Source organism: Neorhodopirellula pilleata (assembly GCF_007859915.1).
Lineage (GTDB): Bacteria > Planctomycetota > Planctomycetia > Pirellulales > Pirellulaceae > Rhodopirellula > Rhodopirellula pilleata.
This window is the reverse complement of record NZ_SJPM01000002.1, coordinates 420030-477700: the sequence shown is the minus strand read 5'-3', so window position 1 is coordinate 477700 and position 57671 is coordinate 420030. Positions and strand designations below refer to the sequence as shown.

Sequence of the window (57671 nt, the reverse complement as noted above, 5' to 3'; positions counted from 1 at the left end):
GTGCGAAGCAAATGGAGAAGACGCCGCACAATCGTATCAAGCCAGCGAGTTTTTTTGCACCGTGGCAAACGGGCTGTTGATTTAATCGTAACCCGATGCGTCAGCGAGGGATGAGTCAATATCAACTATCCCTCGCTTACGCAGCGTGTTACGAAAAAAGTGCATGTTCAAAACTCACGCATCGGGTTTCGATGAGGACTAAATCAACAGCCCGCAAACCCGATGCGTGGCGGCGACGGCAGTCGACAAGCGCCTTCGCCGGAAGACGGCGATAGCCTCGATTGCGAATTCTGCCGATGGTTGGCAAACTGTAGGGGCTCCCACCCGCATTCCCCTGTTCGAGTTGGTCACGACGTGTCTTTGAATCCTACCGTAATGCTCGCCGATGTCTTTCCGGAAGAACTCCAGCATCTGATCGGCGAGAACCAGCCGCTCAACGAGTCGTTGTGGCTGGGCATCGGTGGTCCGGCCCGTTTTTTGGCCGAACCGGTCGAAATCAAGCAGATTTCAGGGCTCGTTCGAGCGGCCCGCAAACACGACTTGGCCGTTCGCGTGCTCGGTCACGGCAGTAACGTGCTCGTCCGCGAAGCCGGTTTCGACGGATTGGTGATTTCATTGGGCGGTCCGGCGACCTGCCAATTGGCAATCGAAGGCAACCGATTGAAAGCGGGGGCCGGGGCAAAACTGACTCACGCGGCGATCAAAACCGTCGGAGAGGGCCTCGGGGGTCTCGAACACCTCGTCGGCATTCCCGGCAGCGTCGGGGGGGCCGTCGTGGGCAATGCGTCCGCCGAGGGCCGGGACATTGGGTCGGTGGTGCGGTCGATCGATGTGCTCGATGAGTCGGGCGAGTCGAAAACGATCTCGGCCGAAGAAGCCGGTTTTTCTCACCGAAAATCAACCTTGGACGGCTCGATCGTGTTGAGTGTCGAGTTTGAACTCGAGCCCAAAGACGTCAGCGCGTTGACCAAGCGGATGCAGAAACTATGGATTCATCGCGGCCAACGTCGTCCGGCGGACACCTCACGGATCGTGATGCCGTTCATCGATCCCGATTCCATGTCGACCCGTGAGTTGATCGCCAGCACGGGGCTTTCCGGTCTCCGCGAAGGGGACGTTTCGTTGGATTTGTCGGCACCTCAGTACCTGATCGCACATGAAAATGCGACAAGCGAGCAGTGCCTGCGATTGATCGAGCGGGTCCGAGAACAGGTCTTGTTGCAAACCGGGATCGACTTGCGGCTGAACTTGCAGATTTGGTAAACGTCCAGGTGGAATCGCATCGCCGGGTTGTTTCGACGCGGCCGAATGCACTCCAAACCGGGCATAGCCATTACCGGCTGCCGTCATGTCGCCCCCGTTTTGATGCCCCACGTGACCGATCCGACTCCTTCAACGAAACGCGCGACGGTCCGCAAAAGGCGGTTTGAATCGCTCGACGTCGCTCCGCCTTCCAAGATTCGCTGGATCGCATCACTGGTCGCCGCGCCGGCTGTTTTGTCGATTTTGTGGCCGGCGATTTTATTGGTCGTCGGCTATGCCGCTTGGCAACAATGGGGCAGTCACTACGTCGCTCACAAGTATTACGGCGTCGAGGCGACTGCCATTTCGGTGACACCGCCACCCCAGTACGTCCGAACGAATATCATCGAAACGGTCTACCGTGATGCGGCGATGGATCAACTTTCGCTGATCGATACCCAGGCTTGTGCCAAGGTCGCGTCCGCCTTCGCGAGTCATCCGTGGGTCAAACGAGTCGTCAGTGTCCGCAAATTGCCCGGCGGCGTATTGGACGTCCGACTGGATTATCGCCAACCTGTCGCGATGGTCCACGTGATCAGCCGCCACCCCGAACACAATGGTGCGGGTTTCTTTGCCATCGACGGGGAAGGCATCCTGCTTCCGCCCAACGATTTTTCGCGGGCGGAGACCGAGCAATATTTGCATATCATTGTGCCCGGGGCGTATCCGACCGGCGGCGTCGGTTCCGAGTTCGGGGACTCGCGGGTACACGCCGCTGCGGTGTTGGCCTATCTGTTGCAACCCTATCGCACGGAGTTGGGCATCTCGAGCATCGGAGTCCACGGCGACTTGCGTCAGAACCCGGTGGTGCAGTTGGAAATCGCCAATGCCAAAGGCGATCGATGGTTCTGGGGCAGCCCTCCGGGAAACGAAGCGAACTCCGAACCTCCGGCCACGATGAAGTTGCAAAACCTTCTCGGCGGTGCTCCCGTCGGCAGCGATTTGCGGCAAATTCAATTCGCCCCGATCGCGACGGCAGCGGCAGACGATTCATCGGCCCAACGGTAAGCGGGATCCCAGCGTCACGCTTCCATTCCGTTGTAAAGAGATTGGTCTTACCAAGAGACCGGCCTGACAATCTGCCGACGACCGGCCCATCATTCTCGGCTGTAGAGTGATTCCTCTTTCGGACGCGTCACCAATGGTCAACTAGCGGCCTGTTGATTGAGTGCATTAGGCAATTCTTGAGAGCCGATGGCGCTAGCGGGCTGTTGATTTAATCGTAACCCGAAGCGTCAGCGAGGGATTGAACGCCATTAAATCCTTTGTAGGTATCCCTCGCTCACGCTTCGGGTTTCGATGAGGACTAAATCAACAGCCCGTCAGCGAGGGATGAGTCAATATCAATTATCCCTCGCTTACGCAGCGGGGTGCAGGCACGCTAATCGGCGTTGGGATGACGTTTGAGAATTGGGAGGGCGATTTTCCAGCCAGGACGCTAAGATCGGCTGAAGTTGGATAGGCCCCGTAGTCTAGGAAGGACTCATCATGTCAGGAGCGTATATTCTTAGCCATCCTTGGCCCTTTGAGTATTGGTTTGGTGTGAGAACCTCCAATTTCTCTGAGGGCCTTTTTCGTGGCAAGATCAATTTTGAAGTGATAGGCAATCGCCTAAAGTGCAGGTTGGATGGACGATTGGTTGATCCCAATCACCCCGATGCGGATCCGCAGTCGCTTCGTCCGCATCGAAAGATCGGCACATGGGCGGTGGCAATCTTGCCTTGGCTGGATGCTCAACCGACCTACGAACATTGGACCGAGGACCGTTACCCGATCGTGGGTGGTGGCACCTCGGAAAACCCGCTTTCGACGGGCGTCAGCGGAGAGGGATATAGCTGGCTCGCCGCTCCCAACTTGGCGATCATGCAGTGCCCCAGCAACCCGAGTTCCGAAGCCACTCATGGACGTAATAGCTACATCGTCAATACGGGCGTGTACCTTCCTCCGAACGCCAAAACCAACGAAGCCGTCGAGATTATTCAGCCGTCCGGCCAACGGGTTGCGATCACGTTGACGGAATCAATGTCACCGATCTTTGGAATCTTTCACAACCAGTTGCCCGACACCGCTGGCCCCGACGGAGAAATTTCCCCCACCGGCCCGCCGATCCGCATGTCGGATATCACTGACGGCCAAGGCCAAACCGTCTTGGTCTCTGAGAACGTGCAGGCAATGCCTTGGCATCGAGCCGGGTTTTCAGATCAAGACAGTCTCACGATCGTGAAGGACCAACGGGTTCTGTATCCCTCACTGAGCCGATTTACCAACGGCATGGTGTGGCACGATGTTGACTGGGATGCCGGTGAAGAACCGCAGAGCGTTCATCAAATCAACGGAGTCTCTGACCCGGGAAACGCATCGGCGGATATCTTTGTGGTCACCATGGACCCATCGAACGCCACCGACTTGGCACGCCCCTCATCGGCACACGCTGACGGAGTCAACTGCGGGATGGCGGACGGTAGCACGCGGTTTGTTTCGGACAGTATCGACGCTCGGGTTTGGCAAGCGATGATGACGCCCGCCGGCCAAGATTCTCCATCTGAGTAAAGTCCAAGTGAAGCAAAGTAAAAGCATGTTTGCAACATGGTCACGTTAAGCACGTTTGGTGTAATCGTTCGGCAGAACTCTTGTGAGCCGTCGTCGCTAGCGGGCTGTTGATTTCATCGTAACCCGAAGCGTGAGCGAGGGATGAGTCAATGTCAATTATCCCTCGCTCACGCTTCGGGTTACGATGCAAACTAAATCAACCGTCCACTGTTAGCTTGGTGTCGCAATGCGATCGAGAAGTCGCAATCTTGTCCATCGACCCATGCGATCGCTTACTTGCCTTCAAAGCTCTGAATCGTTTGGTCGACGCGTTTTCTTAGATGCGGTTGAGATCGCCAATGGTTGACGAGGTCGGTGACCTGTTGTCGCAGCGACGCGTCGGCTTGGCCTTGTTGATCGAGGATCGCGAAGTAGGGGACCTGATAGATCAATCGCTCGGCCGACGATTCGATGTTCAAACGGTCCAGTTCCGCGAGGCATTGGGACAATGATTGTTTCGCTCGATCCAAATCGCCGGTTTGTTGATAGGCGACACCGAGATCGCCGTGCCGGATCGCTTGGTGGATCGATTCGCCTGGAAGGTGATCGGTGACCTCGGTTCGATTGAGCAACTCGATCGCGAGTTGAGGTTGATTCATCGAAAGTTGAGCGGAGGCTTGGGCACATCGACAGATCGCGATCCCGACTCGGTCGCCAAGATTGCGATAAATTTCGTAGGCCTGTTGCAACAGTTCGTGGGCGCGGGCGGGATCGCCGGAGTCGTCGGCGGCGAGGGCGCGGTTGTTCAACGATTGGGCAAGCGTGGGTAAGTCGCCCAGTCGACGGCTGATCCGTTCGCAACGATCGTAGTCCAATTCGGCGGCGTCAAAGTCTCCGGTTTCGGCGGCGGCGGCGGCACGACCGAGCAACGCTTGTTGCAGATATTCCGGTTCACGATTCAGCGTCGTGCAACTCTGCACGGCTTGGTCAAAGTAGTTGCGTGATTCATTGATCCGTCCACGCTGCAGTGCCAACTTGCCCTCTTGGATGATCAAGCCGGTTCGCATGGCGACCGCACCCGGCAAGGTTTCGGCGATCGCGTTACCTCGGGTCAACCAAGATTCAGCGCGTTCGAAATGGCCCAACCGACGCTCGTACTCGATCAACTCCAAGATCACATCGAGTTGCCAACTGGGTTCCAAGTTAAGCCTGGCGTCAACGTCTTGATCCAAGGAAACGACCTGCTCTAGCAAGCGAACGGATTCCGTCGTACGACCGGTGCGGAAAAGAATTCGGGCGAGCAACTTGCGGGTGTCGATGGCGATCTCACCTAAGGCGGTGATCGCACGCAAATCTTTCGCCGTATCCGATTCGGGTTGTCGTTCGGCTCGGGATAGTTGGCGTCGGCACAACGACTCGGCTTCGTCGGTTTGTCCGGCCAAACGCCGGGCGTCGGCTAAGCGAAACGTCCACTCGGCTTGATGGAACGATTCGTCGTGGGGTTGAACACTTTCAATCCGATCGATTCGCAGTCGGCTGTCGAGTTGATCGGCGGCGAGGCGATCGGCCAACAAGATCGCTTCGACAGCCATGTCACTATTGCATTCGGATTCGTCGAGCCAAGCGACGGCGATGGACAGGTTCGTGGCAAGATGTTGTCGATCGATGGCGGCGTGCGAACTCATCCCGTCGTTCGACTTCACATAGTCAGAAAGCTGTGTAAGCATCGCGAAAGCAACCTCGCGTCGATGAACGGGGTCGATACGTTCGCTCAGGTATCGCCGAATCGTGTTATCCGCGTGAACGTGCATGACTTCGTCGTCGCTGCGAAAACGCAGCAAACTACGTCGTCGCAACTCGTCAAGGACGTCGAGCGAGTCTTCATCGTCGCCGATCGCCGGGTTAGACTCTTCGTTGAAATCCGATTCAAGCAATCCTTCGGCGATTGACATCGGGATAGGGGCCGGCCAAAGGGCCAATCGCCGCAACGCTTCGGTTTGTGTCGACGTGAGCAGATCGATGCTCCAGCCGACAACGTGGGTGAGCGATTGATGACGATCGGGACGGTCGGCACGTCGGTTTTTGAGGACGCCGAACGATCGGGTCAGACGTCGCAGCAGATCATCAAGAGTCAGGACGCCGACGCGACTGGCGGCCAATTCGATCGCGAGCGGATTGCCGTCGAGTAATTCGCCGATCTGACGGATCGTTTGCCGACCTGATGCGTCGACTTGAAAACTAGGCGAAGCTGCCTTCGCCCGTCTCACGAACAGTTCCGAAGATTGATCGTCGAAGCCGTCCAAGCCGTCGACGTCGTCGCTTGGCGGGGCAGTGCTCAGAGGCGGCAAGACGATGACGCGCTCGTTGGCGATCTGGAGCGGCAGTTGACTGGTCACGATCAGCCGCAGATCAGGATTGGCCACGAGCCACCGTTGGACTAATGCGGCCGCCTCGTCGATGACTTGCTCGACATTATCAAGCACGCACATCAACGGCCCTCGCACGGCGATCGATTGTTCGACACGTTGGGAAGACGGTTCATCGGGTTGTTGCGCGACACCCAGTCCCGCCAAGACCGCCGCAGCAAACTGTTCGCCGGTGGTCGCGTTGGCGGTATCGACCCACAGAATGTCGCCGAGGTTGGCGGTCTTGGCCAGAGGTTCGTCAACGACTTGGCTTGATGAGTCTTGATCGGTCGGCTTGCTCGGCGATTGATCGAGGCGGTGGACGATGGCAACGGCGGTTTGGGTCTTGCCGATTCCGCCGCTTCCCGTCAGCGTCAACAAACGTTCTTTGGACCGGGTCAACATCGCAACGGCGGATTCGATCAACTCGTCTCGCCCGACCAGATCGGTCTCGGTGAAGGGGCAATTTTTCAGGTAGCTGGATTGCGATCGGCCGCCGGGATGAAGCGTACGGCTGATGTTTTCATCAGCGTAGGATTGCAAGTCGGACGCAAGCTGAGCCGCCGTTTCATAACGGTCTTCGATCCGCTTGCTTAAACAACGCAAACATATTCTTGAAAGCTTGTCGGGAACTTGATCACTCCATTGTCCCGGCGGCGTGACGACGCGGGTTTGAATGGATTCCAAAATCGCCGGTGTGCTGGCCGCTTCGAAGGGTAGTCGGCCGGTTAGCAATCGATACAGGATCGCACCGAGGCTCCAGATATCCGAGCGACCATCGAGATGGTGGTTTTCGCCCCAGGTTTGTTCGGGAGACATGTACGCGGGGGTGCCGAAGATGCGTCCGGCCAAGGAACCCTGTTCGCTGCGGCGGATCGATAAACCGAAGTCCAAAACGGTTGGGTTACCGCGACGGTCGACGAGAATGTTTTGAGGTTTTAAATCGCAGTGGATGCAGCCGGCCAAGTGGGCGTGGTGAACGGCGCGACTGACCTGTGCCATCAGGCTTGCCAGAACGCGATAGTCGGCTTCGGTGGAATCGAGCGGTGAGGGTGCCGATTGCGTTTGAGCCCACCACGAATCCATGGGCAAACCGTCGACCAACTGCATCACCAAATGCACGCCTCCGCGAAGGCCTTGTTGATCCGCGTTCCTCGCTTGATCGTCGCTGGGATGATCGCCATCGACGACGTCGTAGACGGTGACCAAGTTCGGATGATCGAACTGGGCGACGCGGCGAGCCTCTTCGACCAAGGCGCCGCGCCGTTCAGGATCGGCCGCGAGGATCGGGTGCAACGTTTTGATCGCCACGTGACGTTGGAGCTGCGTATCGAACGCCCGATGAACGACGCCGAAACTGCCTTCGCCCAAGACCGCTTCGCGTCGGAACCGTGGATGCAGCCCCGCCCAAAGATCGTCGAACTGAAGGTCGGCGAGAGATCCGGGAAGACTTTGGCTTGTTCCAATCTCTTCGGTGGGTAGCTTTTGTCCGGAAAGCAGATTGAAGGCACTGTTGGTTGATGTGGGACGGGTGGCGGTGACGATCGTGTGCATCGGATCGGTCGCTTCGGCCGCCGAGTGCCGACGGCTCAAACGCCGGGCGTCTTCGGCCAAATCAACCGCGATGGAAGATTCCTGCAATTGCGGAAACCGTCGCAGGTATTCTTCGACGACGGGCGGCGATTGGGGATCGGCGTTGTAGCGATACTCAAATTCCAACCGCACCAATTCGGCCAGCAGCTCGTCCCGGTCGACGACCGACAACCGCTGAGCGTTGCCATCGATTAGCTGGCGCATGAATTGATCGATCGATACGGGTTTGCCCGCGATCCAAGCCGATTCAAATTCGTCGAGTAGCGATTCCACTTCATTCATGCCATCAGTGTGATTCCGGGGACCAATTTACGCCACCCCGAACGACGGGGCAAAAGTCCTATCGCCACGGAGAATGGCTGACGACTTTTCTTGGTCGATGAGTACAATGCTCGGGCTGTCCAAGCGTCTCGTCCACGGCAGCAACGCGCGTTCTTTGAAGGGTCAAGTGCAGGGTTGGCGCTTAGCGGGCTGTTGATTTAAATAGTCGTACCGCGTTAGCGGCGGTTTACACGGCCGTTAACCGGGGCTAACGCCCATCGGCTAATTGTTGGTATTCGGTATACAACTAAATCAACAGCCCGCTTAGCAACCGAACGTGGACGAGTCTTTCTTTCGTTTTAAGTTCTAGCGATGCGATTTCGAATTCTGTTGGACCGGGTTGGGTACTGCCTTGGGGCCTTCGTGCTGTTGGGTTTGAGTCCGCTTTTGTCCGTTTGGGATGGGCAGCACCTTAACGCCCAGGAACCGATCAGCTTCACCATCGACAACAACGGCGGGGTTCACGCGACTCGGTCTCGAAAAAGCCCGTGGCCCCGATTAGCGGCGGAGTTCGAGTCTTCGACTTCGTTGGTGCTCAGCGTCGGCGATTGGCAGCCGCACCACCGTTTGATCTTACAGCAAATCGCATCGAAGACCCGCGGCCATTTGTCGTTGGTGATCTTGTGCGGCGACTCGATCCAGATGAAGGAAACGACCAGGTGGCTGGCCGAAACCGGCGAAGCGTTCTCGCATGTTTATCTTGGTTCGATGCCGACAGACACGATTTGGTTACGTGATTTTGGCCCGATCTTCATGCAAACGGCTGAACAACCGAACGATTTCGGGCAAACCGAAGTGTTGGATTTCTACTACGTGGGTGTTCGTCCGAAAGATGATCGCTTGCCGGCGATTTGGACACGACAAACCCGAGCGCGGCACGTGCCGGTTCCTTGGACGTTGCAGGGCGGTAATTTGATGTCCAATGGTGACGGATTGGCGCTGACAACGACACGTATTTTTGAAGACAACCATATTGAATTTGAACGTTCCTGGCCCGGCCAGGATGCCCAACGGGAAGCCAAAGCGATCGTGATCGAGGCGTTCGCCCAAGCGTGTAACTTGGCTCAACTGATTGTCTTGGAACCGCTGCAATTCGAAGAAACGCGGCACGTGGATATGTTCGCCTCGTTTCTATCACCAACGGATGTATTGGTCGCTCAGCTCGATCCCCTGCATGATCCGGTCAACGCCGCGATCTTGGAACGCAACGTCGAACGATTGCGACGGGTAAAGGTTCCCTCGACCAACCGATCTGATAAGGAAGTGCCGTTGACCGTCCATCGGATCGCCATTCCGCCACGGGAGGACACCTCTTGGAGTGCGTACACCAACGCGATCATCACTAATGATTTGGTCTTGATGCCAGTTTTTGCTGATGAATCACCCACCATGATTGATCGGGCGGTTTCAACTTATCAAAAGTTGTTGCCCGGTCACACGATCAAGACCGTCGACATGACGACAATGAAACAATTGCAGGGTGAGCTGCACTGTCTGTCGATGCACGTTCCGGATTTCGCGCCGATGCCTCGTTTGCTTTACCATTATGACGATGCATACGCTTATTACTTCGGCGATCAGCCGATCCGCGACGCGGAACGTCAACTGAAAGTCATCGAAAGTTTGTCTGATCCAGAGTGGATGCCGTGAGAGCGGGTGGGCCGTAACTGCCCCAAGGCCGATCAATCGAGCGATGAACCCCCTTCTTCGCTCTTGACTTAGTCGGTCGCGGGCAGATACATATCAATCGTGACCGTCCAGATCCAGGATGTATCTGGGCCAAAACCGGGAATGAAATTCCGGTCGCTTTCGCTCAAATTCATGGATGAAATTCATCATGTCCGCCAAACAAAACGGCGTCCCCCTGTTGGACGTCAATCGCGATAACGCCCCTCATCGCGAAGAATTCATCGACGCCTTGACCGAAGTCCTCGACAGCGGGAGGTTCTTATTCGGCCCCGATGTGGCCGAGCTCGAATGCGAACTGGCCGGATATTGCCAGGTTCCTAACGTGGTGGGTTGCGCCTCGGGAAGTGATGCGTTGTTGCTTGCCCTGATGGCATTGGGAATTGGCGCGGGTGACGAGGTGATCGTCCCCAGCTTCACCTTCTTCGCTTCGGTCAGTTGCATCACGCGATTGGGCGCGACTCCGGTCTTTGCGGACATTTTGCCGGGCACCTTTAACGTCGACCCCGAGTCGGTGGCGTCGTTGATCACCGAGAAAACCAAGGCGATCATTCCGGTTCACCTGTTCGGGCAATGTGCTCAGATCGACCGGATTTGCCAAATCGCGGGTGAACACGACATTCCCGTCGTCGAAGACGCCGCCCAAGCGATCGGTGCGGCCTACCATTCCCGCCCCGCCGGCAGTTGGGGAACGATCGGTTGCTTCAGCTTTTATCCGACCAAGAATCTTGGCGGAATGGGTGACGGCGGCATGATGACGACCAACGACGCCGGGATCGCCGACCGGTTGCGATTGATCGCAGGCCATGGGATGCGTCCACGCTATTATCATCAAGTGATCGGAATCAACAGCCGCTTGGATACGTTCCAAGCTGCGGTCTTGAGAGTCAAGCTGCGACATCTGGGCGACGCGATCGAAAGCCGCGCGGCGATCGCCGATCGATACGATCGCTTATTAAAAGACCATGGGTTGGTCGGCGGTGCGGAACTGACGTTGCCGCAGCGAGACAAACATGCGTTTCATGTTTGGAACCAATATGCGTTGCGGATCGGCGGCGGCCGTCGCGACGAAATGCGCAGCTTCCTCGCCGAACGCAATATCGGCTCGGAAATTTACTATCCGGTCCCGATGCACGAGCAGGAATGTTTCGCAAACACGCCGTTCCGTCACAACGGATTAGCCGAAACGGAGCGGGCGAGCAAAGAAGTCTTGAATCTACCGATCTTCCCGTCGCTGACCGAGATGGAACAAGTCCGCGTCGTCGAAGCGATTGGATCGTTTTACAGTAAAGCCGCTCGCGCGGCAGCCTGAATCAAGTGGTCCGGAACAGACAGCAACTAGGGTAGCCGGAGTCGAAAGACTTCGGTAACGGTCGGCAAGCCTGCTGAACTCTTGCGAGTCCAGCTACAACGATTACCCAAAGTAAGATTGTCGCGCATCACTCATTTGTTCCATTTTTGATCCCTCAGCCTTTTTCGGAGAATCCGTTCATGCTCCACCGAATGACGGCTGGCGCGATCGTAGTTTTGGGTGTGATCTCAGCGGCTTCGCCGGTGCTGATCGCTCAAGACAATCTTCAGTCAATCGATGCGGCGACGACGCGGCCCCAAGTTGAAATCGACTTGGACGCCGAAGTCGCCGCTGCGAGGAAGGTCGATGTGGCGTCGACCGAGGTGAATGTTCGTTCGCTCGCTTCGCTGGTTCAGACGGCGCGGAAGTGCGAACGATTTGATCGCCAAGAAGACGCCACCGACCTTTATCATCTTTCGGCGACTCTTTGTGAATCGTTGTTGGCTCGCAAAGACGATGGATTGCCTCCGGCGCAGTCGGTGGCAATCTTCGCGACGGCTGCGTCCGCATTGACCAACCAAGGTCGCCACGCCGACGCCGAGCGGTGGTTGACGTTGGCGATCACCCAAGATCCCGCCGGACCGATGATCTCGCGACTGGGCCAAACTTACTTAGAAGTGGCCTCGGGTTACCTTGATGCCGGACAATTGTCGGAATCCAAAGACGCCTACCGGTCCGCCGCCGAGACACTCAGTCGATCCGATGGTGTTGATCCGGCGTCATTGGGCACCGCACGATTGGGTTTGGCGTGGACGATGGTGATGTTATCCGGTTCCTCTGGCGATGACGTCGGGGAAATCGAGTCCACTCGAGAGGCCCTCGCGGCGACCGAAGCGTTCTTGGAACATCATCCCGAACATGCCGACGCCAGTTCCGCGTGGTTGCTCAAACTTAGTTGTCAGACACGACTCGGTGATACCGAGGGCGTGTCTCAAACGCAATCGATTATCTTGAGTAACTACCCTCGCAGCCAAGCCACTTGCGAAGTCCTCAAGTCGAGTTGCCACTGGCAAAACGGGATCGATGCGCTCGATCAGTCGCTGCGTCAGTACTTGATTCTCAACCATCGTTTTGTCATCGAGTCGCCCGTCGTGGGCAACAACATCCACGTCTTGGCAACAGGTTTGCTCGCCGCCGCCGTGGAAGGCCATTCCGAAGCGGAGACGGGTTACGCGCTCGTGTTGTCGATCAGCGACGAAATCGGCGACGCGTCGACCTACGTCCTCGAACATTTGCACGCCGCCGGTCATGACGCCGCCGCCTCACGGATCGCGATCGGCTGGATCTCCGCCCGAGACGCCAAGGGCCATCAATCCGAACTTGCCCAAATGCAGGAACAAGCCGGTCGTTTGATCACCGTCGGCGTTCGCGAAGCAGCGTGCCGTTGGGCCGGACGGACCGGCCGATGGTCGGTGTTGGCGATGGCGGCCGAGGAAGAGAACGTGTTGTTTCAAGAGTCCGATCCGCTGCCCGCAGATCCGACGACTGACGAGGGGACAACGCCCCATGAAGCCGACCGACGTGGTCTGTCCCTTCACGTCAAACGCCTATTCGCCGAAGGTCTATTGCAATCGGGCAAAACAAAAGAATCACTTCAGTTGTGGGAGCACATCGTTGACCACGGCGGCGCCGATGATTTCCCGACGCTATTGCGTACTGCCGAAACCGCGGTCGCGGCGGGATCGGTTGCTCAAGCCACCATGCGGATCGCCGCCGCACGAGGTGCCGCCGGACAGTCATCCGACACGCCGGCACAAAATCAAGCCGGAGGAGGTGCCTCGGGCCGATACGCGCTAACCAATTTACTAGCGGCAAATCTTGAAATTCGCCAGCTCCGATTCGATCGCGGCCGGGCATTATTGGAACAAGTCGTCCGGTCAGCCGAGGCGACCAACGATCTACGTGGTCGCGCGCAATGGATGATCGGCGAGACGTTTTTCATGCAACAAAAATTCACCGAGGCGATTGCGGCATACCGACAAGTCGAACCGATCGGTCGATCCGACGAATGGACCGCTGCCGCACTCGTCCAAGCCGGAAAATCATTTGAACAATTGGGGAGGACACGCGAAGCGACGGTGTGTTATTCCACTCTGGTTAGCCGCTTCGGTGAATCTCCCCACGCAAGCGGTGCCCGTCGTCGTCTCGCCGCGATGACAACCACCGATCCTGAATCCAACACGATGCGACGATGAATCCAAAGTCGATCCTGAAGACACGTCAAGACAGACGCTCGCCGCGCGATCGGTTCGCTCCCATCGCGATCGCGCTGCTGCTGCTCGGCGGGTTCGCTGAAACCGTTTCCGCCCAAAACTACAACTTCAATCCCAACGGCGGATTCAACGGGAACTTCAACCAAGGCAATGGCAACTACCCGGCCAACAACTACGGCGCATCCCAGCCGGCCGCTCGGGTCGCCGCCGCGCCCGCCACCGCCACACAGCAACTCGGCACCGCCAACCAATTTTCGATTCCCGCTGCGCCTGAAGAAACGCCCGCCGCCGAACCGGAATCCTCCTCATGGCAGATGCCCGCGTTCATCTCCAAGATCACCGAAGGCGGTTGGTTGATGGTGCCGTTGGCCATCTGCTCTTTAATCGTGTTGGGGCTTTCGATCGAACGAATGATCGCGCTGCGACGGTCGCGCGTCATCCCCAAACCGTTCGTGCGACGATTTACCGAATGCGTCGAGGACGGCCAGTTGAGCTATGAAGAAGCCACCTCAATCTGCGACGAGTTTGATTGTCCGGTCGCCGAAGTATTCCACTCGGCCGTACGACGTTGGGGACGCCCGATGCTCGAAATCGAACAAGCGGTCATCGACGCAGGTGACCGAGTAGGCGATTCGTTAAGACGGTTCCTACGAGTCTTTCACGCGATCAGCAACGTGACCCCATTGATCGGATTGTTGGGTACGGTACTTGGTATGATCCAGGCGTTCGAGAATCTGAGCGAAAGTGCGGGGGGCGGCCAAAACGATCTACTCGCCGCCGGAATCAGCCAAGCGCTGATCACAACGGCGGGCGGTTTGAGCGTCGCGATTCCGGCCTATCTCGCGTACATGTATTTCAGCGCCAAGTCGGATCGCTATCTTGGTGAGATCGACAAGCTATGCCAACGCGTCATTGATTGCATCTCCGCCGAAGGTTTGGAAAACAACGGGGCCGCCAAGGCTCCACGCAAACGGCGGGCGGCCTAACGATGCGGAGACGATCCAATCCCGAAGCGGCAACGATCAACTTGACGCCGATGATCGACGTGGTTTTCTTGTTGGTGATCTTTTTCATGGTGGGCAGCAAGTTCGACAACTCGGAAAGCCGATTGCAAGTCAACGTGCCCGGCGTCGGTGACATGCGATCGATGGCACGGTTGCCCGACGAGCGAATCGTCGAAATCAACGCGGCCGGAACCCTGTCCCTTGACGGCGAGATCGTCACACCAGATCAATTGACTCAAACCTTGCGTTCGCAACACGACGCATATCCGGCGCTTAAAGTCGCCGTCCGAGGCGACGGCGCAAGTTCGTTTGCACAAGTCGCCGAAGTCTTGCAGATGGTCCGCAACGCCGGTGTCGAGCAAATGGGCATCGCCACCAAGCGCAGATAACCCCACGCAAGCGAAAAGGTGTCTGACACCTTTTTTTGTTTTCATTCTTGTTTTGACACGTCTCCATGTCCGACCCGGCTCATTTTTGGCACAATCCGACGGCGGTTCGCATCGTCGCGTTGTTGGCCGTCGGGTTGTTCGTCACGACGATCTGGTTGTTCCGCCGTCAAAAACGCTCCGGCCGCGGCGCGGCAATCGTTTGCTTAATCCTGTCGGTGGGTTTGCACGTCGCCTTGATCGCATTTGTTCCTAAGTTGTCGATGTTCTTTGGCGGCGCCGGCGATGCGCAACCAACCGTTGCACCTGAAAATGAACCCATGCCTGTGGCTGTGTTTGCACCCGATTCGGACGATGACTTGTCGAGTGATTCGATGTTGGGCGAACAACCGCTTAGCGATTCGTATGAGGCGGATGATTCGCCGATTTCGCCGCTGACGTTGGCCGAGCCGATCGTGGAATTACAAACTCCGGTCGTCGCCATGGCCGAACCCGAACCCGCTAGCGATGCGGTTGAGATCATCGAAGCTGCGAAATCCCAAATCGTGACTTCATTGGCGTCGATCAAACGAGACGCCTCTCCGGATCACTCAACCGATCTGGATGACGTTCTGGGGGATTGGATCAGCGAGACCCTGGCACCGCCCGACGCACCACAACCGACCACGTCGTCGGAACCCGATCGTCCCATCGAATCAAGCGTCGCGATGCCGGCCGGAAAGCGTCAGACCGAAGATCGATCCGACGAGGACGAAGTGATCCGCGCCGCCGGGTCTCCCATCATCGACGAAGACTTTGCATCGCGTTTGGGGAACGCCAAGAAGATCGCCCTGAGTTCGACCGGCGGGGATGCCTCGACCGAAGCCTCCGTCGCGGCGGCGCTCAAGTTTCTCTCGCAAACGCAACGTCCCGACGGAGCCTGGGATCCGATCGCCACGGGAGCCGGTCGCGAGCGGGCACCGTTAGGATTGACGCGTGGTTCGGCCGGGCGTCGGGCGGCGACGGGGATCACCGGTTTGGCGTTGTTATCCATGCTCGGGGCGGGGAACACGCATCAATCCGGTGACTACCGCGAGAACGTTTATCGTGGCTTGGCTTATCTGCTCGGTCGACAACGAAGCGACGGATCGCTCGCCGGTGATGCGTCCGTTTATGCGGCTCACTATTGTCATGCGATGGCGGCGTTAGCGATCGCCGAGGCGGCCGTGATGACGGGCGATCCGGCTGCATTAGAAGCAACACGGCGGGCGATCGCATACTCGCGTTCGACTCAACATCCCAGCACCGGTGGCTGGCGATACACGCGGGGCGACCGAGGCGATCTGAGCCAGTTGGGTTGGCAAGCCATGCTCATCGACGCCGCCGTGCGATCCGGCGCGATCGATCCACCGACGTCGATGCAAGCCGGCGTGGCACGTTTCTTGGACTCGGTTCGGTCTGGTTCCGCCGGTGGTTTGGCATCGTACCGTCCCGGCGAAGGCCCCACGGCCACAATGACCGCCGAAGCACTCGCCACACGATTATTGATCGGGCAAGAAGTTCCGGACGCGACGATCCGCGAAACCGAATCCGTTTTGTTGGCGGAACTTCCCGGCAATGATCGCGAGAACGCCTCGGGTTTGGATAACTACTATTATTGGTATTACGCGACCCTCGCGCTGCATCAACTCCAAGACGATGCATGGAATCAATGGAACGCGGCATTGAAAAAGCGATTGCTATCGACGCAGCGGCCCGATGGCAGTTGGTCGGATTCGACTTTGTGGGGTGGTTATGGCGGCACCATCTATTCCACCTCGATGGCAACGTTGTGTTTAGAATCTTATTATCGACACACCGTTTCTCAGCGTTCAGACGCATCTCAACGTTCGAATTCAAATGTCTCCCATCGGACTCCATAAGAACGTTCTCTCGTCGTAACCGGCTATCAGGCTGCTGATTTAGTGAGCCGACCGCGTTAGCGGCTGGCTTTACATTAGTTATCGCCGCATTCGGTGTTTTTCTGCGGCAATTGATATAAGCCCGACGCGCGAGCGAGGGAATCCTCTCCAAACTTCGCAATACCAGCGACTCCACTCGCTTGCGCGTCGCGTTTAGCTCCACTCGCTTGCGCGTCGGGCTTGTATGTTTGCGGCGTAGCCGCCTTAAGGAAAGTGAACCGCCATTCGGCGCTGGTGGCTACCGCCATCGGCTCACAAAAACTGCCTAATCCACTAAATCAACAGTCCGCTGGCGAGCTGTTGATTCAATCGCAACCTGCTCTTCACGGCGAACTTGACTGTTGGACCAGTGGGTTATCGAGGAATTCTTGTGGGATCGATTCTGGCCAATCACCGGTCATGACGGCGTTGCGGACTCGAACCTCGCTGCTGCGCGAGGTTCGGTAAAGTCCAAACGTCGTATCGGTTTGCGATTCGACGGGTCGTTGATAAACCAGCACGTCGTTGACGGACACCAACAGATTGTCGCCCGCGTGTTCGACGCGGATCTGATTCCAATCGCCTTGCTTGATCGGTAACGGACGCGGGCCTTTGCGATAGAGAGGTTCGAGCGCCGCGTTGTCGATCTCCAAACCAGTCCACTCCGCCGAACCGGTCGTGATCCAGCGTAAACGAACGCCGCCGGACTCCAACAGAAACGCCAAACGTCCGACAGCAAGATGAACGATCGAGCTTTCATCGTCGTGCAAGAATTCATAGGTAATCGATTCCCCCTTCAACAACGGACGTTGGTATTGCAACAACCCAGGCCGTTCCGCTTCGGCCGGAGTCGATCGGACAGCACCTACGATCTGGCCCGCCTCCAGTCGCCAATCGTAAGTTTCGCCGTCGGAGTTGGATTCGGTTCCGACCGGTTCCATGCGTGAATCGGCAAACGATGGTTGTGATTCGTCGTAGAAGCTCGACATCCATCCACGTAGTTGCGATCCCGCGATCAATTGAACTTGTTGCGGAATCTGCGGTTCACCGGTCAAGCGAACGTTGCGAAACACGGGGCGTTTCGTTCCGCTGCTGCGCAGACCCAACCAGGGGCTCGCGGCAACGGACGATTCATCAAACCAAACAGGGTGAAAGTTGGATTCGAACTGGCTCGCTTCTTTGGTCGAACGAATGGACACGTGGTTGAATACCGGTTCGGTTCCGGTCCGTGCAAACGGAGATGGACGCGTGAAGGATTGCTGAGCATCGGCGTTCCAAACGGTCAATTGATTCGTACGGCCCAGGGCTTGGAATTGCAGTCCACCATAGACCAACCCGCCGTCGGTTCCGATCGATCCACCTTCTTGCGTCTCGCAAATAAAATCGAACGAACCGGTGATCGGGTAGCGAAACAACAACATGTCCGCTGATCCGCCCGCGAGGTGCAACACGTGCTCTTCATGGGTCAGCCAGACTCCAGACCGCTGACCGCGCTGGATCGCCGTTGGGGAACCGACCGTCACCGGCACCCAATACTTCAAACGGCTTTCAAACAACACGCTCGGTGAAGACTCGCCGCGGTAGGCCTGAACGGCGACCGCATGAGCGAGACGTAAGAGTGGCCGTAAGCCGATCGCCTGATCCGTCCCCGATCGATCCACCATCCGTGCCAAGAAAGTTTCCGCAGCGGCTTGTGTTTCGGCATGTTCGGTCGCCGCCGCAGCGACGGCAACGACATCGAGGTCGTTGGGAGTCAGGCTCGACTCGGTGTTTCCTAGTCCGTCGATTTGTTGTTGCAAAAATGCGTTTGCGACTTCGAAATCACCGCGTGCGCCCAACAACTGCGACATCACGTACAGCGGCTCGGCCCCAGTGACTCGTTGATCGACCAACTCCTGCAACTTGGCACGAACGTTGGGTAACTGTCCCAGCTCATTGGCGGACTGCAAATACATCCAACCGCTGCTAAAGAATCCAGGTACCGGGCCGACCGAGGCGACCACAAACGTCGTATCACGTGGTCGCTCACCGATCGATCTCGCAAACACTTTGGGCGGCGCGGCTGTCGGCACGGGCGTGGAAAGCATTCGTACTCGCTGGCGATCGTCGGTGGGAAGCGTCCAATCAGCGAGCAGCTCATAAACTTCGCCGCTACTTTCCTGAGCAAGCGACCGATGCACCGCTGCGGCGGCCGACGGAAGATCACTGTACATCAAGTCCTTCAGCGGCAGTGTTTGATTGATTCGTTGATCAAATGCTTGAAGCGCCGCTTCGAGATTGCGATCGCGAAGCGGTGACAAGACTTGCTGGGCGTAAGACACCGTCGACGACGATACCGCTGCCGGTTGCGAATCAAGTTCCTGACCTTTCAGCAATCCAGGAAAAGAACATGCCGTGAAGCAAGCAAGCTTGCAAGCGAGGCGAACGATCGTATGGGAAACTACTTGCATGAGATTCAATTAAAGATGCTGCGAAGGGAGTCAAACAGTCGGCCGGGCAATGATTTGGGCTGCGGCGCCGTCGGCATCCGTCTGATACCGGAAGGTTGAAGAGCGGGAATGACCGCCGTGGCGGGCGAAGGTCCCAACGTTTCGTGGGCGTGGATGTGAATCGTTTCGAGCTCGATTCTGGCGGTGCGTCCCGAACCGCCCGCGTGCAACATCATTCGGATGCCGCGTTGGGCAATCGAGTGGTCGGATAATTCCATCATTCCCAATAAGACTTCGGCGTCATCGGACCTCGCACCGGCGATACCAAACAACTCGTTGCCACGGCGGATCAACCGCAATTGATCGGCGTTCTCGAGAACCTGGTTGCTGAAGGTCTTGTAACTGTACTCTCCGTCGATGCGATAACGAACCTGCATCTGACAGTGAACATTTTCATTTTCATTCTTGGTTAGGATTGAACAGATTTGCGTTTGATCAGGGTCGGTCAATTCCAATTGCAAGAATACTTGTGTTTGCTTGCCCTTTTTCGGTGTGGGAAGCTGGGACGGTTGAAATGCGAATGCGATGTCGAAGTCACCAGCAATCCCGCGTTTGATCGCCGCGCCGGCGCTGACCCAGTTGTCCTCTCCCACCGACGTGAGTTCAAGTCCACCGTCGACCTGCGTCCACGCTGCACCTCCGCCCCAGAAGAAGAAATCGTCATTGGATGCAGACTGTTTTGTAAAGTCGAATTGAAATCCGATCGGCAACTTATCGCGTTGCTCGTTCAACTGGGCCAACAATTCTGCTCGATCGGTGATCGCAACGCCGCCCAAACGCTCTGCACGGACGGACAGTTCGGTGAACCGAGCCGAAGCAACACCGGCCGGTCCTTGAGCCTGAACGCCCAATCGAATGCCTTGTTGTTGCAGATCGGTTGATGGAAACGTTTCCTGTGCGATCAAGCGAAACCGATTCGAATCATTATCAGCGGCCAGATAGTAAATCGTCTCGCCGCGTCGAGAAAACTTGAGGCGACCGCCGCTGCCTTCAGCCGGCTCGCGTCCAAAGTAGGACCGGCGTTCTTTCCCATTGATTGTGAGCATTCGCAAACATTGGACGTTATGGTCGTTGCTGCGGTCACTAACGCATTGAATCTGGGCGACGTCTTGAGTATCGCTTTGGGCGTTGATTTCGAGTCGCACTGAGGCGATCTTCTCGAGCTCTGACTGCATGGTGGCTTGATCAAACGAAACCACCACATCGAAATCACCACCGACATCGATCACCGGCGCGATCGCTGCTCCGCGATACCCTGCTTCGCTGATTTGGCGGACGATCAAACCGTCTGCCGTCGCTTCGACCGTTTCGGCTGGATTGCCTTCCACCGACAAGACCGTCCCACCGGAAATAGACGTAGCGTCGAAAACATGATGAAACGACTGGCCCGGTTGTTCCGCCGTCCAGGCCAGCTTTTCTTCTAGGTCACCGGCCAACTGTTGCTCGGCAACGTCAGGCAGTCGAATGGGCCACTGTCCCGACCACGACACATTGCGAACTAATAAGGAGGTTTGATCGGCGAAGTGAAAGAGTCCAAACTGCGGGGCAGGAGTATCGCCGGACAGCGGCTGTTCGCAAACGGTCTGACCATTCAAATCAATCGTCAAACTACCTTCCTGAAGTGAGATTTCGACTTCGTTCCATTGGCCGGGCTGCAGCGGCAATTCAGCATTCTCGTCGCGAATGACGGGAGCCGCGTTATCGGGACGCAACTCAGTCTGGTCATAACGACCATCGGTCAGCCGATGTCGCAGGACGCCCTGCGGCGTTAGCTGGTAAACGTCGCGGCCAATCACCGGATGAGCGTCCGTTCGCCCAGGCACGTAGAAAAACTCAAACGCGATCGTGCCGTCTTCCAAGATCGGTCGCAGGTATCGTAGAACGTGTTCGACATGGCTACCGGCGGGTACATGTTTCAGTTGCGGGTCATGAATCTGGCTGACCGCAATGCCCGCTTCGCCCGGTTCCATCGACACCATCCAGTTGCCCAAGCGATCCGACGTGCTCCCCGGCGGTTGATAGTAGTCGTACCATCCCAACAGCTGATCCGAACCGATCAAGTCGAGCTGTGCGGGAATCGTCGGTTCCCCGGTGATTCGCAGATCATCGACTCCACCTTGTACCCGGTAGTTCGACCGCACGGCGAGCCAAGGGGAATCAGCTTGCGTCAGCGTTCTCGTGTGAACCGATCGACCGTTCATCCAAGTTTCGGCGGTCTGATCTTCGACATCAATGCGGGTGCGGATATAGCCGTACTTGTCCGTATTGTTGAGCGGCGGTGCGATCGGTTGGCGGCTCAATTCGCCGCAAGGGTCGCCAAGCATAATCTGCTCGTGATCGAACACCAGCCCGGTCCAGTGTCCTGCAACGACCAAGTGTGCTTCGCGATATCCGAAACCCGTTGCGGTCGCTTCGACTGAGAAATCACCGAGCAGCGGCGATTGAAAAAACAACAACATGTCTCCGTAATTGGACAGATTGCGATACGTCCCATCCTGCAATTGCCAAACCGGTTTCGGATATGCTCGACCATGTTCGAAAGCTCGTTCTAGGTTGGCTAAGTGCCACTGATCGTTATTTGAACCACTGGGATTTGGTGGCATGATTCCTACGCGAATGTCTGTCGATTGATCCATCGCGTCCAATCGAGCGGAGTAGGCGAGCAAAAGACGAAGCCAAGCCGGGCGATCATACTCGGCTCGATAAGCATGCGTTGCAAATCGAACCATTTCGCGAATCAGTGTCGAACGATGAGCTTTGTCGATCGCCGCTTGAGCGAGCAACACCAAACCGGCGGCCGAATGATGGAGCAATTCCGGATCGGGTTGAATCCGTTTGAACCATTGCTCAAGGCTTTCTTCGAGACGGTCTTCTTCGCCCGCTTCGATGGCCAACAAAGCCAACAGCGTCAACCGATCCAGTTCTTCCGCCGACGTTCCGATGGGAGATTGCAGGATCATCGTTCGCAACGAATCGACGCGTTTCAATTCACCTGCCAAGCGAACCAATTCGTGAGCTGGAGAAACCAGACGAGCATGATCTTGGACGGGAGTCGGAGCCTGTTGAAGGGCTTCATTTGATCGATCATCTGCGGCGATGAAGTCCGCCGTGATTCGAAACTGGGTCTTAAGAGACGAAGGAAACACCCAAGCATACAACCTCTCAAAACGCTCGTCGGGCGAGACTTCCGATGCTTGTTGACAAACAAACGCCCCCGATTCAGGAACGTGCTGTTCGGCGAACAGTTCCGTCAACGCCGCTGCATCCGATGGCCCCTGAAATGAATCTTGCGTAAGAGCCACTACTTGCCCGTAGACATCGGTCGCCAACAATCCCCATGCGGTGATTAGCCAGGCACAATTGACGAGAGGGTTTCGTAATCTACGCATATTTGAAGAATCAGGGAAACAGGCTGCGGAGAGAATCATACAAGCGGCCGGGCAGCGACTTCGTTTGTGTCGAAGCTGGAATCGGAGCTGAAACAGGTGCCGGAACCGGTGAAGGGCCGGATTCAGCAACGTCGGGGAGCGGCTCCAATCGGTAAGCCTGCGGCATCGGTTCGGGCTCCACCTTGATCGCATCGGCACGAATCTCCAGACGTACCCAAACCATCTCACAAGTCATGTCTTTACCGGCGACCGTATGCAACCGCAAACCACCCGGCGCGATTGTCCCTCCTTCGATGGTAGCATGATCGAGATAGCGAAAAACGTCCGAGTCGCCATCCGCGTACAAACCGTGAACGCTGTTCCCCTGGCGTATCAGCCGCAATCGACCGGAGACCGACTCATCGATCCGCGTCGTATCTTTCACCCAATCCACGCCGCCAAATCGGTTGACGCGATTACGAGCCAACACGATGTGATGATGGCGATTGAGTCGATCACGGCGACGAACGATGTCGATCCGATCGTGCTCGGAATTATCGACCGTCACGGCGAGACCAACCCCACAATGCCACGTCGGCTCCTGATCGCCGATCTTCAGATCTTTGAATGCCAACACGATGTCAAAATCACCTTCGATCTGTCCGGCAAAGTTAAGATGTAAGGTGGATGCATTACCAAGTCTCTCGATCCGGACCCCTTCGGGTTGCTGCGTCAGTCGACTCGCATCTCCGTCATAGATGAAGAGATTTTGCGGAGCGCCATGCTGGAAATCATGCGTCCACGTTGCGTCCAAGTTTTCAGCTGCCGCATCCAATGCCGCGACCTGTTGGGACGCCAATGGTTGCGCCTCGAGTGATGGCAACTCTCGCGGCCACTCCCCGGCCAAACGCACATTGCGAACGCTGGCACGGGTTTGATCTTGATAGTGAAATAGCCCGAACGTTCGCGATTCGCCCGGCTCGGTGGTTTGTTCGGCGACCGGTTGATCGTTCAACCAAAGTTCCACTCGATCTGACGTGATGCGCAGTTCGGCTTGGTTCCATCCCTCTTTCAACACCGTTCGGACAACCTGCTCAGGGCTCGGCGGAGATAACGGTTCGGCGTTGTCACTTCGCAGATCAGATGACTCGAAACGACCGTCGGTCAATCGATGCAGTGCCACACCGTCGGACCGAATCAGAAACACGGATCGACCAATACAAGGATGCACCGCCGCCGTTCCTTCACGGTATTCAAACTCGTACGAGACCGTCGCATCCCATACCAGCGGCCGGACATAGTAAAGCAGGTTCTCAGCGAAACAGCCGCGTGGTTCAAAAGTCCTTTCGCTAGTCAGCATCCATTGCCCGCTGTCATCGGTTCTTGCTTTCCAAGAACCATGTCCTTCGTTGGATTCCGAATCGTAGTAGCTAGCCCATCCGCGCAGCGATGCGTCCTCAATCAAATTGATCTCGTTGGGAATGGTGGGCGAGCCGGCGATCATCAACTCCGAGATCTTCGATTGGGCTCGCCGCCAACTTCGCACCGCGACCCAAGGCGCCGATGACCTGGCATGTGAATCGAGATAGCACTCGCGACCGTTGAAGGAATGCGTCGTTCCGGCATCATTGGAGATCGCGCGTACTCGGCTGAGCGAGCCGGTTGGTTGGAAGGGCGGATCGATCGATTGTTGTCGACTGATGTTTGCGAGGCTGCGTGCGGATACTTGCCGCAGATTTTCCGTTGGTCTCACCGCGATGCCGGCAACCATCAAATCGCTGAATGCGCCGGTATGCGTCGCGAACTCGCTGACCGTCTCAAAACTTCCCTGCAGTGGAATTCGGAACGCGAGGTAGTCGCTCTCATGTCCCGACAACTTCACCGCGCCTTGTTCGTCGAAATAGTAACGCGGCAATGGATTACCGCGTGCATGAGTCCTGGCGTCGATAGAACTGAACGTGTCAAACGCAGCGGTGCCCGCAGCATGCCGCGAATGATTCAGTTGCGGGGAATGGGAACGAATCCGAAACAACAAACCAAGGTAATCGGAAATCACGTCGAGGCGAGGATCCGTCTTATGGGCGTTGATGTTGAAGGCCCCGAAGAAGTCTTCGATCACGAGATCGCCCGTTGCGGGATTCTCCATCGCCGACCACAACACGATCAGGTCCGACCACCACTGCGGTACGGCATGGGGATCATGTTCATCACGTACTGGTGTAAACCGCTCGGCAAGTTGTTCGGCAACACGATCTCGCTGAAGCTCAGCGATATCGATCAAGGTCAACAGCGTCGAACGGCCGAGCGATCCATTTTGGGAAATCGCGGACAAGCCCGACACCTGTACTCGCAACTCGCCGAGTCGTCCCATTTGGTCCGCCAACTGCACCAACTCCCGCGCCGGACAGAGCAACCAAGTTGATTCCGGATAATCGACCAAACTCGCGAACGGGTCAGCCATGTCGTCATGATCTGACAGCGATCGATCGATCGTGCCGTCGATGCGAAAATCGTGTCCACGGCCGGGCAGCACCCAGCGACTCAAAAAAGAATAACGCTCCTCGGGAGTTTGGTTGCGAGCTTGAACGATGATCTGCCTCGAATTTTGTGCCAGCACCGAGTCGCCGAAAATCGCGTTCATCGCCGCATGATCGCTCGCGGTCGGCAGCTCGACCAAACCGCTAGTCGGTTCGGTCCCGCAAACCGACGTCGCTCCGCTGAAAAGCACCGTTATCGCCAACAGTCCGATCGATAAAAATCGAATCGCCATCATTCGGCCGTCGTCTCTGGTTGTAGGTCGAGTAATTGCCACATAGGGATTGGCTTATCTGCTTTTTGTCAATGGCGACAAGCGGGACGGGTTCAAAACCTTCGGGAATGATCGCGCTGGAACGTATCTTAGTGGAAGTCGCTCGAGAGGACTCAATCACGCATCACTTTTTATGAAAGCTTGGTTTTTGTCTCAAACGGGCGATTCATGAAATGAACCGCCTGAACAGCAATCGAGATACAAGTTCGCTATCATGCACGACTATTTTTGTCTTTTTGTAGAAAACGTCGCGTGATTCTGCTGCGGCGTGCGACCATCATCGTGAACGTCGCAACAGCGGCAGAAAAACAAAGGTGGCGATTGGCGAGGCTGGGTTTGAATAACGCCGAATTGATTGACGCATTACGAGCCAGGGACCCCGTCGCTGCGAGGCATCTCAACGATTGCTTGGTGCCATCGATTTGGCGATACGTCTACTTCCGCGTCGATCGCGACCCGCATTTAACCGAAGACATCGTCGCCGAAACGGTTCTAGCGCTGGTATCGGCAGCCAGTTCCGAAGACGCGATCACCATTAACAACCCATCCGCTTGGCTTCGCACCGTGGCGCTGCGGCGAATCCAAGATCACTTCCGCGCTGTCGCACGTGTGCAACATCTGATCGAACGAGCCGAACAAAACACAGGTTGTGGACAACCCGACCCAGCCATCGAGTACGACGAAGCACTTGACCGCCAACAAGTTCGTGATGCGATGGAGAGGTTGCCTGAACATTACCGACTCGCATTGGAATGGAAGTACGTCGACTCATTAAGCGTGGCGAAGATCGCCGAGCGACTCGGAACCACCGAAAAGGGTGCGGAGGCGGTTCTGTTTCGTGCCCGTCGCGACCTTCGTCGTCATTTGCAGTCCGAACACACATCGCCACCGACGGCAGAATCGGCCAACGCACAGGCAAACTTGCAGGCCAATCAACGAGCCGCCGGTTCGGTCGACACCGAACCTCCCCATCAAAGTCACGGTCGTTCGACGGCGTCGCCGGAGAACGCGTCCCGTGAAGAAACGTCCATCTTGTTCAAGCTTCGTTTGGCTCAAGATCATTGAGCCGAGGTAGCGCAGGTCGAATCATGACATCGAAATTGACATCCCATCTCCCGCCTGACGACTTCGAAATGCCATCAGGCTGTCAAGCCGATGCTGCAGAGGATCAGGCGATCGCGTCAATGTTAGCCGACGCGTACGATGCTCCGCCTGTGCCACGCTCGTTGACCAAACGGCTCGATGCAGGATTCACGGAGCAGTGGGGCCACTCGCCTCAACTCGCGTCGTCCAATCGTGGCGAGTCCAAAACACGAATTCGATCCTACTCCTCTGCCAAACGATCGATGTGGTTTGCCGGAGCGATTGCTGCAAGCTTGATCTGCGCTTTCGTCCTCGTTGGTAGTTCGGGGCAAGTCGCTTGGGCGGCCGTGGTCGCGGCCATGCAGCGCTGTGGAATGGTTCAGATCAGTAACGATCAAGTCAGCCGTTGGCTCGATTTGGAGAACGGAGTCGCATGCGAGCAAACCGCCGAACAAACCCAATGGATCGATCTGGGGCGAGGCATCGCGCTGACGTACTTCGATCCAAACCAACCGCCCCTAAAAGAATCGCTGCACGTCGCCCATGGCTCAAGTTCTTCGCGTGAGGCATTGTTGGCTGTGTTCCTGTTGGGCGAGCCGCTATCGGCCAAATCCCTGGAACGGTTTCGTGGTGTGCGTGTCGTCGAACAACAAACGGGTCGTGAAGGCGAGGATTCGGATTCAGCCGTCGAATTGCAAGTGCGGTTGGCGACCACCGTCGATGAACGATTCGATCTGTCGTTACAACTTGATCCAGAAACCAACTTGCCGCTATCGATCGCGTCGGCAACCCAAGCGATGCGGGAATCATCGAGCCAGTTGGATCGTCGATCGCTAAGCTATTCGCAAGAGTCGACCGAACAATTGCGCAGTCGACTCCTTGCCAGTGATGCCGCGATCGCCTTGGCCGCTCGAGAGAAATCGGGTTTGGACGATGCCAATGATTTGCTCGACGATTCGCCAGCCCGCGTCGAGCCGAAGTCGACCGGCGATGTCGCGATGACCGACACGGTTCACTCCAATGAAAAAACGAACGACGATGCACGACAAACCTTGACCGCATCATTGCCGATCGGGGCCACGACCAAGTGGAAACCGGTCACGGTGATCGATCGCAGCGATGTGGAAGTCCAACAAGAAGTCGACCGGATCTTGACGGAGTTATGGAAGGATGAACAGATCGAACCGGTTCCCCAGGCGAGCGATCTGCAATTGCTGCGTCGTGCTTATCTGGATCTGGCGGGTCGCACTCCGACGGTCACCGAAGTGCGTGAGTACTTAAACAACACCTCGGACGATCGTTACCAGCGTCTGATCGAACGCTTGCTCGACAGCCCCGATCATGCGTCGCAGATGGCGGCGGTTTGGCGATCGTTTTTGATTCCTGAAGGAGTCGACCTGGACGCCTTGGGGGGGCGTGAGGCGTTCGAGAAATGGTTGTCCGAGCAGTTTGCCGCCGACGAGCCGTATGACCAGATCGTCCGCAAGTTGTTGCTGGCCGAAGGACGCCTTTCGCGATCCGGCCCGCTGTTGTTTTACAGTGCGTTGAAGTTGAATGCGGACCAATTGGCGGCGCGGACTTCGCGGGTCTTCCTCGGCATGCGGCTCGAGTGTGCCCAATGCCACGATCATCCCTTTGAACCGTGGACCCAAAAGGACTTCTGGAGCTACGCGGCGTTCTTTGCTCAGATTTCACGACCCAAGGGAGACCTGGAAAGCGTTTCAACCCTCATGCGTGTCCAGGACGTTGACCGCGGCGAAGTGATGTTGCCGGATACCGAAGTGGTGATCCAGCCTCGGTTCTTGGGCCAATCGGCGGCGGAGCAACAAGACGATGCATCCGCGGCGGATGACCTTTCCCCGCGACGTCAGCGATTGGCGAATTGGTTGACCGGACCGGACAACCCGTACTTTGCGCGAGCGACGGTCAATCGTGTTTGGAGCCACATGTTCGGACGCGGAATCGTGGATCCGGTGGACGACTTTGGCGATAACAATCATCCGGTTTCGCCCGAGTTGCTCGATACGCTGGCCAGCCAATTCATCGAAAGCGAATTCGATCTGAAGACGCTGATTCGCACGATCGCTCTATCGAAAGCCTACCAATTGTCCAGCAGTTCAGACCGTGCGGGCGAATCGGTCGCCGATACCGCAAAGCGACTTGAAATGTTCGCTCAGATGAACGTCAAAACATTGACCGCCGAACAGTTGTACGACTGCATCGCCGTCGCCACGCTGCTCGATCCACAAAACGCATCGACTTCGCAGTACGTGTTGACGCGGTTCGGGAACAGCGAGCGGGAACAGTTCCTGCAACAATTCGCCTCGCCATCGACCAGCCGCTCGGAGTATCTGGCCGGCATCCCACAAGCGTTGATGTTGATGAACGGCTCGCTGATCGCCCAAGCGACCGGCGAGGGAAGCAGCGGTTTGATTGAGTCGCTCGACGCGCCGTTCTTCACCGACGCCCAGCGGATCGACGTGCTGTTCATGGCGACGCTGTCGCGACCGGCGCGGCCCGATGAGATGAAGTTGGTTGCCGAGTTCTTACCTGCTGGCGCGACCGCCTCCCAGCGTCGCAGCGGATTGGCCGATTTGCTGTGGGCGTTGATCAACAGTTCCGAGTTCACCCTGAACCATTGAATTTGAAAGTGACAGATATGTTTGCTCAACCCTCACGACGACGCTTTCTGCAATCGATGGCAGCCGGTTTTGGAACCGTCAGCGCCAGCGGCTGGTTTCCCGCGTTAGCGCAAGCCGCCGCAGCCGATCCCAAGCGTCGACGACACTGCATCCTATTGTGGATGAGCGGTGGACCGACGCAAACCGACACGTTTGACATGAAGCCCAACCATGAAAACGGCGGCGAGTTCAAAGAAGTCCAAACGGCGGCACCCGGTTTACGGTTCAGCGAACACCTGCCCAAGCTCGGTTCGATGGCCGACAAGTTGGCGGTGATGCGAGGGCTATCGACGAAGGAAGGTGACCACGGCCGTGGAACCTACTTGATGCGAACCGGTCAGAAGCCGATGGGGCCGATCCAGTATCCTTGCATCGGTTCGGCACTCGGCAAGCAACTCGGCGGCGACGCACTGACCCTGCCGACCAACGTCAGCATCGGCACCTACCGAGCGTTCAACCAAGAAGCGTTCAGCCCCGGTTTCTTGGGTCCGCGTTTCGGGCCGTTGTTCGTCGGTGCGACCGATGTTCCCGGCGCGGTGACCAACGACGAAGCTGGCTTTCCGAATTTGAAAGTCCAATACTTGGATCGCGCCGACGGCATCTCGCCCGAGCGGATGGATCAGCGTTTGCAAATGTGGCGACGGTTGCAGTCACAATTCGTGGCCACGCGTCAGTCGGGCGCGGCGGGAATGCACAACGAGGTTTATGAAGGAGCCGTGCGGCTGATGAACAGCGAAGACGCGAAGGCGTTTGACCTTTCTAGTGAACCGGAAAAACTTCGCGAAGCTTACGGAAAGAATGTGTTCGGCCAAGGCTGCCTGATGGCGCGGCGATTGATCCAGCGCGGCGTTCCGTTTGTCGAAGTCTCGCTGGGAACCGGCAGCACCTCGGTCGGCTGGGACACGCATACCGACAATTTTAATGCGGTGAAGGATCTGTCCAAGATTCTCGATGACGGCTGGGGCACGTTGATGCAAGATTTGGAAAGCCACGGCTTACTTGAATCGACGACGATCCTTTGGATGGGCGAGTTCGGACGCACGCCGACGATCAATCCCACCGCCGGCCGTGATCATTTCCCGGCCGCCTGGACGAGTGTCTTGGCCGGTGGCGGCATAGCGGGGGGACAGGCTTACGGTGCAACGAGCGCCGACGGAAACGAAGTCGTCGATGGTAAAATCGGCGTTCAGGATTTGCTCAGCACCCTCTGCAAGGCGATCGGCTTGGGCAGTGCGCCGAGCAACATGGCTCCCAGTGGTCGACCGATTCCGATTGCCGAAGGTCGCGTCATCGAGGAGATTTTGGTATGAGCATGCCAGTGGCTCCTGTGAACCGAATGGTCACGCCGATCCTGCTAATGGGAATCGTCTGTGCGATCGCAAACGCGGAAGAGAACGACGCTGCGCCGATCGTGACTGTTGCGGTCAAGAGACTCGATCGCAGCACGCCGACGATGCAGCAAACCGATGCGATGCCAGTCATGATGGCTCTCGCGTCACCGCCACCGACGTTGCCCGCCGAACGCTTTCCTCAATACCGGATCGGCTACCAACGCGCCGACGCGTTGCTGCAATCACAAGTTACCGAGGGAACGGTTTGCTTTCTTTTGACCGATCCGGCGATTCTCGATTCGGTCGGTCGTCCGCTGCTTCTGGAAGCAACCATTCTCATCGACGGCGAACCGTTTTCAGCCGTTCGTGATTCTCAGGCGGCAACTCAGTTGGCGGCGTCAAGGGAATCGCCTGCTTCCGATCCCGATTTGCAACAACCCATTCTTGACACTGAGCCAGTTGATGAAGAGCCAACCAGTGATGAGTCGGTCGAAGTTGAAGTCGTTGCTCCCAAAGAACTCGGTGCCGAAGCGGACGAAACAAAGACCAATGAAACGGAGCCCGAGCCAGACGATCCCGAACCCGAGAGCGAACCGGTGACACCCGCAACCGAACCGGTTTACAGCTTGACCAGCAACTCCGCCGAACTGATGCGTCGATACGCCGACGCGATCGGTGAACAATTAGAAGAACCGGAGGCAGGTTGGTTGATGACACACTGGACCGATGGTCCCACGCTGTTGCTGCTTCATCCGTACTATCAAAGTTTTCGGGCCGATCAACGGCCGGTCTTCACAATTCTGGACCGAGACGGCGACGGTGTTATTGCCAAAGATGAACTCGAAGCGGTGGACGAATCGTTCGGACGTTGCGACGTCAATCGCGACGGCATTGTCGATGTGTTGGAGCTATCCGGTGCTGCCGACAAGTTGCGTGATCCCACCGTCGCGACCGATGCGCCGGGGCCGTTGTTCTGGTTGTTATCCGATGTCGGCGGCATTTCAGAACAGGACGCTGAACTGTATCGCTCACTTGCCGTTCTCGACAAGAATCAGAACGGAAGGATCGATGCGGACGAAGTCGATTCGCTGACCAACCAATCTCCTGATATTTGCGTGACTGTCGCCTTCCTTTCGGCCGATGCCGGTGGATCCAAATTGCACGTGACCGAAATCCATCCGGAAAGAAAGGCCGACGTTCGCGGTGATGGCGATGGCGTCGATATCTCGATCGGTCCATTGATGATTCACTTGTCCGCGATTCAAGAGACCGACTTGCAAAACCACTCGGGACAAATCGCGATCGGTGCGGTCGTCGACGGTTACCCGCTGTTGCCTGAACTCGACCCCAACGACGATGGTCGCTTCACCATCCGCGAACGTCGAACGTTGACCGAGCGACTGCGAGCCAAAGATCGCGACGATGATCGATCGTTGACCTCGCAAGAATGCTTATCACCCATTCGCGTCTGCATCGGGCTTGGGCCAATCGTGCATCAAGAACTTGCAAACGTGCGAGCTTCAAGATCGGTTATCGTCACCGAAAGTGTCAGCGGTCCCGAATGGTTTACTCGCATGGACCGCAACCGAGACAACGACTTGACACGCGGTGAGTTTCCCGGCACCGACGAACAGTTCTTGGCATTGGACGCCGATGGCGACTCGCTGGTCAGCGCCAGCGAAGCAAACAACTTTGAACAGCAATCCGACAACTAAATACGGAATCCCCGATGACCAACCGACTCGATGAAATCGCCAAACCGAGCCAAAATGGCCCCCTCAATCACGTCAATGACAAGCCGGTCGATGTGGCGGCGGCGGTCGATCAATTGCACGATCAGCTCAACGAACTGCGCACGCAATTGGCCGGTGTCATCGTCGGCCAACATGCGGTCGCCGAACAGTTGTTGATCGGCATCCTGTGCCGCGGTCATTGCATTCTGCAAGGCATGCCGGGGCTGGCCAAAACGATGCTGGTGTCGACGCTGGCATCGCTGACCGAAATGACGTTCCGCCGCGTTCAGTTCACGCCCGACCTGATGCCTGGCGACATTACCGGTACCGAAGTTTTGGAAGAAGACCACACGACCGGCAAGCGAATCTTTCGATTCGTCGAAGGCCCACTGTTCGGCAACGTGATCCTGGCGGACGAAATCAACCGCACACCGCCGAAAACACAAAGTGCGTTGTTGGAAGCGATGCAGGAGCGACAATTAACCGTTTGTGGCAAAACGTATCGGTTGCCCGACCCGTTCTTTGTTCTCGCGACGCAGAACCCGGTCGAAACCGAAGGAACCTATCCGCTCCCCGAAGCTCAACTGGATCGTTTTCTTTTAAAAATTCACGTTCGTTATCCGTCGCGTGAAGAAGAGTTGGAGATCGCTCGGCGTCAAACGACCGATTACGCGTTTCAGACCAAAACGGTTTTGAACGAAGAACAAATCCACCAGATGCAATCGTTGGTGCGCAGCGTGGTCGTCTCCGATCACGTCTACGCGGCGGCATTGGATTTGGTCCGCGGCACGCGTCCCGAAGAAGGGATAATGTCCAAGGAATTGCAGAACATGGTCCAGTGGGGTGCCGGACCACGGGCGACGATCTCGTTGTTGATGGCGGCCAAAGCGAGAGCGCTGCTACATCGTCGTTGCCACGCGACGACCGAAGATTTGATCGCGGTCGCTCCTCCTGTTCTCAGGCACCGGATCATCTTGACGTTCAATGCCGAAGCGGCGGGCGTCGATGCGGACTCGGTGCTGGAAAAGATGATCCAGCAAACGCCGTCATTGAAGAACAAGCCGGTCGCCTCTTAGTGGTGGCGACTTTCAGTCGCCAAGACCTGAAACGTCGACTGAAAGTCGACGCCACGTTCAGAATCCTTCACCCCTTTGAATTGCGTTCATGCTCAAGCTCTTCCGCCGCTCCAACATTCAGCCTTCGGCTTCGCCCAGCGATTCCCGATCGCATGCGTATGCCGACTTGGTCGATCCGGTCGTCATGGACCAGATCGGCAATTTGGAGTTCCTGTCGCGGACCGTCGTCGACGGGTTGCTGGCCGGAAAGCATCGCTCGACGACCAAAGGCGGATGTTGCGAATTCGCTCAACACCGTCAGTACGCACCGGGCGATGAAATCCGACAGATCGACTGGCAAGTTTACGCCCGCAACGATCGCTACTTCATTCGTCAATTCGAAGAGGAAACGAATCTGCACGCGATGCTGGCCATCGACGCTAGCGGATCGATGAAGTTTGGTTTGTCGACGATCAGCAAGCTGGACTTCGCCAAACGGGCTGCGGCTTGTTTGGCGAGATTGTTATTGCATCAACGCGACGCGGTCGGATTGACGGTTTTAAATGAGTCGGCCGCCAAGTTTGTCCCCGCCAAACAGCACGCCGCGCACTTGCGAGCCATCTTGGCGACGTTGCAAGCGGCCGATGCCGAAGGGGCCGGAGGCCTGAGCGGCCAGATCCAGCACTGCATCGCCAGGCAACGTCGACGTGGTTTGTTCGTCTTGCTCTCGGATTGTTTCGGCGACTTGCAAGAACTTGCCACCGCACTGCGGATCGTGCGGGCTCGGGGCCATGACGTCGTCGTGATGCATGTTCTAGCACCGGAGGAGTTATCGTTCGATTTCCGGCGTTGGTCGGCGTTTCAATCGCTCGAAAGCTCGGCCCAGCGTCTGCATTTGGATCCACCAGCGGTTCGCCAACAATACCTTCAGCGTGTCCAGAAGTTCGTGGCCGAACTGGAGGATCTGGTCGTCGGATTGGGTGGCGACTACGTGCGATTGACGACGGCGACCGACCTGGGTGATGCGTTGGGCTGGTTTTTGCGAAACCGGATGGCTCGCAAAGGAGGCAGCCGCACATGAGCTTCATCGGAATCGGTTTTCTGTTCGCGTTGCCCCTGGTCGCGGCGCCACTGTTGCTGCATCTGTTTGATCGCCGACGCAACGAGGTGATCGAGTGGGGCGCGATGCAGTTCCTGGTCGAAGCGTCGGCGCGAAAGACCAGTGCGCGGCGGCTGAAACAGTGGCTGCTGTTGTTGCTGCGTTGTTTGGCGATCGCGGCGTTGATCTTCGCACTCGCCCGACCGTTGTTGCCGGCGGGCTATTTGGGCGGCATCGATCGCGGTGAAACGATTTTGGTGATCGACAATTCGATGTCGATGTCTCGCAAAACATCCACCGGAACGATGATCGAAACCGCCGTGCAGCGGGCTGCGAAAATCATCGAGGAACTGCCCAAGAACGAAGACGTGCGGATTCTGACGACGGCTCCCTATCCGACCTGGGCCGAAGCGGGCACGGTACGCGACGATCACCGCGATCGCACGCGGATCACCAAACAACTCGACGAGCTGGCCGCGACCCAAGGCCGTAGCGATTTGTTGGCGGCGTTGTTCACAGCGGCGCAGGTCGAAAACGAATCCGCAGTCAACTCGCGGCGAATCGTGGTGATGACCGACGGACAAGCCGCCGACTGGCGAATGGACGACGAAGCGGGTTGGAAGCGATTGCAAGAGGTTTTGCAAGAGACGCTTGTTCGCACTCACATCGATACGGTGCGTTTAGACCAAGTCGCATCCTCACCGGGTTTGGGCAATCTGGGAATTGATCGCGTTGCCATCGATCGTTCGGTTGTCGGTGTCGATTGGCCTGTCACGGCGACAGCAACGCTGCACAACTATGGCTCGCAATCGATCGGTTCGGGCGAGTTGGTTTGGCAGATCGATGGCCAAGAACAAAGTCGTCAAACGCTCGAAACGATCGAAGGCGAGCAAACCTCGGAGGCGAATTGGAAACATGCGTTTGCCGCAACGGGAACCTACCGGATCAGTTGCCGAATCGATCGCGACGATGACTTGCCCGCTGATAACACAGCCAGCTTTGTCGTCGAGGTCGTCGATCGCATCCCGATCGTGATCGTCGAAGGCGCGATGGAACTGGCGGAAATGCAACAGGACGGCTACTTCGTGCAAGCCGCCTTGGGATGGATCAACAATCAACCTCTCGATGCATCGTCGATTTATGTTCCCACTCTGGTGACGCCCGATGTGTTGCCGACGATGGACCTGAGCAAGCAACGCGTGGTCGTGATTCCCAACCTGACACGTCTGTCCGAAGATTCGGTGCGTGTGTTGACGGAATTCGTCAGCGAAGGCGGCGGGTTATGGATCGGTCTGGGACCGCGCACCGACATTGATTTCTTTAATCATCATCTGTTCGCCGACGCCAGCGGTTTGGCTCCGCTGCGGATCGATCGCATCGTCGACGGAGTTGCCGCGGATACGGATACCGACAGCGAGGCGTTGGTCGATCCCGATCATCAAACGCGTATCGACCCGTTTCGTAGCGATCACCCGGCGACGAAACAACTGGCCGACAACAACCAATTGGATTTAGCGGACACGCAGATCCGGCGACACTTTCGATTCGCAACCAATGACGATGCGGAAGGATTGTCGGTGCTGATTCGTTTGAACGACGGATCGCCGTTGGCGGCTGAAAACTTTATTGGAACGGGGCGAGTGATCGTCCAAGCGGTGCCGTTGCGGCTGCAGTGGAGCGATCTTGCCCGAACGCAATCGTTTGTGGTGATGGTTCGCGATTGGATCGAATATCTGGCCGAGCCACGGGCAACACAATACAACCTCGAACCGGGCCAACCGATCGTTTACCGCGTGGCGGAATCGGATACAGGATCGCATTCGGAAATAGGAGCACAGTGGAACGGTTCGACACCGATCGAAGAGGCTCCGACCGGTTTGCTGCGAACGCCGCTAAGTGAATCGATTGAATTGACCGCTCAACCGCGTGAGGAGGCGATGGAGTTTCGCTCCAGTCGCACACGGCTTCCCGGAGCGTATCAATTGGAAATCGGTTTGGCCGATCGCGTCGTTCCTTATCAAGTGATGCGTTCGCCGGAAGAGTCCGACTTAACCGCACTCGATTCGGCAGCTTGGCAGCGAATCGAAGGGATTCTAACGGCGGAACCTCCAGCGGAACGATTGGCACAGGCCAGTTCGACGCAAGCCGATCCGATCTGGCCCTACTTGCTGATCGGATTGATCGCCTTGATCACCGGCGAGTTGGCCCTGTCGGGAATGATGGCTCGTGAACGGTTTGGCTCGGCGGGAGTTCCCGAATTTTCCGAGATCGGGGCCTCGCCACTGAAAGCCGAGTCGTTCGTCACGACTGCGTCTACGCTACGTGACGAAACGCCAAAGCCGCCTACGTCAGCTTCAGTGGAGGTGCGTTAAGCGATGAACGCAACCGAAACCGAAACAAATGAGTTTCTGTCGCTCGATCACCCCTTTCACACCGAGTTTGTGGTGTTGTTGGGATTGGCGTGTGCGGCGATCTTGATTTGGGCATTGCTGCGTGAACGTGCGATCCTCGGCCGGCGAACCACGGCGTTGTTTTTTGGATTGCGAATCGCGGCGTTTACCGGCGCGTTCTGGATGCTGTTGGCTCCGACGAGCGTGTTGGAGAAATCGACGACGACTCGCAAAGCGGTGGTGCTGGTGACCGACGCGAGCGCCAGCATGACGACGGTCGATCCCGCCGGCACGGCCGACGATGGGCGCTGGGCCTCGTTTGCATCCGGTGAACAGCAACCAAGTGAACAGCAACCAAGTGAACAGCAACCAAGTGACGAGCGCCAGCCGATCGAGTTGGCGGACCGTTCGATCGCCGCTCTTGGGATCGCGCATCGTGAACTGTCCGGTGCCGTCGATGCGATGCAGCAGCACGGTGCCGAAACGCTCGTTGCCGAACATTTAGGCGTTGCCAATCAAGCGATCTTACGGTGTCAGACGCATCTGGACGGACTGCGTGACCGGTCTTCGCAGTGGGCGGCGGCCCCCGAGTCGACCAGCGAATCGCTGTTGAACCGATTGAACGGATTACTCGTCAGCCCCGAGTTTGATTCGCTGGGCGAGCTGGTCGACATGCTGCAAAGCGGTCGCACGCCAAAGGAGGCCGGTTGGCGCGAAGCGTTGCCCGACTGGATCGGTCGCGTCGCCACTACCTCGCGCGTCTTTCGCGAGTTGGCCGATCAATTGCAGCAACTCCCACCATCGAGTGATTCCGAAGACGCCTCCGCGATGGCTCGCTTTGTCGGCAAGTCACGCAGCGAACGCGTGGCGAGCTTCTTAGAGCAATTCGAGCAATCTTCTGCGTCTGGGATTCGCGAGACTGCGGATCTGCGTTGGTGCGTGTTTGATCAAGCGACACGCAACTTCCGCGACAGTCAAGAAGCGATTCCCTATTTAGCAACGCTTGCCGATCGCGAACAACTCGCCACTCAGACGAACTTGACATCCGCCTTGCAACACGTCGATCAAATGCATCGCGATCAACCGATTGCGGCGACGTTCGTGCTGTCCGACGTCGCGCACAACGAAGCCGCCGGCCGCAAACCGACCGACGTGGCGACGCAGTTGGGTTCGGTGCCGGTCTACGTCGTCCCGATCGGCAATGAACTGCGGCTACGAGACATCGACTTGGTTTCCGTGTCGGCGCCGACGGTCGCGATGCGAAACGACGATGTGGTCATTGAAGCGCATCTGGGCATTTATCAATGCGCCGGCGAACGCTGCACGGTTCAGTTGTTGCGTGGCGGCGAGGTCGTTGATTTTCGCAACGTGCTGATCGAATCGAACGCGGAAACACGAAGCGTGCAGTTCGAACAACGCGTTTCGGAAATCGGGACGGCAGCCTTTCAGATCGCCGTTCAACCGCTCAGCGGCGAAATGACCAACGAGAACAACTTTGACGAAATCGAAATCAACGTCACCCGCAGCGATATCAAAGTCTTGTTGGCCGACGAACTGCCGCGGTGGGAATACCGCTACCTCGCTCAATTGTTTCGTCGCGATCCGAAGGTCGAGTTGGATGAGTTGCTTTTCCGGCCACGGATGATCGCGACCGGCCAGCGGCAAGCGACACAATCGTTTCCCGTATCGGTCGATCAGTGGGATCATTACGACGTCGTGATCCTTGGCGATTTACCAATCGAACACCTGCCCGTCGCGTCACAGGAATCGTTATTGCAGTATCTGCGAACACGCAGCGGCACGGTGATCCTGATCGCCGGCCAGCAATCGATGCCGCAGGCGTACGTCGATCATCCGCTGCACGACATCGTCCCGGTGCGTCCCATCGATTCGGCGCTCGAGTCGCCGGGCCAGTTCGCGTTTGAAGTTACCGAGGCGGGCAAATCCCATGCGGCGTTGATGATCGGCGAAACCGAACAGGCAACGCGAAGTGCGTGGGAGTTCGTCAATCAGTTCTCGCCGCTTGATCAAGTTTCGCGTTGGCGAACTCCCTTGCCGACGGCGCAAAGTCTGATCTCCGCCGTTCCCCGCAATCAAACGTTGGTGATGTCGGATCCGCGATTGACCCAGTCGAGTTTTCTGTGCTGGCAACCGGTCGGTCGCGGTCGAGTGATCTATTTGTCCGGTCCGGATACATATCGTTTGCGATTCCTGCGCGGTGACCGTTTGCATTACCGGTTTTGGGGTCAACTGATGCGGTGGGCGATCGCTGCGGACATGTCATCTGGCAGCAAGATGGTTCGCATTCGAACGGCCAAGTCGCTGTACGAAACCGATCAATCGGTCGATGTCGAAGTCGCTCTGCTGGACGCCGATGGAGATCCCGTCATTCAGGAGCAACCCGACACCGATACGTTGCATCTGCGTTTGACCGTCGGCGACCAACTGCGAACCGTGCCGCTGGCGCACGATGCGGATCGACCGGGACATTACCGTGCCGACATTCGTGAGCTTTCGCCGGGCGTCTATCAAGCTCAACCGGCCGGCAACCTGATCGAGATGTTGTTGTCGAGCGAACAAGCATCTGCGGAGGGCCGATTCGAAGAAGCGATCGCGACCTTCACCGTTCAAGCCGACTTGCCGGCGGAGTTGGTTGATACGCGAACCAATCGAGTCTTGGCCAACCAAGTCGCCCAGGCGACCGGCGGGCAGGTTTTGCCGCCGACGGCCGTTGACGAAATCTTAGCACTGACCGACCTGCAACCGGTCGTGACGCACAGTATCCAGCGTGAACCATTGTGGTCGCGTTGGCGGTACCTGTGGCTGATCTTTGGATGCTTACAAACGGAATGGATCATCCGCAAATGGAGAGGACTTTCATAGCCATGTCGACCACGTTATCCCCACATCGTTTCCCCTCGGCGATCAAAGGCAAACTGCAATGGGTTCGCTGGCGTCACGCGGCGACCTCGCTGGCGTTCGCTTTGGCCTTCGCCTGTGGCGTCGGTCTGTTGCTGATGTTCGCCGCCATGGGGATCGATTGGTTGTATCCGTTCGCTCCCACTTGGCTGCGGATGTCATTAACCGCAGCGACGGCAGCCGCAGCGATCGGTGTTGCCTGCCGACTGGGGATCGGACCGGTTCGCCGCGCGTTGCATTGGGCACGCGCCGCCGACGCTGTTGACCATGACGTCCCCGAATTGGAAGAACGTTGGTCGACCGTGACCAGCCTGTCATCGCGGGACGTTTCGCAGTGGTCGCCGATCGAACGAGCCATGGCGGCGCAGGTCACCAGCGAAGCGATCGCGATGGAACGAATCGTTCAGCCGCGTCGGGTGGGGCCTCCTGTGTCACTACGCCCGGCGGTTGCAACGGCTGCGGTGGGAGCCGGATGCATCGCGGCAATGTTCGCGATTGCTCCGCAACAAACGTCGGTATTGATGCGACGTTTCTTATCCCCCGCATCGTTGATCACTGCGACGCAGTTAGATAGCGTAACGGGCGACCAAATGGTTCCACGCGGGGAATCGCTCGAACTGATCATTCGAATGCAGGGCGTCCCTCGATCAACGGCAACGCTCACAATCGGCTATCCCGACGGTCGTGTGCAAGATGTTCAATTGCGGCCCAATGAAACGACCAACGACCAGTTCACTCATTCCCTTCGCGTCGACGAATCGATGTCGTATCGCGTCCGGGCCGGAGATGCTCAAACGCCTTGGCATCAACTGCAAGTGATCGATTATCCCGAACTGGAAGAGGTCCGGCTAACGATCGAATTCCCAGAGTACACCGATCGCGAAAGTGTCCAGCGGGATGGGTTTCCGCGTCGGATGAAAGTCGTCCAAGGAAGTGTCTTGCGTTTGTCGATCAAGCCGGTCGAGCGGCTGGAAAGCTGTGTGCTGTCACTGGTTCATCCGAATGCGTCTCCTTCGGCAACCGTTTCGAGTCAAGAATCAACCGAGACGGTCGAACACCTTTTGACCGCCGATGCGGACAACTGGTACCACTTCGAAATGCAGTTGGTCGAAGACGTTTTGTTGCAGCCCAAGCTGCTCAGCACCCATGGACTGGAGAACCGACGGCGACAGTTTACTCGAATCGACGTGATCGCCGACAAGGCACCGGTCGCCCGCGTCATCAAGCCAACCGACGAGATGGCGGTCGCCGAAGACGCCACGATCGACATCGAATTCGAAGCCCACGACGACCATGGAATTGCGACGGCCGAGTTGGTCATTTACGACGAATCGCAGCGGGACACCGAAGGCAATGCCAAGGTCTTGAAAGTGCAGCCGATCTCGCTGGATGAGCAAACGATGCAACGTCATGTGATGGGAAAGACCACGCTCGATCTGAAAGAGCTAGGTTTGACCGAAGGCCAACAGATCAGCTACGCCGTGCGTGTCACCGACAACCGCAACGTCCGCTTGAGCGACGATCGGGAAGCAACGCCGCAGACGGCGTTGGCGGAGCGTGAAGCCGACGCGACCAATCGCTCGCCGTTGAACGCTTCGGCTGCTGATCCCGAAGCACTAGCCAATCCATTCCCGTCTGACAAAGTGACAGCGCAGGAATCGGGCGACGGACTGACGAAAACTGAGCCGATGGCGCTAGCCACGGGCATCGCAGCCGCCAACCCCAACGACCCACAGCCCGCGGCTAACGCCGTCGGCACACACAATCAATCTCCGTCTGACAAAGTGACAGCGCAGGAATCGGGCGACGGCCAGACGAAAAGTGAGCCGATGGCGATAGCCACGGGCATCGAAGCCGCTAACCCCAACGACCCACAGCCCGCAGCTAACGCCGTCGGCTCACACAATCAATCTCCGTCTGACAAAGTGACAGCGCAGGAATCGGGCGACGGCCAGACGAAAAGTGAGCCGATGGCGCTAGCCACGGGCATCGAAGCCACCAACCCCAACGACCCGCAGCCCGCAGCTAACGCCGTCGGCTCACACAATCAATCTCCGTCTGACAAAGTGACAGCGCAGGAATCGGGCGACGGCCAGACGAAAAGTGAGCCGATGGCGCTAGCCACGGGCATCGAAGCCACCAACCCCAACGACCCGCAGCCCGCTGCTAACGCCGTCGGCTCACACAGTCAAGCACTGCCATCAGCTCAGGCTGGCGGCGAAGCATCCGAATCGGTCGATATGTCTCAGGCCGCTTCGGCTGAAAACGTGGCGACATCACAAAAGACCAGTAAACCGGCGATGCAATCCGAAACGGCCGAGACAAGGCCTTCGGCCACCGATAATCCGTTGGCCCGTTCGCAATCGTCGCTGGCCAACGTTTCGCAATCGCCGCAATCGCAAAACATTTCCAGTTCCAACGGCACGCAGCAATCAAAAACCGCCAGCCCCGATCGTAGTGGCGACATTCAGTCGCCAAGTCCTGAAACGGCGACTGAAAGTCGCCGCCACGTGCGCAATGCATCACCGATGCTAACGGGCCAGCGAAGTCGCCAGGGACAGAACACGTTGACCGGGCGTCGACGATTGAAGATCACAGCAACACTCTCCGCGCTCGCCGACGCCGAAGACCGACCTGGCGACGACCAAACGATCCGTGAATCGGTCGTCGAGATCGATCGAATGCTGACGGAAATCGAAATGGGATTGCAGAAGCTGGTCGACGGAATGATCGCCGATGCGGATCGTGGTGAACAGCTCCGCCGCCTCGACGCGGGGCTCGGCAATGTCGAAACCTTTGTTGCCGATCTGCGGGAACAGACTAAGGAAAATCAATTCGCCTTCGTCGGTCTGCAAATGGTTGACATCACTCGCACGCACATCACGCCGGCACGCGACCGAGTCTTCGCCGGCAGCCAACGACCGGGCGCGAGCGATGTCGATGCCAAGATGGGGCTGCAGCACGTGTTGCGTGCTCGCGAACTGCTGGCCGCTTTGTTGAAACGCTATGACCGCGTCGAACAGGAAAAGAAGCTCGAAGAGGAAATGGACGAAGCGGTCACGATGTACGAGGTGTACGTCCAAAAGCGTCGTCAGTTGATGCGAGAAGCACGGCAGAACCTCAATCCGCTGGACCGCAAGATGGGAATCATCGAAGTCGATCAAGCCTACTTGGATCGCCTAGCCGAAGTGATCAAGCTTCGCCGTGAAATGATGGATGAGTTCGCCCAGATGCTCGGCGATGATCCGCGACTTCTGTCTCGCTACATGGAACTCACCAAACGACGGCAGGCTTCCTTGAGGGATCAATTGACCGAAATCGCACAGCGTCAATTTGACATGACCGAAGAGACGCTCAACTGGCTGCAAATTGATGACTCGCAGCGTGCCGATCTGTGGATGGTGATCATTGAGTTGCGTCTCGCCGCCGCAGATGACTTGGCCAAAGACGCCTCCGAACTGGCCGAACGTGTTGAGAAACAGATGCCGTTGGATGTCGAGTTGGCTGCCGGGACGCCCGCTGAAATCATCGCTCAGACCAAGCAAATCGCATCCGCCGCCCGAACGATACGGATGGATGCCGATGATGTGGCCGCCGAATACGGAAAGGCCAAAGATCCGAATCAACTTCGCGGCAACGCGAGTTCCCTGGTCCTTCAGTGCGAACGATTGTTCGCCTTGTTGGATCGGTTGCAGTTTGAAAACAACGGCAATGAAGGGATCAATCAATACGTCGAATCACGCATTCAAGAATCTCGCGCCGTCGCCGACCAAGCCGCGTTGTGGATGAATCTGAGTAACAGCATCGCTTCGGATTCGTATCCCGCCTTGGTCGAAACCGAGCAGCATCGATTGGCGATCACGACGCAATTACTACGAGTCAGCATGCTGGAAATGGAAAGCGACCTGGTCGCTCAGTTCCAACGCATCCTCGACACAGACTTGCCGGGGGAAATCAAAGACATGATTCGGACGCTGCATCGTTTGATGGAATCGATCACCTTCAACCAACTCGCAGCCTCGTTCCGGTCGGGACAAGGTCGTTTGGAACCCGCTTCGGAACAACAACAGTTGGCATCCGATCGACTGTCCGAAGCGGAGGCTTTGTTCGATCAAATCCGCCGCGCGGTCGTTGAGCGTTTGGACGAGAACGATCCCAATGATCCCAACATCGCCGACTTGCAAGACCCAACCTTGGACGCCTTCCTGGCCCAATTAGAACGCGAACCGAACATCGCGGCACAACTGGGCATTCCAAACCGCCGCTCCAATTTGCGAATTCGAGCCGATACGATGCTGTGGCAACAATCCCCGCTTGGCGCTTTAGCCATGTCGGCCAATGCGGCGGGCGAGCGTGCTCGGCAAGCGATGAAGATGCAGCGGAAAGAAAGCGACGCGGACGGCGAACAGGGCAAACCGAAGAAGCCAGAAGATCGAGCCGACAAGCCCGAACCCAAAGAACTATCACCCGAAGAGCAGCAACAACGCGAAGCCGCCAAAGAAGCTCAAGACCGCCTGACGAAGACGCTGGCCGAAATCGAAAAGCAGCAACAAGATTCCCAGTTGCCGCGCGAGCAACGCGAGCGACTGGAGAAAGTAGCTGAAGATCTCCGCCGATTGCTCGATGCTCCCGACGGCGATCAGTCCGCGCAACAAGCTTGGGATCGTGTGGTCCAAGCCGACCAAGCCAATGAGTTGATGCGAGCGATGGCGGCTGGCGAATCGATTCCCGATGAACAATGGAACCGCTTGCTTTCGACGCTCGACGACGGCCTCTGGCAAACACGTGGCAACCGGCCGCCCGAAGCGTATCGCAAAGCGATCGAACAATACCAAGACCAGATTCGTGAACTCTTGCCAACGGTGGATGAGTGATGGTGCTTCAAGACGCTCATTCTCACGGCTTTAGTGATCCTCGTGCTCTTACTCGTACTCGTGCTCGTGCTCAGGCGCAGCCGGTGCTCGTAATCGATCGAAACGCAATCGAATCGAGTACGAGTACGAGCACCATTTCATTGAGCACGAGTGCGATTACGAGCACGATTCCTGGGCATCCTTCACGCCGGAAGTTCTTGAGTCTGCTGATCTTGCTTTTTCTCATCCCACGTCCTCCCATCTTCGCTCAAGAAACAACTTCATCAAACCCAAGCGGCATCATCGAAACGAGTACGAATCTGAGTGCTGCGCTCCCCGCCAGCGATTGGGCTCGCGTCGAAACGTCGGTCGACCGTGGACTGCAATGGCTGGCCAGCCAGCAAGCCGAAGACGGCCGCTTCCCCAGTGACGAAGCCGGACAACCGGCGGTAACCGCGATGGGCGTGATGGCGTTCTTGGCTCGCGGACACTTACCCGATCAAGGTCGCTACGGCGTAACAATATCAAGGGCCATCGACTTCGTGCTCAGCACCCAGCGACGCCGTGGCTATTTCTCGTTGTTGCCTGTGTTGCCACCGGTCGAGCATCTGAACCCTTCGCAAACGGTGATCTACAACCATTCGATCGCTGGTTTGATGTTGGGTGAAGTCTACGGCATGTGTTCCGGTGAACGATCGCAACAGATCGAGCAAGCGTTGTTACGGGCGCTGGCGTTTCATCGCGAAGTGCAATCGCGAACCAAGGGGAAGAAATCGGACATCGGTGGTTGGCGTTACGGCTATCCGGAAAGCCCCGAAGCGGCGTCGGACATGTCAGTCACGGGCTGGGCCTTGATGTTCCTGCGTTCGGCTCGCAACGCCGAGTTCAATGTCCCGAAACAGTACTTCGACGAAGGACTCGACTTCGTCCAGCTTTGCTACGAACCCGATCCGGGGCAGCACGAGAAGGGTGTCTTTCGCTATCGACCCCATGCCTCGCAAACCGAACCGCAAATCACGTTGGCCAACACCGCATCGGCCACGTTGACGCTGATCCTGGGAGGCCGCCACCGGCACGAGGGCGTCGCCACTTCGATCCGCTGGTTCCGCAGTCGCGAGTACCCCAATCCGTGGCAGAACAATTATTATTACTTGGCGACCTACTACAGCAGCCAAGCAATGGCCCAAGTCGGCGGTGAAGCCTGGGAACAGATATTCCCTCAAATCGCGGCTGGTTTATTGAAGGAACAAACCGACGAGGGTGCTTGGCCACCCGGCGGTGCGAACGAACGCCGATTCGGTTCCACCTACAGCACCTCGTTGGCGGTTTTAGCCCTCACACCGGCTTACGGGTTGCTGCCAATTTATCAACGCTAGTGTTCTGTTCCAACTTGATTTTAGGGTGCCTATCATCGTGGCACGGTGGTCCCCACCGTGAACCACGGCGGGGACCGCCGTGCCACGATACGCCAACCCGAACTTAACGTTGGAACAAAACACTAGTAGCATCGTGCTCATGCTCTCCTATCCTGCCGACCGAAAAACGCACGTTATCTTTCGCCGTTTCGTCGCGGGGCGGAACGTTCTTTTATTTTTGTTTCTGGTGATCTTGGCGGCCGTTGGCCCACGGCCATGCTGCCTCGCCGAGTCGCTGCGCAGCGATTCGGCCGCAGCACAATGGATTATCGGGAACGAATCGCTGCTCAACACGTTGGCGTTCTATCAACGACTTGACGAGTTGCCCGCCGGCGACCAGTTCGTGCGGTTGCGGGACAACGTGTTTCCGCCGGAATCGGATTGGATCCGCATTGAAGCGGTCGCGGCCCCTCGAACCTGGCCGGCATCCCGTGCTGCTCAATTGGCAATACGCTTTCCGACACTCGCGTCGCAGGACGATCCGACGGTTCTGTCCGCTTTCCGGCCGCCGGTATTATTGGCTCCCGCCGTATCTCTAGTCGACGTTGCGGCACAACTGGATCGTCTGTCAGAAATCGAAACGCTGTTGGAGAATCGAGCGAAAAATCCAGTGAACTCGGATACGGATGCGTTGATACTCAAGTCTCTATTGGCCATCGCACGGCGGCAACCGGACCAAGCAACTGAGCAGATGTTCGCCCTCTCCGACGTGCTGGAAAAGAAGCAACAGGTCCAACATTCGATAGGCGGAATTCTCGCCTTGGTTTGGAAAACGAGCCCCAATGCGACATTGCGTGAACCGAGCATGGCGTTGGCAATGCGTTGCTATGAGTTAGCACGCATCGGGGGCTCACCGCTCAACGAACTTTGGAAACGGCACAGCTTTGCCACGCACTACCGACTGCAAGCTGCCGCGGGTGAAGTCGGCGTTACCGACACGGCGTCATCCTCGACGACCGCAGGACGCTGGCATGCCGTCTCGCGCAGCACGGTGGCAATGTCCGGGCAGGGTTACCCGGCGGCGTTGTGGCGGTTGACGCAGGGTCAAGCGTCAAAAATGTCGCCGAGTGATCGAGACTTTCTGATGTTCGATATACCTTTAACGGGTGATTTCGCAGTCGAGGCGATCGTCAGTGCGTTCAACTACCACGAAACTCAACTGGGGTATGGCGGTACTTGGACCGGCCCCACCTATGATCACAAAACGCTCATGCGCGGTCATTTTGCTCGCGATCACTCGACGTTGAACTTATCACCGCCGCTGGACGAGATCACTGATTCGATGCGAGTACGTTTGGAGGTGCGTGACGATACCGTGACTACCTTGATCAATGGCCGCCGAGTCAATCAGACTGCCGTTTCCGTGTCGGATCCGTGGTTGACGATCTTCAGCGATTGGTACACCCACGGCTGGGTAAGAAATCTCCGCATCCTCGGTGAGCCGCTGATTCCCGATTCGATCGATCTGCTGGCCGACGAACGGTTGCTCGGCTGGGACGCGTATTACGGATCAGTCGAAGGCGACGATGCCGATTGGCAGTCGATGGAAACGGCAGACTACGAGGAACCGAAGCAGAAATCGGAAAAGAATTCGACATTCGTTCTAAGAGGAAAACAACGCGACCTGATCGCGGGCAGTTATTGCGAACGGCTGCTTCGATACCATCGACCCATACTCGAAGACGCAACGTTCTCGTACGAGTTCTACTATCGAACCGGTTCGCATGGCGTTCATCCGGCGATCGGGAACCAAGCTTTCGTGCTCAATCCTGATGGCCAGATCGCAACTCACGATCTGACCGATGGTGTCGAAGAGCGTCTGGGAAAACATCCGCAGCCACCACTAGGCACGGGTCTCTCACTCGACGGTTCGCCGCTGCGCAGCGGCCAGTGGAACCAAATGGAAATTGCCATTCGCGGTGACCGGATCCGATTCACTCTCAATTCCGAACCGATCTATGAAACACTCCTGACCGACGTTTTTCCTCGCGTGTTCGGATTGTTTCATTACTGCGACCAAACCGAAGCCTTAGTGCGAAACCTTCGCTGGAGCGGCGGATGGCGGAAGGAACTCGAAGCCGTCAGGAAGCAACGGCTTACCGATCCGACGTTGGAGCAGATATTGGCGGGATCGGAAATGAAGCATACCTTTCGCCATTCCTTTGCTGATGGTCTACCGCTGGACATCTTTGCGATCATGGGCGAGGGTTGGAAAGAAAACCTGACACAGCTTCCCAGTGGGATTCGATTGGTGCGGCCGGGTGGCAATTATGTTCACTACACGATCACGCCTGACTTGCAGATCGACGGCGATTTTGATGTGATTGCGGACTTCGAGGACTTTGGAGCATCGACCGCCTCGGGAGGCGATGGAAACATCAAATTGATGCTCGGCTTTTCCGAAAACAACACCGATTATCGCATGTATCGAAAGTTCTCGCGATTTGCCAAAAAAGAGCTTGGTCAACAAATGATCCAAGCCGGTTACTTCTATTCGCGTGACGGACAACGTGTTTACGAGTTCCCCAAATTGACCAGTGAAGCGTCGAGCGGAGGACGGCTTCGCTTCATTCGTCGCGGCGATCAATTGCATTTTCTATTCGCCGCCAATGATTCCACTTACTTCCGGCTGTTTCATATCGAACCTGCTCCCAAAGGTCCAACACGGATCGGCGGCATCGGGTTGGGCATCGAGGCGACCAGAGCGGGCGAGACCAAGGTCACTTGGAAATCTTTGGAAGTACATGCGGAGCATGTAAGCGGCAAGGCGATGGTGAAGTCGCGATCGCTCGAACAACTCAACCAATCTCGTGACCAACTTCCTTAGTCAGTCGAGCTCAACACGACGCATGAAAATCAATTCCATATTATGGAGAGTCGTGACTCTCTTGTTTGCCTCGACGGGTATGTCTTACGCGGACGAGCTAGCGTTTTGCGGCGTACTGGGAAACTCCGGCGAACACGGAAAGTCACTCGTTTCGTTCAGGGGACCGCCGTCCGCAGGAATGGGGCCGGTCTTGGATGACGACATGACGCTTTGGGAGCGTGGCGGAGCCATGCAGCTAAACCGATACAAACTCGATGGACGATTGGTCGCTAGCTATCCGCTTCCTGAATCCAGCGACCGCAATGATCAGATGACGCGTGTCGGCAACACGCTGTTGATGAACATCCGAAAGACGCTTTACTCCTTAGCGATCGATGCACCAGCTGGCTCTCATCCCGAACGTCGGATCAGTGACGTCGAAGTAATGTCTTCGAGCTCGTTCGGTGGGCGTGTCGTTTTGTACGAAAAGAATCGCGACCAATTGGTTTGGTACGACGCGACGTCAGGCGAGCGAACCAATATCGCCCAACCCGGTTTCCATGTGGTCGCCTTGGAAGTCGATGACACCGGAACGGTGTTCGCATTCGGAGGCGGGGAAGTCCACGCTTGGAGGGACGCTCAACCGGTGATCGGGTTCCCGAAAGACTTCCATGGCGAGCGTCCGCAAAAGATCGGCCGATACTGGTACACGCATGGTTGGCACGGCACGATCCACCGGATGAATGATCGATTCGAACCGTCACCCGGCGTGGTCATGGGAGGCGCCTCCGGATCGTTCATCGGTTACCTACCGCAAAGTGTTGACATCACCAATGGTCGCGGTTTGGTTCATGTGCGAGATGATCTATTTGCCGTTTCAGGTCTCGACGGAGTCGTGCAGATACTTCGTTGGAACGATCAACAGCAACGATTCGAATCGGCACGCCGGTTGGGTGCCCTAGCCAACTTAACCGGTGTCGCCATCGACTCGTCAGGAAACATCTGGACGCCGCGAGGTAGCTGGCGATGGAACGATTCGTGCGAAGCACCACACACGTTGGGCGATAAACAACCCGACGTTCATGCTCAGCCTGTCATTCTGAACGGTCAAAGCCTGTGTCTGCTCAAGAAACACTATCAGTACGTTCAACTCGCCCACGGCGCGTGCGTGGACGCCAATGGATGGTCGCATCTGGAAACCGATGGCATCCAAGGGTTCGAGCTCGCCGAATCCGTGACCGGTGCCGCAGCGATCTCGAAGGACAACGGTTTGTCTCTCGTCGTGGTCCAACGCAATGGAAACGCACTTGAAATCGGAATCACGGAGGACGGCCGACTGCGTTCGACCCCGAAAAACGTCGCGATCGAAGACCTCAACAATTGCACCAGTCTCGCTTGGTTGGATAGTCGTTTGTATGCGGCCGATGACGGTGAGGTCGTCGCGTACGAGCGGGCTGATGAATCCAGTTGGAAAGTCGTTTCCCGGGTGGCGAAGTACGACGGCGAGACTTACATCCATAGCGACGGTGCGCGGCTCGTGGTCAGCGATTCGGCAGGCGGCGCCGTTCGTGTTTTTGATTCGTCTTTGTCCGAAGTGGCAAAATTCGTTGACCTGGAAACACCCACACACGTGGCAATCTCCGGAGATCGGCTAGTGGTGTACGAAGCCGGTCGCCAACGGTTGCTGAAATTGGAGCTCGCTCAACGAACGGACGATGCTTTGATGCCCTCGGTGAAGCAGTTCACGTCATTGGAGAGTCAACACCAACATCATCTCGAAACTGATTTTCAAGACTTCGGTCGGCCAGGAGGCATTCCGCTTGCTGTCGCGGTGACACCATCAGCGGACGGATTGGAGGTATCGATCCGAACTCGATCCCAACCGAACTCAAAGGTTCAACTGGGTACTGCCAATGACGATCAAGCGTTCTTGCTCACCGGAGCGAAGACAAACAGCAACGACGGGCAATTCGACTTTCACTTGCCGGCGGGCGACTGGTCCCGCTTTCGTCTCGCCGTCGCCGTGACGTTTCCTGAACAACAAGAACGGTTCGGTTTTCTCGATCACCGTGCGATTCATGCACCGTTCTCCAACGATCCCGCCGATTGGGCTCCCTTCGATTGGCAGAGCTATCGCGAGCAGGTCGACGCAACCCGACAGCAAATCCGCATTACCTTCGATCAACCGACCGAGGGAAAGACCACCTTGGTGATAGAAAACGAAGCCGGCGAGCGAGTCCGAAATTTGGTCTCGGGGCGCTCCTTCACCGCAGGCAAACACACGGTGATTTGGGACGGACTCGATGAACGCCAGCGTCTGGTCGCGCCGGGCCGATATCACTGGCGGGGAATCACGCATCCGGGAATCGAACCGGTTTATAAGATGTGTTTCGCCAATGGTGACGAGTCAACCGTCGCGGCATGGGGGCCCAACCACAGCACGTTGCATCATGTCGCCGCTAATGATCATTTGGTGTTCTTCGCCGCGCCGGTCACCGAAGGCGGATGGGCATTGCTTGCCCTCGACACCGAAGGCCGTTTCGTCCAAGGTTACGATCACCTTCATGGGTATGGAATCCAGCACAACGCGATCGCGGTCGATGACCAGTATCTGTACTGTGCCCAAGACGGTTTCACTTGGGGCGGCACGAAAGACGTGGACTTGGGTAGCGATACGTGGACGGCGACGTGGAAGCTAACCATCGTTCGCTACGACATTGAATCTGGAAAGCTGGTCGAGTTTCCTGGGAAGCGGAGAGCAGTGGAAGTCGACGAAATGCTAGTCGGTCCCGGCTCAAATCATACCGACTTAGACGAATTCAACCTCGCGGGATTGGCGATCCGAGACGGCAAGCTCTATCTCGGTTCACGCGATGAACAAGCCGTGATCGTGCTCGACGCCGAAACCGGCGAGCGTTTGGATTCGATCGCGATGCCCGGTGTTCGGCATCTCGCATCCGGTAACGAAGTCTACGCGGCAACGGATCGATCTGTGGTTCGATTGCGAGATCAACGTCAAGTCATCGACGCGGCCGCGATGGATCTCGCGGGCATCACCATCGCACCCAATGGAGACATCCTGATCAGCGATACGAATTCGCATCAAATCCATCGATACACGACCGACGGCAAACGTGTCGATACGATCGGGACACCCGGTGGTCCTTACAAAGGAGCGTATGATCCGACCCGCATGGTCAATCCGGCTGGTTTAGTCTTTGGTCCCGGTGGCAAACTATGGGTCACGGAAAAACGCTGGAATCCGAAACGCGTCTTGGCTTGGGACATCGATCAAAAGAAAGTCGTCTTCGAGAAGTTCGGCATGCCGCACTATGGCGGCGACGGTTCAGGTTTTGATCCTGAGAATCCTCGACGCTGGATAGGCCTGGGTTGCTTTTGGGATGTCGATATCGAACGAGGCACGGCGCGTCCGACTCATATCCTGTCGAAAGAAGAAGGCCATTTCGGCAAGTATCATCCTCACAGTTATCTGTTCTTCCGTGAAGCCGGCCGCACGTTCCTGTGCGCCCGCGGGAAGATAGCACTCATCTCCGAGGTGCTCCCGAACGGGACGCTGCACGACCTCGCTGCGATCGCGGGGACACATCACTTTGCATACGGTTGCCAATGGGAACCACCGAAGGAGTACATCGACGCCTTCTACGCGAAATGGCCGGACAAACGTGCCCGCGAAAAACCCGGACGCAAGGGCGAAGGCAAACCCTGGTCGCAACGTGGGATGGGTGTGGTATGGGTGGACCGCAACGGCGATGGCAAAACACAGCAAGAAGAGTTTGACTTCTGTGGAGATGATTTGGAATTCGCCGGTGGTGCGTGGGGTCACCTGCAAACTTCACTGACGCTCACCCTCCCCGTCGTCGAAAAGGATCAAGTCAAGATTGTGTCGCTCCGACCTAACGGATTGCTCGCCAATGGTGTTCCCGACTATCCGACCTTGAACGAAGCGATCACACAAGCCCAACCGATTGACATGACGCCAGGATACAAACGCAGCGGCGTGGCAACCGTGGTCGATCGTTTCGGTCGGCTCATCTTCAATTCTGATCCGGAGATCAATGCGTATCCGACCGAAAACCTCTCAACGGACATTCCAACCCGACAATCATTCAGCTCGCTTTGGACCTACCCCAACCAATGGAGCGATGTTCACGGTTCACACAATGCACCGCTTCCCGAACCCGGCGTGATGCAAGGCACCTTGGGGATACTCGGTCGAGCTTCGCTGGACGAACAAAGCGACGTGATCTTCTTCAACGGCAATCACGGTCGCTGTTTTTTGATGTCAACCGATGGATTGTATCTTGATGAAACGTTTGTCGACGTGCGTGTGAGTTACCAAAGGAATGAGTACCGATTGGGCGGCGAAATCTTTGGGGGTAGTTTTGGACGTTCGGCGACGGACGGAACTTATTATGTGCAAATCGGTCATGGGCCCTATCGGATCTATGAACTCAGCGGATTGAACCAAGCCCGCCGGATCTCGGGAACGATCGACGTTCGAAAAGAGCAGATCTTGATGGCCCAACAACAAAATTTGCGACGGGTTGAGGAGCAGCAACCGGCGAAAAAAGTGAACATCCCCGGTACGGTGCGTTGGGACAAAAGCGGCAAGTTCCCCGTCGAAATCGAGCTCAACTCCGATGCCACTCATCTGCATTTGCGATATCGCGTTCAAGACCGCTCGCCGTGGATCAACAACGGCCGCGACTGGACCAAGCTATTCGCAACCGGTGATTCGGTCGATCTGCAGATTGGCACCAACCCGCAAGCATCACCCAAACGCATCGGCCCCGTCGAAGGCGACAAACGACTTCTTCTGGCCCCGTTCGAAGGGCGAGTGATCGCGGTGTTGTATGAACATCGTAAACCCGGTGGCAAAAACCCGATCGAATTCACATCGCCTTGGCGTGGCGAAACCGTCGACCATGTCCAACAACTCTCCGGCGTAACCATCACGATCGACACCCACTCTGCAGGATACGAAGTCAACGCGTCCGTTCCGCTGAGTGATCTGGGGCTGAATGTGAGCAACGATTCCACCTACCGGGCCGACTTCGGTGTCACCTACGGGGATGCCGAGGGAACGGACACCAACCTGCGATCGTATTGGTCCAATCAAAGCACCGGGTTGGTCGATGACATCCCCGGCGAGATCATGCTCTCTCCCAATCTCTGGGGCGACCTGCGATTTGCGGTGCCATCGGTTAAGTAAGAAATCCGTTCGTACGTCTGTTTCCGAACTATCATCTTGCGATACTAGGAACTGTTCGGAAATAACTTCGGCATTTACATCGAGCAAGAGAATCGGAACCCGCCACGTCACTGCGTGTTGATTTATTCGGATACCGAATTACAGCAATTAGCCGATGGGCGTTAGCCCCGGTTGGCGTCCCGTTAACCGCCGCTAACGCGGTACGGCTTATTAAATCAACATGCCGTGACGCGTTGGATTGGGAATCAGGAAACTGTTTCCGAACGTTTACTAGCCTGATGGCATCCCTTCCCTCACTTAAGTTCTTGATCGATGAATCATCACGTAGGTTTCTACTCGTTTGTCATGGCCGTCGTGATGCTGGTGTGCCGGAGTCCTGTCGCAGCGCAGGCTCAGTCAACCGACGATGTCGTTATCAAACCCAACGGTTCATTCGAAGTGGACCAGGACGGCGATCAATGGCCCGACGGCTGGGCGAACGTCAACCCAGGTGGCTCGTGGGTCAACGAAAACGATAACCACTTTCTAAGATTGACCAGCACGACACCCGGTAAGACCGTCATGCTCTATCAAGAGATAGCAATTCCTGACGGAGTCGAAGCGATCGAGTTGTCGTGGAAACAACGGATCACTGGACTGAAGGTCGGCAAGAATTCCTGGTTCGACGCCCGGATTCTGATGGAGTTCCTTGATCAGAACCGCGACAAAGTCACACCCAACCCTCCCGCCCCGGCCAGTCGCAAAGACACCGACGGTTGGGTCTCGAAACAAGTTCGCTTCCTGGTACCCGACGCAGCGACGACACTCAAGTTCATGCCTTGCTTGTTCGAGGTGAACGCCGGGACGTTTGATCTCGATGACCTCGTGCTCCGACCGACCGACCCGCAACCCTTGCTCGCGGCGGCAAAAAAACGCGATGCCGAAATCAAAGCACGCTTCGTTCCTGTCGAGCAACCGGACCGTTCCCGATGGCCCAAGGAACTGCATGTCGTTGGTAATCGGTTGCATGACACAGACGACCAAGAAGTTTGGTTGCAGGGCGTCAACGCCGGTGGATTGGAAACACTGCCTCACGATCGGCAGGTCATCAAGTCGGTCGTGGTGGCGATCGACGATTGGAACGCCAATTGTGTGCGAGTCCCGATCAAAGACGCGTTCTGGTACGGTGAGAGCCCGTATCAGAAAGACGAGGGCCAAGAATACCGCGAAATCATCGACCAGATCATCACGCTAGCGGCCAATCGCGGCGCGTATGTGGCGATCGATCTGCACCGGTTCCGTGCACCGAAGGCCGAACACGCCGAGTTCTGGAAAGACTTCGCGACGCAGTACCGCGATCATCCCGCAGTGCTGTTCGATATATTCAACGAACCGCACGGTCTATCATGGGAACAGTGGCGAAACGGCGGTTGGATCGACGAAGCCGAAGGCACCGACGAGTCCGCGTTCCTTAACGATCAAGAGAAGCAAAACAATCGCGGCTTCGATTCGATCGGCATGCAAGGATTGGTCGATGCCGTCCGTTCGACTGGGGCACGTAACATCGTCATCGCAGGTGGAGTGTTCTGGTGCAATGATCTGTCAGGCATCGCTGAGGGGTATGCACTGGACGATCCCAAGGGCAACGGCATCATGTATTCCTGGCACACGTACAATTGGCACACAGACTGGGAAAAGAAGGTTCTCGCAACCGCCGCCAAACATCCGATCTTTGTCGGCGAATGCGGTGCCGACATCAACAAGATGAATTTCATTCCCCTCGCCGATCAGGAAGATCCTTACACCTGGGTACCGGACATGCTCGGTTTCATTCAAAAGCACCGCCTCAATTGGACCGGTTGGTGCCTGCATCCCAAGGCGTCACCCGTCATGATTTCCGATTGGAGCTACACACCCACGCCGTTTTGGGGTGCGTATGCGAAACGAGCACTCTCCGGCGAGATGTTTCCGTTAAACAAGACGCGGTAGCAATACGTTAAACTTGTCGTTCTTCATTGATTCCCAAGCCTCCCCCACAAGCAATGTCATCATGAAACTCACTAGCTCCCCGGTGATCATCGCCATATTCATTGTCAGTTTGAGTCTTGCTGTTTCGAACGTCGGCCACGTCGTCGCAGCCGACGGACCCGATATACCGACGGTCGATCTGTCGGACCAACACTCTCGCCACGTCGTGGTGGCAGCGGGGACGGAGGCGATCTATCAAGGCCATCCCACCACGCTGAAACTACCCGGCACCGACACGATCTTCTGCGTTTGGTGCGTTCGTCATGGCGGTTCGGCCGGTCCGATGGCTCGCAGCGATGATGGTGGAAAAACCTGGGATCGACTCGATGATCAGTTGCCGCCTGGATACTCAACACACCAAAATTGCCCCAGCATCTATCGGATGGTCGACACGAAAGGCAAGGCTCGGTTGTGGGTCTTTTCCGCTGCTTTAGGGACTCGTGGCGGCCCCGGCATGCCGAGCATCATGAGTGAGGATAACGGTAAGACTTGGACAGAAATGCCGCCGCTCGGGTTTCCTTGTGTGATGACGTTCAGCAGCATCGTGCGACTTAACGACGGACGCTACCTCGGCTTGTACCACAAAGGCCCCGAAGGCAAAGACAGAGCTCCGCTTGGAGTATTGCAAACGATCACCGAAGACGGCGGCTTTACGTGGTCCGAGCCGAAAGTCGTTGCGGCCGTGGAGGGAAAGAACCCTTGCGAACCGTTTGTCTTCCGGTCACCCGATGGGAACGAGCTGTGCTGTTTGATGCGTGAGAACACTCACCAAGGTCGTTCGTTGATGATGTTCTCTCGCGACGAAGGGGCTTCTTGGAGCGAACCGATCGATACGCCCTGGGGACTCAGTGGCGATCGACACATGGGTGTTCAAACGGCCGACGGCCGACTGGTAATCGCCTTTCGCGACATGGCACCGGAGAGTCCGACGCGTGGTCACTTCGTCGCCTGGGTCGGTTCCTATGACGATATCCAACAAGGTCGCCCCGGCCAGTACCGCATCAAACTCCTGCACAGTCATGCGCAGCGGGTTTCCGATTGCGGTTACCCCGGCGTGGAACAACTCGATGATGGAACAATTGTCGCAACAACCTACATCAAGTATCAACCTGGCCCTGAACAACACTCGGTCGTCAGTGTTCGATTTCGTCTCGATGAAACGGATCCGTTGGCCAAGCCGCTCGGAGATCGTTAGACTTCGGCGAAGTCGTCGGCTTCTTCGTCGCTGTATGCGTCGGCGGTTTCTTCCTCATCCTCGGTCAAACCTAACGAAGCGTATTGTTCGTCGGTTAGTTGGACATAGCCGAGCGATCGAATGACCTCGAGCACTTCGCTGCAGGTCGGGAACATGCGCCCGGAGCTTTGTTTGTAGTCGTCCATGGCCTTCATGAACTCGACTTCCTTTTCGCTGTAGTCACGTTCGCAAGTCGTCGGGTCGATGTGACGGCGACGTTGAGTCTTGCGACGAGGTTCGGTCGATGCTTTTTCGGAACTCGCGTCTTTGCCGCCTCCACGGCGATCGTCTCGGCGTCGATCCATCGTGACCACGTTTTTATCCGTTGATTTGGTTTTGCGGGTCGTCGATTTGTCGGTGGCGGCGGGCATTCGAGGTCCTCGTGCGAAGGAAGGGGCTGAACGGGAGAGAATCCTGAGTCGTTAATATGTAGCACGAGGCAAACACCTAAGACGGA

The 57671-nt window shown here is 56.9% G+C and carries 28 protein-coding genes; 23 read left to right on the top strand and 5 right to left on the bottom strand.

Going from position 1 to position 57671, the window contains the following annotated elements; genetic code table 11:
• Positions 1-354 precede the first annotated feature (354 nt).
• From Pla100_RS06840 to Pla100_RS06830, 3 genes are all read left to right on the top strand, one after another.
• Complete coding sequence (locus tag Pla100_RS06840) at positions 355-1263, top strand: UDP-N-acetylmuramate dehydrogenase (protein WP_231602791.1); 909 nt, start codon at positions 355-357, stop codon at positions 1261-1263.
• Between the two features lie 45 nt (positions 1264-1308).
• Positions 1309-2310, top strand: a complete 1002-nt coding sequence (locus Pla100_RS06835) for a cell division protein FtsQ/DivIB (RefSeq protein ID WP_231602790.1) — start codon at positions 1309-1311, stop codon at positions 2308-2310.
• Between the two features lie 627 nt (positions 2311-2937).
• Complete coding sequence (locus Pla100_RS06830) at positions 2938-3852, top strand: DUF1559 family PulG-like putative transporter (RefSeq protein WP_197167747.1); 915 nt, start codon at positions 2938-2940, stop codon at positions 3850-3852.
• 272 nt (positions 3853-4124) lie between these two features.
• Here Pla100_RS06830 and Pla100_RS06825 read toward each other — a convergent pair whose 3' ends face one another.
• Positions 4125-8111 carry a protein kinase domain-containing protein gene (locus Pla100_RS06825; RefSeq protein ID WP_146576928.1) on the bottom strand — a complete coding sequence of 1329 codons (3987 nt, stop codon included), beginning with the start codon at positions 8109-8111 and terminating at the stop codon, positions 4125-4127.
• Positions 8112-8462: 351 nt separating this feature from the next.
• On the opposite strand from Pla100_RS06825, the gene Pla100_RS06815 reads away from it, so the two are divergent.
• From Pla100_RS06815 to Pla100_RS06790, 6 genes are all read left to right on the top strand, one after another.
• A complete protein-coding gene (locus tag Pla100_RS06815) occupies positions 8463-9800 on the top strand; it encodes an agmatine deiminase family protein (protein WP_146576927.1) in 1338 nt (445 codons plus the stop codon).
• A 187-nt stretch (positions 9801-9987) separates the two neighbouring features.
• A complete protein-coding gene (locus Pla100_RS06810; RefSeq protein ID WP_146576926.1) occupies positions 9988-11148 on the top strand; it encodes a DegT/DnrJ/EryC1/StrS family aminotransferase in 1161 nt (386 codons plus the stop codon).
• Positions 11149-11327: 179 nt separating this feature from the next.
• Positions 11328-13382 carry a tetratricopeptide repeat protein gene (locus tag Pla100_RS06805; RefSeq protein ID WP_146576925.1) on the top strand — a complete coding sequence of 685 codons (2055 nt, stop codon included), beginning with the start codon at positions 11328-11330 and terminating at the stop codon, positions 13380-13382.
• Positions 13379-14386 carry a MotA/TolQ/ExbB proton channel family protein gene (locus Pla100_RS06800; protein ID WP_146576924.1) on the top strand — a complete coding sequence of 336 codons (1008 nt, stop codon included), beginning with the start codon at positions 13379-13381 and terminating at the stop codon, positions 14384-14386. The genes Pla100_RS06805 and Pla100_RS06800 overlap by 4 nt, the downstream gene beginning before the upstream one ends.
• A gap of 2 nt (positions 14387-14388) precedes the next feature.
• Positions 14389-14793: an ExbD/TolR family protein gene (locus tag Pla100_RS06795; protein ID WP_146576923.1), complete on the top strand. Its 405-nt coding sequence runs from the start codon at positions 14389-14391 to the stop codon at positions 14791-14793.
• 65 nt (positions 14794-14858) lie between these two features.
• Positions 14859-16691, top strand: a complete 1833-nt coding sequence (locus tag Pla100_RS06790) for a prenyltransferase/squalene oxidase repeat-containing protein (protein WP_146576922.1) — start codon at positions 14859-14861, stop codon at positions 16689-16691.
• A gap of 362 nt (positions 16692-17053) precedes the next feature.
• Here the strand turns inward: Pla100_RS06790 and Pla100_RS06785 are convergent, their stop codons facing one another.
• From Pla100_RS06785 to Pla100_RS06775, 3 genes are read right to left on the bottom strand one after another with little or no spacing between them, the layout of a single operon-like run.
• Complete coding sequence (locus Pla100_RS06785; RefSeq protein WP_146576921.1) at positions 17054-19159, bottom strand: DUF1583 domain-containing protein; 2106 nt, start codon at positions 19157-19159, stop codon at positions 17054-17056.
• A gap of 5 nt (positions 19160-19164) precedes the next feature.
• Positions 19165-22587, bottom strand: coding sequence for a DUF1583 domain-containing protein (locus tag Pla100_RS06780; RefSeq protein WP_197167746.1), 3423 nt, complete (start codon positions 22585-22587; stop codon positions 19165-19167).
• 10 nt (positions 22588-22597) lie between these two features.
• The gene (locus Pla100_RS06775) at positions 22598-25339 is read right to left on the bottom strand and encodes a DUF1583 domain-containing protein (protein WP_146576919.1); all 2742 of its coding nucleotides are present in this window, start codon (positions 25337-25339) and stop codon (positions 22598-22600) included.
• Between the two features lie 318 nt (positions 25340-25657).
• Here Pla100_RS06775 and Pla100_RS06770 point away from each other — a divergent pair, with 318 nt between their 5' ends.
• The 14 genes from Pla100_RS06770 to Pla100_RS06700 all read left to right on the top strand — a co-directional run bounded on the left by Pla100_RS06770 (position 25658) and on the right by Pla100_RS06700 (position 57175).
• Positions 25658-26440: an RNA polymerase sigma factor gene (locus Pla100_RS06770; RefSeq protein ID WP_231602789.1), complete on the top strand. Its 783-nt coding sequence runs from the start codon at positions 25658-25660 to the stop codon at positions 26438-26440.
• Between the two features lie 23 nt (positions 26441-26463).
• Positions 26464-29100: a DUF1549 and DUF1553 domain-containing protein gene (locus Pla100_RS06765; RefSeq protein ID WP_231602788.1), complete on the top strand. Its 2637-nt coding sequence runs from the start codon at positions 26464-26466 to the stop codon at positions 29098-29100.
• 17 nt (positions 29101-29117) lie between these two features.
• Positions 29118-30449 carry a DUF1501 domain-containing protein gene (locus Pla100_RS06760; RefSeq protein WP_146576918.1) on the top strand — a complete coding sequence of 444 codons (1332 nt, stop codon included), beginning with the start codon at positions 29118-29120 and terminating at the stop codon, positions 30447-30449.
• On the top strand, positions 30446-32185 hold the full coding sequence (locus Pla100_RS06755; protein WP_146576917.1) for an EF-hand domain-containing protein: 1740 nt from the start codon (positions 30446-30448) through the stop codon (positions 32183-32185). The genes Pla100_RS06760 and Pla100_RS06755 overlap by 4 nt, the downstream gene beginning before the upstream one ends.
• Before the next feature lie 14 nt (positions 32186-32199).
• Positions 32200-33279 (top strand): AAA family ATPase, encoded by a 1080-nt coding sequence (locus Pla100_RS06750; protein ID WP_146576916.1) that lies wholly within the window; start codon positions 32200-32202, stop codon positions 33277-33279.
• Positions 33280-33367: 88 nt separating this feature from the next.
• Positions 33368-34339: a DUF58 domain-containing protein gene (locus Pla100_RS06745; RefSeq protein ID WP_146576915.1), complete on the top strand. Its 972-nt coding sequence runs from the start codon at positions 33368-33370 to the stop codon at positions 34337-34339.
• Positions 34336-36729, top strand: coding sequence for a BatA domain-containing protein (locus Pla100_RS06740; protein ID WP_146576914.1), 2394 nt, complete (start codon positions 34336-34338; stop codon positions 36727-36729). Before Pla100_RS06745 ends, Pla100_RS06740 begins: the two co-directional genes overlap by 4 nt.
• A 3-nt stretch (positions 36730-36732) precedes the next feature.
• Positions 36733-39630: a hypothetical protein gene (locus Pla100_RS06735; RefSeq protein WP_146576913.1), complete on the top strand. Its 2898-nt coding sequence runs from the start codon at positions 36733-36735 to the stop codon at positions 39628-39630.
• 2 nt (positions 39631-39632) lie between these two features.
• Positions 39633-44540 carry a hypothetical protein gene (locus Pla100_RS06730; protein WP_231602787.1) on the top strand — a complete coding sequence of 1636 codons (4908 nt, stop codon included), beginning with the start codon at positions 39633-39635 and terminating at the stop codon, positions 44538-44540.
• 197 nt (positions 44541-44737) lie between these two features.
• On the top strand, positions 44738-45895 hold the full coding sequence (locus Pla100_RS06725; RefSeq protein WP_231602786.1) for a prenyltransferase/squalene oxidase repeat-containing protein: 1158 nt from the start codon (positions 44738-44740) through the stop codon (positions 45893-45895).
• 139 nt (positions 45896-46034) lie between these two features.
• The gene (locus Pla100_RS06720; RefSeq protein WP_146576912.1) at positions 46035-48761 is read left to right on the top strand and encodes a DUF1583 domain-containing protein; all 2727 of its coding nucleotides are present in this window, start codon (positions 46035-46037) and stop codon (positions 48759-48761) included.
• Between the two features lie 22 nt (positions 48762-48783).
• Positions 48784-53973, top strand: a complete 5190-nt coding sequence (locus Pla100_RS06715; protein WP_146576911.1) for a hypothetical protein — start codon at positions 48784-48786, stop codon at positions 53971-53973.
• Positions 53974-54285: 312 nt separating this feature from the next.
• The gene (locus tag Pla100_RS06705) at positions 54286-55941 is read left to right on the top strand and encodes a glycoside hydrolase family 5 protein (protein WP_146576910.1); all 1656 of its coding nucleotides are present in this window, start codon (positions 54286-54288) and stop codon (positions 55939-55941) included.
• 61 nt (positions 55942-56002) lie between these two features.
• On the top strand, positions 56003-57175 hold the full coding sequence (locus tag Pla100_RS06700; RefSeq protein ID WP_146576909.1) for a sialidase family protein: 1173 nt from the start codon (positions 56003-56005) through the stop codon (positions 57173-57175).
• Here the strand turns inward: Pla100_RS06700 and Pla100_RS06695 are convergent.
• Positions 57172-57585 carry a hypothetical protein gene (locus Pla100_RS06695; protein ID WP_146576908.1) on the bottom strand — a complete coding sequence of 138 codons (414 nt, stop codon included), beginning with the start codon at positions 57583-57585 and terminating at the stop codon, positions 57172-57174. The two genes, Pla100_RS06700 and Pla100_RS06695, sit on opposite strands and share 4 nt — an antisense overlap.
• Positions 57586-57671 lie beyond the last annotated feature (86 nt).

What these genes read in the sequence shown, in the direction of transcription:
- Pla100_RS06730 (WP_231602787.1), top strand. Translation starts at nt 39,633, where the DNA reads ATGTCGACCACGTTATCCCCACATCGTTTCCCCTCGGCGATCAAAGGC.
- Pla100_RS06805 (WP_146576925.1), top strand. Translation starts at nt 11,328, where the DNA reads ATGCTCCACCGAATGACGGCTGGCGCGATCGTAGTTTTGGGTGTGATC.
- Pla100_RS06800 (WP_146576924.1), top strand. Translation starts at nt 13,379, where the DNA reads ATGAATCCAAAGTCGATCCTGAAGACACGTCAAGACAGACGCTCGCCG.
- Pla100_RS06750 (WP_146576916.1), top strand. Translation starts at nt 32,200, where the DNA reads ATGACCAACCGACTCGATGAAATCGCCAAACCGAGCCAAAATGGCCCC.
- Pla100_RS06740 (WP_146576914.1), top strand. Translation starts at nt 34,336, where the DNA reads ATGAGCTTCATCGGAATCGGTTTTCTGTTCGCGTTGCCCCTGGTCGCG.
- Pla100_RS06735 (WP_146576913.1), top strand. Translation starts at nt 36,733, where the DNA reads ATGAACGCAACCGAAACCGAAACAAATGAGTTTCTGTCGCTCGATCAC.
- Pla100_RS06810 (WP_146576926.1), top strand. Translation starts at nt 9,988, where the DNA reads ATGTCCGCCAAACAAAACGGCGTCCCCCTGTTGGACGTCAATCGCGAT.
- Pla100_RS06700 (WP_146576909.1), top strand. Translation starts at nt 56,003, where the DNA reads ATGAAACTCACTAGCTCCCCGGTGATCATCGCCATATTCATTGTCAGT.
- Pla100_RS06755 (WP_146576917.1), top strand. Translation starts at nt 30,446, where the DNA reads ATGAGCATGCCAGTGGCTCCTGTGAACCGAATGGTCACGCCGATCCTG.
- Pla100_RS06815 (WP_146576927.1), top strand. Translation starts at nt 8,463, where the DNA reads ATGCGATTTCGAATTCTGTTGGACCGGGTTGGGTACTGCCTTGGGGCC.
- Pla100_RS06745 (WP_146576915.1), top strand. Translation starts at nt 33,368, where the DNA reads ATGCTCAAGCTCTTCCGCCGCTCCAACATTCAGCCTTCGGCTTCGCCC.
- Pla100_RS06825 (WP_146576928.1), bottom strand. Translation starts at nt 8,111, where the DNA reads ATGAATGAAGTGGAATCGCTACTCGACGAATTTGAATCGGCTTGGATC.
- Pla100_RS06720 (WP_146576912.1), top strand. Translation starts at nt 46,035, where the DNA reads ATGCTCTCCTATCCTGCCGACCGAAAAACGCACGTTATCTTTCGCCGT.
- Pla100_RS06785 (WP_146576921.1), bottom strand. Translation starts at nt 19,159, where the DNA reads ATGCAAGTAGTTTCCCATACGATCGTTCGCCTCGCTTGCAAGCTTGCT.
- Pla100_RS06775 (WP_146576919.1), bottom strand. Translation starts at nt 25,339, where the DNA reads ATGATGGCGATTCGATTTTTATCGATCGGACTGTTGGCGATAACGGTG.
- Pla100_RS06760 (WP_146576918.1), top strand. Translation starts at nt 29,118, where the DNA reads ATGTTTGCTCAACCCTCACGACGACGCTTTCTGCAATCGATGGCAGCC.
- Pla100_RS06795 (WP_146576923.1), top strand. Translation starts at nt 14,389, where the DNA reads ATGCGGAGACGATCCAATCCCGAAGCGGCAACGATCAACTTGACGCCG.
- Pla100_RS06765 (WP_231602788.1), top strand. Translation starts at nt 26,464, where the DNA reads ATGACATCGAAATTGACATCCCATCTCCCGCCTGACGACTTCGAAATG.
- Pla100_RS06835 (WP_231602790.1), top strand. Translation starts at nt 1,309, where the DNA reads ATGCACTCCAAACCGGGCATAGCCATTACCGGCTGCCGTCATGTCGCC.
- Pla100_RS06790 (WP_146576922.1), top strand. Translation starts at nt 14,859, where the DNA reads ATGTCCGACCCGGCTCATTTTTGGCACAATCCGACGGCGGTTCGCATC.
- Pla100_RS06695 (WP_146576908.1), bottom strand. Translation starts at nt 57,585, where the DNA reads ATGCCCGCCGCCACCGACAAATCGACGACCCGCAAAACCAAATCAACG.
- Pla100_RS06780 (WP_197167746.1), bottom strand. Translation starts at nt 22,587, where the DNA reads ATGCGTAGATTACGAAACCCTCTCGTCAATTGTGCCTGGCTAATCACC.
- Pla100_RS06715 (WP_146576911.1), top strand. Translation starts at nt 48,784, where the DNA reads ATGAAAATCAATTCCATATTATGGAGAGTCGTGACTCTCTTGTTTGCC.
- Pla100_RS06705 (WP_146576910.1), top strand. Translation starts at nt 54,286, where the DNA reads ATGAATCATCACGTAGGTTTCTACTCGTTTGTCATGGCCGTCGTGATG.